A 57,671-nucleotide genomic window follows, 5' to 3' on the forward strand; every position below is an offset into this window, starting at 1 on the left:
ACCAGCTACGCACGAGTAAGGACTTGATATGATGTATGTACACACAGGACTGTACGAACTGCCGATATTGATGACGGTGCGATACAGACCACTTAATTATTATGAATTTTGTTTGTTGTGGGCGTGGAAAAGAGAAAATGAGTGTGAAAATGAGCAATAAACTAAGCTATGACGAGATTATTAGGGCTCTAAAAGAGCATAGAACGGTCGAGTACTGTTGTCTAGGTCATGATGAGTGGTTTAAGTTAAGTGGCATGAGCGATGTGAATGTCTTTTTGTCTGATGATATTGAGTTTCGCATGACATCAGAGATGGTTGCTGTTGGCGGTGTGAGTTTTCCTAAGCCTGAGTTAAAACCATTGAAAGATGGCGATAAATATTGGATGGCTGACCCAGTAGCCAACAACTACGCAATACTAGGTCTTTGGGTAGGTAATAAATTGGATAAATTGGCTTTAAGTAGAGGGCTTTTGCACAAAAGCAGAGAAAATGCTATCGCACACGCCGAAGCCCTTATCAAACTAAGTGGAGGAAGTATTGATGCAGAATAAAACCATCCAAGCTGCAATCTCCACCCAAGACTATCTATTTTTACAGTTTGGAAAATTGGTGGTGGAACTGCGTGAAGTGTGCGAAATTTATTATCCGCACCTTAAGCAAAGCCAAATTAACCGCCTAGCCAGCGAGCAAGGTTTTGCTTTTCCTTGCTTTCGCCTTGCCGATAGCCAAAAATCACCTTATTTTGTTCATTTGTCCGACTTGGCGACCGCCCTTGACAAAGCAAAGAATGCGGTCAAAAACGATCATTCAAAACTTCACGCATAACTTCATCAAAACTAAGCGTGTTTGCCCTTTTATGCACCGACACATACCTTTGTAAACTCCCCCAACTTCTGTGCAGACTCACTGACTGGATTTGGGGGATTGTCATTCCCTGTTCTGCCAATCTTGTACAGGCTTCGTGGCGTAAATCATGAAAATGCAAATCGTCAATATCAAGTAAATGACAGGCTTCTGTGAATAATTTACTTATCATCTTATGGCTTTCTGCTACCAAATAAGTATCATCGGCGGTATGCTGTTTTAATAAGTCAATAATTTGTCTTGTCTCTGGCAATACCATAAATTTTTGATGGTTACCAAGACTGCCTTTAGGGTTTTTTACATCTCGTACCACAAACACACCGCCCAAATCATCGTTAAGTTCTAAGCGTGTAATTTCAGCTTGCCGTCTGCATGACAATAGAGCAAACCACATAATTAGGTGCATTGCCATACTGCCATTTTGCCAAGCTTGGTAAAAGTGTTTGGTTAATTTGATAAGTTCATCACTCGTTGGTAAGCGGTCTCGCTTATTAGACGGAGCAACATTGCGGGTCTTTTTAAGCTGTTTCAATGAACGCCTTAACGCATTCATATCAATGTCCACGCCCCACATAATATCTGCGTGGTCTAGCACCCCAAAAAGGTAAGTAAATTCTGAGCCAAGCGTGGACGGACTAATAGGGTCAAGAGCGAGAGCTGGAACGCCAGTTTTGCGTAAATTGGCGTGGTCTGTAATATCAAGGGGGCTAATGACGGTCAAAGGCAGTTTGGCGATGGGGAATTTTTGTAAAAGCCTTAGGGCGTGCATTTTTGAGCGTCCAAAGCCTGCCCCAAGCTCGCTAATATAGCGGTCAATCGCATCGCTAACCGTTAAATCATCGCTGATACCTTTTGCCCCAAATAAGAGTTTTGGATTGTCTTTTAATTCTTGTTCTCGCTTGGCTATCCACGCCTGAGCGAGTTTTTTTGTGCCAAAATTGGCACTTTCACGATAAGGCGGAAAACCTTGCTTATTGATGCGGATTTCAGCATAATAGCGGGGCGTGCCGTCTTTTGATTTTTTGGTACGAATACTACCCATTTTTGATGACCTTTGGTAAGATTTTTTCCGCAATATTTTACGCAAATTTTCCGCAAAAAACTACAAAAATAATCAAAAATACGCTAAAATAATCAAAAATAATTAATAATCCCAACCCCCTAAAAGGCTTACAATACAATGCTTTCCCTACAAAACGCTTTAAAATCAAATACTAAGAGAATATCCCTAGCTCCGATGATTGATTGGACGACAGCGGATTTTCGTTATTTTGCACGCCTATTTAACCCTGATATCCATCTATACACCGAGATGATTAGCACTAGTGCCATCTTAAAGGGCGATGCTGATTATATTTTACGACATGATGACATAGAGCACCCCATCGTCTTACAGCTTGGTGGTTCAGACCCATCTGAGATGGCACGCTGTGTACAGATTGCTGACGATATGGGTTATGATGAGTTTAATGTGAATGTTGGCTGTCCGTCTGACCGTGTTCAGCACAATAAAATTGGTGCTTGTCTTATGGCAGAGCCTAGCTTGGTGGCTGATATGGTGCGTGCGATGAAAGATGCTACCAGTAAGCCTGTAACGGTCAAACACCGCATCGGTATTGATACTTTTGATAGCTATGAGTTCATGCGTGATTTTGTGGAGCAGGTAATGAATGCAGGGTGTAGGCATTTTATCGTTCATGCTCGCATTGCGTGGTTAAACGGATTATCCCCCAAAGAAAACCGTGAAATTCCACCGCTTCGCTATGATGATGTATATCGGCTAAAAGCAGATTTTCCAGAGTTATTTATTGAGATTAACGGCGGTATTAACGACATTGATGCCATCAAGACGCACCTAAACCATGTTGATGGCGTGATGATTGGGCGTGCTTTTTATCATAATCCAATGCTGATGGGTGAGTGTAATACTCTGTTTGGCAGGGCGATACCGACTCGTGGTCAGGTTTTGGATGCTCTGTGTCCTTATTTAGAAAGGCGAGCTGGCGAAGGGGCGAATTTGGCAACGCTAGCACGGCATTATTTGGGGTTGTTTCAGGGTCTATCAGGAGCAAGAAAATGGCGGCAAGAGCTAAGTGGTAAACGCACGCTGAGTATTGATGACATTAGGCGAGCGGCTGATGAAGTCTTGATAATGAATGACCAAAAGTGATTGTTATTCAAGCAATGGGAGAGTGAAAAGAATATTTTCCATCGGTATTAGATGTATATCATGCCAGCTGAGTTGTTGCTTATGTATATAACAAATACATCACCATCGCCAAGCCATTATTAAAAATATGTAGCAATATAGGAGCGATGATAGAGCGACAATACACTCGAGTATAGCAAAAGATGAGCGAAAGCCCAAAGATGATTCCCATCTCAAAGAGAGTGTATTGTAAATGAATGCTAGCAAATAGTACGCTGTTTATGATGCTAGCACAAAGGATAGAGATTTTTTCGCTGTACACCCCAAAGACCTGTCGCCACGCATCAAACAACACGCCACGAAACATCAGCTCTTCATAGATGGGGGCGACAACTGTCATTGCTACCACGAGTAGCGGTAGATGGGCGGTGCTCATCAGTCTATCCATGAATGCCATCGGCGTTCGCCCAAGTACATGGATAATAAGCTCACTTAGTACCAAAAACAGCAAAAGCCACCAAAGGCATGCCGCCAAAGAACGCCAATAAAACGGACGCACACCTAGTATCTGCCACATACGCCGACCATCACGCCAAAAAGCCAGTCCGACGCATAAAAGACTCATTGTGATACAGGTGGAGATGGTCGCCATGCTGACCAAAACACCATGATGGCTGGCGTTTAGCACATCCAAGCCTGCAAAATACCCAAATCCCCACAAAAAACCTGTCTGGCAGATGAATAACGCCACAGTGAGTAGTAGTGTACTGCCCATTGCATAAAGCAGGGCAAAAGAGCGGTTCTTAGGCAGGTTGACCTGTATGTGATGATTCATAAGGTGTGGGGTATCTAAAAATAGTGGTTAGGGGTAGCTAGCGATAAAACCATCTACTTAAATTATCTATTGTAAATGAAAAATGAGCAAGTAAACAATCGTTTAGTCGTTCAATAATTGCAAAAAATGATTTGATGAGATGATCTATCATAATATTTGGCAACACAACATTAATGATGGGTTGCTATTTTGGTTAAAAAGATATGCTATAATGGTGATGATATTTTATTATTTATAAGATTGAATGATTAAATAAAAATACAGCAGAGGTGGAATGTGAGCTATTTTGGTACTGATGGTATTCGTGGTGAGTTTGGAATGTTTCCGATTACCCCTGATTTTGTGCTTCGGTTAGGTTTTGGGGCAGGTCGTGTGCTGGTTAGGCAAGCAGGAGAGGGTAGACGCCGTCCAAGCGTCATTATTGGTAAGGATACCCGTATCTCAGGCTATGTGATCGAAGCGGCACTTCAGTCGGGTTTTAATGCTGCTGGTGTTGATGTGCATTTGTTAGGACCGCTACCAACGCCTGCCATTGCACACCTAGTTAAGAGTTTTCATGCGGACATGGGGGTGGTTATTTCAGCATCACACAACCCCTATCATGATAATGGCATTAAATTTTTCTCGCACGAAGGCAAAAAAATCTCTGATGAGCTTCAAGAGATGATGAACCAAGAGCTAGATGTACTCATTGGCGATGGTAGTGTGGGACTATCAAGATTGACAGGCATCAAGGCGGATAATATCGGTAAGAGTTATCGTGTGGACGATGCCAAGGGTCGTTATATTGAATACTGCAAGGGTAGTTTTCCATATCATTTAAGCCTAAATCCTTTAAAAATTGTCGTAGACTGTGCCAATGGTGCAGGGTATAGCGTCGCCCCTCGTGTATTGCGTGAGCTGGGGGCAGAGGTTATCGCCATTCATAATACCCCTGATGGCATCAACATCAATGATAACTGTGGTTCAACACACCCAAACTCCCTACAAACAGCCGTCCTAAAGCATGGTGCTGATGTTGGTATTGCCCTAGATGGTGATGGAGACCGCATCATCATGGTGGATGAGCAAGGAGAGATCGTTGATGGTGATGCGATTTTATATGTCTTGGCTAATCATCTAAAGCCAAAAGGCGTGGTCGGTACGCTGATGAGTAATGTAGCCTTAGAGATTGCCATGCGTGAGCGTGGTATAGAGTTTCATCGTGCCAAAGTGGGCGATCGCTATGTCATGCAGACCCTAGAGACGCATGGACTTAGTATCGGTGGTGAACCGTCAGGTCATATCTTGTGCTTGGATAAGAGTCGCACAGGCGATGCCATTGTGGCAGGCTTGCAGGTACTCATGTGTATGGTGGAGCAAGGCGTACGACTAAGCGAGCTATCAGCAGGTTATACACCATTTCCTCAGACGCTGATTAATGTTCGCTTGACACAGATGGCAGATCCTTATAGCAACCCAAACTTGGTGCAAGCGTTTAATGTGGCAGAACAGACTCTAGCGGATCAAGGTCGTTTGCTGATTCGCAAGTCAGGTACTGAACCGGTGATTCGTGTGATGGTGGAATGTCAAGACGAACACCTGTGCCAAACGCTAGCAAAAGACATCGCCGACCAAATCGCCAAAGAGATGTCATGACATATTTATGGTGTCTTTTTAAAAACAGCAAAAACAGTACAGCACCCCAAAGTGGCAAGGTCATAAAATGGTGATTGGCGTTCTTTGGCGGTGTTGCAAGACAAGGACAATCCTACCAATTTTGTCATATTTTCATGGTGTGTCTTGCATCAATTTTTAGCCGGTCAGCAACAATTTTTGTATATGGTTGCAAATCTCTACTAGATTGTAATATAAAAAACTGGCAAAATCTATCCATTAACTAAAAAAGGTTGTGTGGTTGATTTTAGACGATTAAACCATCGCAAAAATCGCACCATGATAAGATGAAATCAAATCTATTGGTTACCCAATCTTAATCAACCAAAAACAGTCATCAATCATTGGAGTATTGATATGCTAACTTCTAGCAACATTAAAGCGATGGGTGTAAAACTTGGTCTGGCTGGTAGCGTTATTGTCATGAGTTTGACCGCTGTATTACCTGTCATTGCGACCGCTGCACCTGCCAGTCAAATGCAAGCTGTGCAAAATTTAAACGAACTGCTGTCAAACACCAAGTCCATGACTGCTGATTTTAACCAAACGGTAAAGGCGGGTAAAAGAACCATGACTTCAAGTGGTAGTATGGCGGTACAACACCCAAGTCAGCTTCGCTGGGAGACAAAGTCGCCAGCACATCAGTTGATTGTTGCCAATGATCTAACCATGTGGGTTTATGACAAGGATTTAAATCAGGCGATCAAACAATCTGTCGCCAACCAAGTGGGCGATACGCCAGCATTATTACTATCTGGCGACACCGCTAAGATTGCGGATAGTTTTAATATCTCTCAGCCAAACAACACTAAGAACTATTTTAAACTAACACCAAAATCAAATAACGCAGGGTTTAGTGAAATGTATATCAGTTTTAATGGTGGTAAACCTGTGTTTATGAGTATTGCTGATGCAATGGGTCAGCAGACGCAAATCCGCTTTTCTAATATCAGCCTAAACAAAAAGATCAATGCTGATCAGTTTAGCTTTACTCCACCAAAAGGAGTATCGGTTGTCAATCAATAACACAATGGCTATCGTATAAAGGTTGTAATGACCCATCTATTAAGAAACCCAAGCACGAATCATAAATGACCGGTTAATCATAGATGATTTTAGTGCTTGGGTATTTTTATATTGCCATTGGGAGCAAACTGATTTTATAAAAGTTTGACTGGGTTTTTAAGTGTGGCGGTGTTTGGTTTTATATATTTTTAAAGATTGACAAGGAAAGTTGTTAAAATATTTGGTATCGGTCATGAGTATTTATTTGAAATGTGGTATAATACGCCACAAAATTGGGTGCGTCAGAAGGTCTTGACCATCCTTGAATGTTTATTCAGAAATCACGCAGGGGTGATTATGTCAGCCGAATGGTCAGCCATCGTCTATTTGCTAGCCGCTTTGGGGTTGGTTATCTTTATGCTTGTCGTGCCTCGCTTGCTTGGGGGTAAGTCAAGTGGTTCACAAAAACACGAAATTTTTGAAGCAGGTGTGTTACCAGCTGGTTCGGCACGCATTCGCTTATCCGCCAAATTTTATTTGGTGGCGATTTTTTTTGTGATTTTTGATTTAGAAGCCTTATTTTTATATGCCTATTCAGTGAGTGTGCGTGAAGTGGGTTGGGCAGGTTTTATGGCTGCTACTGCCTTTATTGGCATTTTGTTTATTGGCCTGCTTTATGAGATGAAACTTGGGGCGATGAACTGGGCACCTGCTGATAAGCGAGAAAAAAAGCCACGCATTTTACACCGTCCTGATGATTTTAATCTGGCGAGCATCACAGCCTTTACCACCATTGATGAGTTGCACACCGACCCCACAGGTAAAGTGCCTGCTCAGTCGTCTGGACGGATTTTTTCAGGACGAAAAGACTTGCAGGCGGTGCTTGAAAAAGACAAGCAGGATATGGCAAACATTGACCACATCAATGACACAGGACGAGTTACTACGCAAAAATTTGATTAAGGGAATTAATTGAATGAAATTTGGCAATCATCGGATCAACCTTCTTTTTTGATATTTGCCATCGTTTTTTATGATGGCAATCATACTTCAAAATCTCGCCTTTGTTAGATTGGTGATTATCTGTTGTATTTTTGGTATCAAGACGACAGCCAAGGGCATGCCAAAAGATAAATAAACAAATTGTTAATCTTAATTTAGTAGATATTTAATTGACAAAAGACCACTATGAAATACACCTTAACTCGTGCCGAAGAACAAGGCAATCAAGAACTCCACACCACTCGCCAAGTGGTGGATGATATCACCCAAGAAGAAGTTGAAAAAAATATCTTTTTGGGTAAGCTGTCTGACCTTACGCATGCCGCTGCCAACTGGGGGCGTAAAAATTCGTTATGGCCGTTTAACTTTGGTACAAGCTGTTGCTATGTGGAGTATGCCACAACCTTAACAGCAGTGCATGATTTATCTCGCTTTGGGGCGGAAGTGATTCGTGCCAGTCCTCGTCAAGCTGATGTGATGATTGTCGCTGGCACTTGTTTTGTCAAAATGGCACCTGTCATCTTGCGACTGTATGAGCAAATGCTCGAACCCAAATGGGTCATCTCAATGGGGGCGTGTGCCAATTCTGGTGGTATGTACGACATTTATTCGGTGGTGCAGGGCGTGGATAAAATTTTGCCCGTAGATGTCTATATCCCCGGTTGTCCGCCACGCCCAGAAGCACTTATTCAGGCGATTATGCTATTGCAAGAGAGTATTACCAAAGAACGCCGACCGCTTGGTATTCATCTTGACCAAGGCATTTATCAGCCAATTATGACCCCAGAGCGGGATAGAAAAAATGCCGAACGCATTCTTGTTAAGAATTTAAAAAGTCCTGATGGGGTGGAGTGATGTTATATCCTGCAATGTGAGTACTTTCTTGTGTCATTGGATTTGGAAATTAATCTTATGGTCATAATAGAATGGGGATTTGTTAATGAATAATACTTTATACTCTCAGTCTGAAATAGCCAAAATGCAAGGTTAGCTAGGCGATATGGGAAGACAAATTTTAGAAAGATTTAATGGTGATAATGCAGAACAAAAAGCATTATTTCCGTGTCTATTTGCTCGTAAGGCATTTGCACAAGGTATGGTAAAATTTTTACCGATAGCTTATGTGCGAGATAAGGCTCAATATGATTTAGAGTGTTTTGCACAGGGTTTAAAAAATTACCTAGAATTGGCAATGTCGGTTTGGGATGGGAAATTTAATACAGCCTACCCATTGTTAGTTGTATTTGAACCTGTGCAAGGACATAGTCAAACTAAAGACTATCAAGACATTTTTGTTCAAGCCTTGCAATACTTGATTGATAATGATGAAAAATCTTGGGTGGGAGAAATTCCACTCAATCCCAACCAAGAGTTTTGGACAATGTGCTTTCACGGAGTTCAGATTTTTATTAATGCTAGCCACCCAAATCATCATTTAAGGTTAAGTAGAAATTTGTGTGATACTTTGGTTTTGGTTATTAATCCAAGAGAGCGTTTTGATGTTTTTGCAGGAGATGATGAAGCAGGTTATGCTATTAGAGAGCGGATAAGAAAAAATATAGATAATTACGATTTAATTTCCAGAAGTCCTTTACTTGGTCATTATCAGCTTGGAGAGTTGGAGTGGGTTCAATATATGTTGCCTGTTACCAATGATGAAGAGCCTATGCAATGCCCACTTTCTTTTGAAAGACATCATAAGAAATAAAATGAGGCAAAGACTATGGACTTGAGAAAATTCTACGGTGCTTTGATTGTCTTTTATTTTAGTGATATGGCATTACTGATTATGGTAATTTGGTTGTCTTATAAGATAACCAAAAATCCTTTAATGCTTGGATTGATATTGTGCATTAGTACAATTGTCCCATTTATATTAAAAAAGTTTTCCAAAATTAATTTATTGTCTCTTTCGGCTCATCATTTAATGCTTTCACGCATTTTATTTTATTCCATTGTTTTTGTTTTGTCAGCACTTAATACATCTGTTTATAGTTTTATTGGTCTTGCGTTAATATCTGGAATATTGAGTGTTAGTATATTAAGTAATTATGAGACTTATAATAATTATCTTGTTGTAGATGGTATCGTTTCTGCAAACAAAGCATCAAGATATATGCAAACTGTTATACAGATTGGTGCATTTGGTGGAGCAATGATAGGGGGAATGCTATTAAATCATTTATCTTTTTTTTATTCTATGACAAGTATTGTTTTAATAGATATTTCATTTGCTATTATCTTTATGATTTGGGCGAAAAATGGTAGTTTTGCTCAAATAAAGAATAAAACTCAAATGAATGAAAAGCAATCTGTGAATCAACTTGACTTGTTGGATAAAAAAAATATTTACTTATTATGCTTTATACTAGGGTTTATTGGCATTCATATTACCAGTTTTAATTTAACCACACCGATTATATTTCAAGAAATCAAACAGTGGACTGCCCAAGATTTTGGTTTATCCAGTGCTTTTGCTGGCATAGGTGCTTTTTGTGCAGTTTTTCTAAAAAGCAATACAAAACATTGCTTGGTAATGGCAATATGCTTAATTTTTGCCGATTTAATATTTGTTATGTCAAATATGAAAATATTATCACTAGCAATATGTTTTTTTATTGGATTTTTTATCAATAGTATTAGGATATTGATAAGGGAAAAATTATCTTTATTGGCAAAAGATATAGAGCAAGCTAATTTTATTGGTCAAAGTAGTGCTGTTTTTTATACCATATTTCAAGCAGGTGCTAGCTTATTATTTGGATACATATTAGCCAGTGTACAGAACATCAATATTTCCCAAATATTTTTACCATTAGTGGCATTTATTATTATTGTATTTTATATTAGTGTACTTTTCGCAAACAAAATCTCTACCAACTAGGAGTGCAATTATGGTTAAAGGCAAAATTTTGATTGTAGACCCTTTTTCTACTGGTGCATTGTACGCACAAAAGTTCTATGAATTAGGACATCAATGCTATGCGGTACTTGCTAATTCTGATATGAGTATGAACTATTTTAGTTTTGATAATACTTATTTTGTTAATAAAGTAATTTATTCGGTTCAAGAATGTAAGGAAAAATTTCATAGAGATGAGATTTTGGCTGTTGTAATTGGTGCAGAAACGGGCGTTATTGTTGGTGAACAATTAGCAGAATACTTTGGCGTAACAGGAAATCCCGTAAAAAGTAGCTTAAAACGCCGAGATAAATTTGTGATGCAAAACGCTTTGAAAGAGAATGGGTTGAAGCATATTAAAAGTCAACTCATTCATTGTAATAATGAAGATTTATTTGAAAGTGCAAGTGGCTATATTCTTAAACCTGTAAATTCGGCAGGTAGCGATGGTGTAATGTTTTTTGAAAATAAGACAACACTATCTAATCATATACAAAACATTAATTGGGAAACAGTTAATGCGTTAGGAATAAAGAATGACAACTACATTTTGCAATCATTTGAAACTGGTGATGAATTTGTTGTAGATATGATTGTGCAAGATGACAACATTTTTATTTGTAGTTTGTGTGTTTATAAAAAAGGTTATCACAATGGTAGCCAGTTTGTTTATGAAAATATGCAAATGTTGGATATTGCGAGTAAAAAATATCAAGCCATAATTCAATATGCAATACAATGCATTAAAGCATTAGAGGTCAAATTTGGGGCGGTGCATATGGAGCTATTGGCACAATCAAGTACCAATGGTTATATTAATCCAGTAATGATTGAAATGGGGGCAAGATTGCACGGAGGGGTTGCACCCATTGTTTTTGAAAAATGTTACCAACAGAGCTTACTTGAATTAAGTGTCCATAGTTATTTAAAGAAAGATTTGACACAGTTCTATGGAAAAACAAAAGACAATATATTTTATTCAAAAATTATCAGTCAAGCCAAAGTAGTATTTTTAATTAATTACCAAAAGGAAAATAAATTAGATGAGCAACTATTCCTGTCAAAAATTCAAAGTCTACCTAGTTTTTATCAGGCTAAAATTCTCACGAATGACATAATGCCTGTAACAGTAGATTTGCTGACTTGCCCTGTTCTGGTGTGCTTAGTTGGAGGAACATCTGATATTGATGAAAATAAACTGAGGATAATGTTTAATGAGAGTATTTATTAATTTATATTATTAATCATTTTACTCACTCAATTATGTTTTAGTTTTTAAAAATATAGACATTGGCGATGCAATTTTTTTTATTTTACTTAAATTTTAGTAATCGCAAACATAAACAAAAAGTTGGTATTATGAGCATTAACCACATTCACGATTTTGACATTCTAAACGAGTTAAACGCTAAGTTTATAAATCTTGTTGTCCAAGAAACCGCAGACGGCATTCCCACCGTTTGGGCAGAGCGTGGGCAAGTGCTTGATGTCTTGATGTACTTGCGTAAATTGCCCAAGCCCTTTGTAATGCTCGTGGATTTATCCGCCATTGACGAACGCCTGCGAAAACATCGCTATGGACAACCTGTCAGCGATTTTACCGTGTTTTATCATTTGATGAGCTTAGAGCGAAACTCCGACATTCGCATTAAGGTTGCACTTGCTGAGGGCGAAAGTATTCCAAGTGCTACGCAAATTTACCCCAATGCCAACTGGTATGAACGAGAAGTGTGGGATATGTTTGGGGTGGTGTTTGATGGACATCCGCACTTGACACGGATTTTGTTGCCCAAATACTGGGAAGGACATCCGCTGCGTAAAGAATACCACGCAAGGGCGACTGAATTTACGCCATATTTTTTAAATACCGCCAAACAACAATTCGAGCAAGAAAATTTGCGTTTTGTGCCAGAAGAGTGGGGCATGAAACGCTCAGGGCGTGATGAAGATTTTATGTTTTTGAATATCGGTCCTAACCACCCATCAGCACACGGGGCGTTTCGCTTGGTGTTACAGCTAGATGGCGAAGAGATTGTGGACTGTATTCCCGATATTGGCTATCATCACCGTGGGGCGGAAAAGATGGCAGAACGCCAAACTTGGCATTCATACATTCCGTATACCGACCGCATTGATTACTTGGGTGGGGTGATGAATGAATTGCCTTATATTATGGCGGTGGAAAAATTAGCCGGTATTAGTGTGCCTGATAGAGCCAATACCATTCGTATTATGATGAGTGAGCTGTTTAGGATTACGAATAACTTGCTTTACTGGGGAACATTTATTCAAGATGCTGGTGGTATGACGCCTGTGTTTTATATGTTCACCGACCGCCAAAAAGCCTATGACATCATTGAAGCGGTAACAGGCTATCGTATGCACCCTGCGTGGTTTAGAATTGGCGGTACAGCGATGGATTTGCCCAATGGGTGGGAGAGATTGGTGCGAGAGTTTTTGGATTGGATGCCAAAACGCATTGATGAATATTACAAGGCGACTATGACCAATACAGTACTCAAAGGTCGTACCCAAGCTGTCGCCCAATACGATGCCAAGCACGCTCTAGCGTGGGGCGTAACGGGGGCAGGTCTGCGTGCAACTGGTGTGGACTTTGATTTGCGTAAAGCACGCCCCTATCTGGGCTATGAAAATTTTGACTTTGAAGTGCCAGTGTTTTATAATGGCGATGCTTATGACAGATGTTTGGTTAAGATTGAAGAAATTCGCCAGTCTTTGCGTATCATTAAGCAATGCCTAAATAATATGCCAAGCGGGGCATATAAAGCCGAACACCCACTGGCTGTACCACCACCTAAAGATAGAACCTTAAAAGACATTGAAACACTTATCAACCACTTTGTGTCGGTATCGTGGGGGCCTGTAATGCCAGCAGGCGAGTCGGCGTGTGTGGTAGAAGGCGTCAAAGGATTAAACAGCTATTATGTGGTATCGGATAATTCAACGATGAGCTATCGCACACGCATTCGCACGCCCACCTTTGCCCATCTGCAACAAATGCCTTCGGTCATCAATGGCTCGCTTGTATCGGATGCGATTATTTATTTGGCAAGCATTGATATTGTAATGGCGGATTGCGATCGGTAGGATTTTTGATGATATTTTTGATGATAAAAACTCATGATGAATTTGAGTTAGCTATCATGTATCATGAAATATATTCATGACTTTAAATTATTTAGGGGTTGGGTGTGTTATTAATTTTTTGTTTTTTTCTTGCATTCTTTATTGTGCGTTTGGCGTTTTTAAAAATATCAATCAATAATGAGAAAAAGTTGGTTGCATTGGGTGCAAAGCAAGTTGGAGAAAGAAATTCAAAGGTTTTGGCTGCGGCACATATCTTGTATTACTTTACTGCCTTATGGAGTGCGTATTATTATCAAGTGCAGTTTGATGTGGTATCTGCGTTAGGGGTGTTGATTGTTACTTTGTCTTTATTTGTCTTGTATTATATCATCAAGCAGTTGGGCGATATTTGGACTGTGAAAGTATATATCTTGCCGAATCATACCATCAATCACTCTTGGATTTTTAGAACTTTTAAGCACCCAAATTATTTTTTAAATATTATCCCTGAACTGATTGGTATTGCGTTGTTATGTCAGGCGTGGTGGGTCTTGGTTGTGGGTTTACCTATTTATGGAGTTATCTTGGCCATCAGAATACATCAAGAACAAACAGCGATGCAACATCTGTTTTGATGGGCGTGCTACTCTTTGATGATGACAATCTTAAAAGAAGATGATTGTAAGGAACACTATGCATCAACCAATTTTACCCAAGATGTTTTATTACGGCTTTCCTGTTGTTTTATTAACCACTTGCGATGAACATGGTGCGTCTAATATCACGCCCATTTTGTCCAGTTGGTGCTTGGGTGATAATGTGGTGATTGGACTTGGGACACAAGGCAAGGCATTTGAAAATTTGAGTGTTTGTGCAGAGGTGGTATTCAATTTGCCCGATGAAACACTTTGGCAAAAAATAGAAAATATCGCTCCTACAACCGCCAAAAACCCTATACCTGATTTTCAAAAGTCGGAATATCAATTTTGTGATGATAAATTTAAAAAAGGGTGGGTTTACAGCTGAAAATTCATCAAAGTAAAGCCATCTCGTATCAAAGAATGCCCATTACAAGCTGAATCAAAAGTAATCCATATCAGTAAAAGAGATGGTTATGCCATTATTGAATTAAAAATTTTGCAGGTTCATGCTTGTGAGAAGCTGATAATGGATGATCATAAAATTGACCCTGCCAAATGGTAACCATTGATTTATAATTTTCGTCATTATCAGGGTGTGGGCAAAACTTTGGGTAAAAACTTTCGTGCAGAAGAGTGAGTTGTTGACTGGTTGGGGTAAGGTTGGTTTAAAACACTGAACAAATCTTTTCAACCTCATCAAGGTGGTATATGCCAATCTTAGATAATGCGATTATTTGTTTGGCTACGGCTTATTTAAAAAGCATGGATGTCGCTATTGCACTATGATGGATAAAAAATCATCACAATACAATAGCGATAATTGAACGGAATTTGACTGGATTTTGAGCTTTTGGGTGTTTAAAAATAATGATTTAATTGAACGCCCACTTCATAAGTTGAGTTGGAGGGTTTGTCAAAAGGTATGCCATAAAACATCACTTCTTCTGAATCAGGCACTTTCCAGAATCTTACAAAAGGACCAAATTCAACTTGTCTTTTGTCATTGAGTTTATAGTTTAGTAGTACGCTACTTTGCACCCCAACCCCACCTTTTTGTTTCATGGGGATGGTATGTTCGCCGATGATTGAATATTGTTTTGCTCGGATGATTGGGTTAATCATCAAATCGGCTTTATAAGCCATCTTTGAATTAATGTCGTCCGAGAGACTAGCACCAAGTTGTAAAAAACTGCTCTATTGATTCGTAAATAACCCAAGGCGTTTTGACTGGTGCTTAAATGATCTTTTAAAAAACGAGATGATACACCGGCCGTAAGACCGACTTTTTGGTTGTGGGTAGATTTAGGTAGTGTGTATAATTGATGCCAATTTGACCACTAGAACGCTTTTGATCGTTCATTCTTAAAGAGCTGAATTCTTGATTTTGCAAGGTTCCGACATAATCACTTTTCCCTAGCGAATACCTGCCAAATACTGAAATGGCGTCTTGACGATTGGTGATGTATGATACCTTGCTGGTTAAAGATAGCATTTTTGCATCTTCTTGTATGAAAGGCATACCGTCTGAAGTTTCTTTATATCTCTCAAAATAGGTTTCTAATCCAACAGAAACATCAATATTATCAGAATTTGCATTGGGCAAAACTTGGTAATAGTAGAATGCTTGATAGGCAAATTGAGCGTAACATCATAATACAATCCATAAAAAAGTCCTTTTGTATTAATTTATCTTTTCTGTAATTATTTGTCAGTAAAAACTTTCACGAAAATTAACCAAAATAAAAATAATAGTCAGCTATTATTTTTTTGTTTATGATCATGCTTTTTTATTTAAGGTTTATACATAAATTCCTTACTTGCTCATTTTAAAACATCGAATTAACAAAAACTTGCCTTGAATACGATGGGCTATGTTGTACTTGAACCAATCTGTCATGTACAATGCATTACTCATGCCAACAATAAATCTGGCAGTGCATGATACACAAAAGATGTTTGGTTCTTAAGTTTTAAAATTTTGTTTTTTGTGTCGGTAATAAAGGCAAACAGTTTTTTTGCTATAAATGACTTTTTTGTTATATAATAATCAGTTGTTTAATAACTAAATGAAAGTTGTGTACTTAATGGTTTTGTCTGGTGAATGTCATGACTGTGCGTGATATTTTTGAATGCTGTTTGGTGTGTTGAAGTTTTTGATCGCTTTTAATCGCCATATCAAACCTATCAAGGATACCAAACGAATTTAAAACCATTATATAGGATATTCAACCTAAGTTATGGAAGATGAGTCTATAAAAAAGACGATTTGAAATATTTTTTGGAAAATTTGTTGCCAAGTGTAACAAGTTGGGCATGATGGACTTTGCAAAACAATGAGTGCGTGATTATCTCCCAACGCTTTGCACACTAAGAAATATCAAGGAAATGCCCAGATGGGGTGTGATTTGTTGCGTTAAGATTGTATGATAAAAAGAAGGAATTGCTAATTTTGGCTTTGGGAGCTTTAAGATAATCTGTTATTCAAATTAATTTGACAAGCAAAAATAAGCTAGGTGAATGGACGATGGATTGCCAAAGTTATTTTATAAAGTTGCTCCAACCATCTAAAAAACCAAAAAGATTTCATGATGAGACCATAACTAGGCTTTAAAAAAGAGCCAAATATTGGCTAATACTATTTATTTTTTTGAAAATGCAGGGATTGGCTATGATTGGATGATGATGAACGACTAAGTTTATAAATCCCTAAGAGATTCCCTAAAAAATCGTGTATAATATGCACCGCAAAATTTATTAACCCAAATACATCTTACCAATGTGGTTTTTGGTTAATAAATTGAGTTGGTTAATTAAAAAACAAACTTAGCGAGCCGTCAAAACAGCAAGCAAATTAAGGTAACTTTATGAAAATAGTAACCGATAAAACCCCCAAAGTCGCCATTGAGACGATTTTAACGCCAGCAGAGATTGACGGCATTCATCATCATATTCATCACTACCCCCAACCGAGAGCTGCAGTGCTTGATGCCTTAAAATTGGTGCAAAAACGCAACGGCTGGGTCGATGATGCACAAGTTACCGCCATTGCCAACATGCTAGATATTGCCGTGAGCGATGTCGAGGGTGTGGCAACTTTTTTTAACCGCATCTATCGCCAACCTGTTGGTCGCCATGTCATTCTACTGTGCGATAGCATCGCTTGTTATCTAAACGGTTTTGAAAGCGTAGAAGCTGAGCTTAAAAGACAGCTTGGTATTGACTATGGACAGACCACGCCTGACGGACGCTTTACTTTACTGCCTATTTGTTGTTTGGGTAATTGTGATAAATCCCCTGCGGTTTTGATTGATGAAGACACTTACGGCCCTATTCAAGCACACGAAGTTGCTGAGTTATTGGAGCAATATCAATGAACTACAATAATATCAATAACAAAGCCGACTTGCAAAGTCAGATTACTGCTCGCCAAAATGGACTTGCTCCTAGTCAATTAAACCGCCAAAAGATTCCTATTTGGGGGGTAGGGTTGGCAGATGGTCAAGCACCGACTTGCAAGACGCACCCTTTGACATGGCGACTGTATCATCATGATGCGGTACTAAAACTGGCAGATTATCTATCACTAAAAGGCTTTGATGGCTTAAAAATTGCTTTATCAAAAACCCCACAAGAAGTGGGTGAGATGATAAAAAACGCCAATGTGCGTGGTCGTGGTGGAGCGGGTTTTAATGCAGGACTGAAATGGACTTTCATGACACCTCCTGATGGTGGTGTGCGATATCTTATTTGTAATGCTGATGAGATGGAACCTGGCACTTTTAAAGACCGCTTGTTGATGGAACGCTTGCCTTTTCAATTGATTGAAGGGATGTTGATTACTGCCTATGCCATCGGAGCGAGCGTAGGCTATATTTTTATTCGTAGTGAATATTTAATCGCTGTTGAGCGACTACAACAAGCAATTGATGAATGTATTGCTAATGCGTTACTTGGCGATGGCATTCTTGGTACGGCATTTAAGTTTGATTTGCACATTCATACAGGAGCGGGGCGGTATATCTGTGGGGAGGAGACGGCACTGATTAACTGCTTGGAAGGTCGTCGTGCCAATCCACGCACCAAACCTCCGTTTCCGCAAGTATCTGGAGCGTGGGGTCGTCCTACAGTGGTTAATAATGTAGAAACATTAAACAATATGTCTGCCATTATGTTAAATGGGGTGGATTGGTATCTTAATTTACCCAAAGCCAAAGGAAGATCAGATACTCCTGGCACTAAGATTATGGGCGTGTCTGGGCGTGTAAAAGATGCAGGGCTTTGGGAGTTGCCTTTTGGTTATACCGCACGAGAGCTGATTGAATTGGCTGGTGGTATGCAAGAGGGGCTTAGATTAAAGGCGTGGCTACCGGGTGGAGCAAGTACCGATTTTTTGACCGCAAGTGATGAACATCTTGATCTTGTGATGGATTTTGACCCCATTATGAAAGCTGGCAGTCGCTTGGGAACTTGTCTGATGATGGTGGTGGACGAAACCCAAGATATGGTGAGTTTATCCAAAAACTTACAAAAATTTTTCCAACGAGAATCTTGTGGTTGGTGTACGCCTTGTCGTGATGGCTTGCCTTGGGGTGTTAAAATTCTTGATGACATGGATAAAGGTCAAGGGCAAGATGGCGATATTGAAAAATTAACCGAGTTGACCCGTGATTTGTGGCTTGGCAAAACCTTTTGTGCACACGCACCAGGAGCGATGGAGCCTTTAATGAGTGCCTTAAAATATTTTCGCTGTGAATTTGAACAAAAAATTGAACAAGTGCATCTGGTCAGCGAATCAGACAATCAGCAAGGGAGCGTGTGATGGCGGTTATTCATATAGACGGCAAAAGCTATGAAGTAGATGGTGCTGACAACCTGCTTTCTGCTTGTTTGTCGCTTGGTATTGATTTGCCATATTTTTGTTATCACCCTGCACTTGGTTCGGTGGGTTCGTGTCGCCAATGTGCAGTCAAGCAGTACAACAATGAAGAAGATTACAAGGCAGGGCGTGGACGACTTGTTATGAGTTGTATGGTTGCACCGACAAATGATATGTACATTTCGGTCGATGACTCTGAATCTAAAGACTTTCGCAAACGCATTGTTGAATATTTAATGACTAACCATCCCCATGATTGCCCAACCTGTGAAGAAGGTGGTCATTGTCATTTACAAGACATGACTTATATGTCAGGGCATCGCCAAAGACGCTATCGCTTCACCAAGCGAGTACACCACAATCAAGATTTGGGGGCGTTTATTAATCATGAGATGAACCGTTGTATTGCCTGTTATCGCTGTGTGCGTTTTTATAGGGATTATGCAGGCGGTACAGATTTTGGTGTCTATGCGTCCAACAACCGTGTTTATTTTGGGCGTGAGGTGGACGGGCAGTTTGAAAGTGAGTTTAGCGGTAATCTTACCGAAGTTTGCCCAACAGGGGTGTTTACTGATAAAACACACTCTGACAGATATAATCGCAAATGGGACATGCAATACGCCCCTAGCATTTGTCAAGGCTGTTCTACAGGCTGTTCTATTTCGGCAGGTGAACGCTATGGCGAGCTAAGACGCATTGAAAACCGCTATAATCCCGATGTTAATGGTTACTTTTTGTGCGACAAAGGTCGGTTTGGTTATGGCTATATCAATCGTGCCGATCGTCCGATGCACCCCCTTAAAAGGGTAGATACAAAATTTGTCAAGACCAGTGCAAATCTTGCTGTTGATGGTGTGGCAAATTTATTAAAAGACAAAAATGTCATTGGTATCGGCTCGGCTAGAGCAAGCCTTGAGAGTAATTTTGCTCTAAAAAAATTGGTCGGAGCGGACAACTATAGCACAGGTGAGCGTGCGGCGGTCAAAGAGGTGGTAAACTTAGGTGTGCAGATTTTACGCCAAGAAAATATCCATCAGGTATCACTTGCTCAGATTGAAACAGCAGATTGTGTATTTATTCTAGGTGAGGATATCACTCAGACAGCAAGTCGTGTTGCATTATCCGTGCGTCAAGCTACCAAAAATAAAGCCAAGCAGATGGCAACGGCACTTCGTACTGAGCATTGGTTGGCAGAACCTGTCAAACGCATTGGTCAAGAAGCCTTTAGTCCTATTTATACTGCCAGTGTGAATGAGACCAAACTTGATGACATTGCTAAGATTGCCACTGTTGCCACGCCAAATGATATCGCTAAGCTAGGATTTATGGTGGGTGATGTTATTAAAGCGTTTGCTGATCGCTTAGAGGAAATCACCGAGCATGAAAATGCCATTTTTGCCAAAGAACAAGACCCAAATTTAGTGATTAATGAGAACATGGCGATGGAGTTTTTGGCTCATCACATCGCTTATGATTTAATCATGGCAAATCGCCCCCTTATCATTTCAGGCACTAGCCTTACTTCTAAGGCGATTTTACAAGCTACTGGCTACATTGCTCAGAATTTAACTGACAAACGAGCTAAAATTGCTCATGTTGAGCGTGAGTTTGTAGAGGTGGAAAATGCTAAAATCCGTGATGAGGTAGAGCGACAGTTTGTTGATCAAGAAAAATCCGCCAAAACTGATGGCGTGCATACGACTGAACGAGACCCAAATGAGTTTGAAAAGACGCTACAATCTCGCCTACTAAAAGTCAATACTTCCTATACTGATAAAACAGGTGTCTATTTGACCATGCCAGAGGCAAATAGCGTGGGTCTAAATCTACTGGGTGGTCAGTCGGTAGAAGAGATACTGGCAGATGATTTTGATGCGGTGATTGTACTTGAGCATGATTTGGCGAATTTGACCCCAAGTCAGCTTGATAAATTAACCCAAAAAACAATGATTGCCTTAGACCATCAGCGTTATGAGTGGCATGATGAGGCGGACTTTATTCTGTCAAGCGGTTCATTTGCCGAGTCTGATGGCACGCTAATCTCAGCAGAAGGTCGAGCAGGACGATTCTTTGCCGCCTATGACAAACACTATTACGACCCAGCTAGTGAGATTAAAGACAGCTGGCGTTGGCTACATGCCTTGGATAATATGTTGCATGCCAAGCAGGGTGAACCTAATTGGTATCATCTAGATGATGTGATTGATGAGCTGGTGGCGGATTATCCACAGCTTGCCCAAATTAAGCAAGCTGCACCAGAGTCTGCCTATCGCATTACAGGGTTAAAAATTGCTCGTGAACCACGCCGTTACTCAGGCCGTACAGCCATGCGTGCACCGATTTCTATTCATGAACCAATGCAGCCTAAGGATAAAGACAGTGCTTTAACTTTCTCAATGGAAGGTTATGTGGGCGATAGAATACCAAGTTCGGTAACGCCTTTTGCGTGGTCGGCTGGTTGGAATTCGCCACAGGCATGGAATAAGCTACAAGATAAAGTTGGTGGGCGATTAAAAGGTGGCGACATCGGTATTCGTCTGTTTGATGAATTGCCTAAGATGCAGATAGTTTTTGAAAAAGTGATGGTTGCTGATAATGTGTCAAGTAGCGTCTTTGATGGGCGTGCGGTGGTTGTGCCTGTAGCCAATCTATTTACTGTATCGCCACTGGTTAGTCGCAGTCCTGTGGTCGCAAGTCAAATCAAGCCTGCTACTTGGTTTATTAGCCGTGAAGATGCTGCCAGATGGATTGTTAAGGCGGGTGATAAATTAACCTTAACTCAGCAGGGAGTGGCGATTACCCTGCCTGTATCGGTGGTGGATTATCTGGCAGAAGGGTGTATTGGTTATCTTGAGGGGATTGTGCCATTTATGGTAGGCTTACCAACCGGTGTTAAAAAGACCGATAAGGACACACCTGTCTATGTGCCACGATATCAGTTGAGTATGAGACGCTTGGCGAATGCTACTAAGGCGAATACAATTTTTGCACCAAAAGCAGGTTTTAATAACACGCCATTTGCTGATACTTGCACAACAACTCAAGAGATGGGGGTATAAATGAGTATCCAAGTAATTGCTGATGTGCCGTCATTTCTAAGTGGTATGTCTTTTGAATTATGGTCGTTCATTTATCTGACCGCACAGACCTTGGCGATTTTTTTGGGGTTGGTGATGGTTGCTGCTTTGATGATTGTCTATGAACGCCGAATGCTTGCTTTATGGCAAGACCGATATGGTCCAAATAGAGTGGGCTGGCAAGGATCGCTACAACTTGTGGCGGATATGTTGAAAATCTTTTTTAAAGAAGATTGGATGCCTGCCTTTGCTGATAAACGACTATTTACCCTAGCACCAGCTATTGCCATGTTTACTGCTTTGGCAAGTTTTGCCATCATTCCGCTATCACCGACACTTGGGGCGGCTAATTGGGATATTGGGTTGTTATTTTTCTTTGCGATGGCAGGTCTTGCGGTATATGCGGTTATGTTTGGTGGCTGGGCATCTGCCAACAAATTTTCGCTACTTGGTGGGCTACGAAGTGCAGCCCAAACCATCAGTTATGAAGTCTTTTTGGGCTTATCCTTGATGGGCGTGGTCTCAATGGCAGGGTCATTTAACCTAAGAGATATTGTGGAAGCTCAAACAACTGTTTGGAATGTCATACCGCAGTTTTTTGGCTTTTTATGCTTTGTGGTGGCAGGTGTGGCGGTAACGCATCGCCATCCATTTGACCAACCAGAAGCTGAACAGGAGCTTGCAGAAGGTTATCATGTTGAGTATTCAGGCATGAAATTTGGTATGTTCTTTATTGGCGAGTATGTCAATGTGGTGGTAATTTCCGCTTTGATGACAACCTTGTTCTTTGGTGGTTGGTTGGCGCCATTTAACCTGAACATTCCATTTATTCCGCCATTTTTTTGGTTTGCGATTAAGACTTTGTTTTTTATGACCTTGTTCGTTTTGGCTCGTGGTTCGCTCATGCGTCCTCGCTACGACCAAGTGATGAATTTTGGTTGGAAGGTGTGTTTGCCTGTAACACTGGTAAATCTATTGGCAACAGCATTTGTGATTTTGATGGTGAATTAAATGTTTACAACTTTAAAAAATGCGGTGGTGGGGATTTTCACCATAGTGCGTTCAATGTGGATGGTAAATTCGCACGCCACTCGTAAGAGAGATACCATTTTATATCCAGAGCAGCCTGTGCCAGTTCCACCTAGATTTCGTGGACGCATTGTCCTAACTCGAGACCCAGATGGCGATGAACGCTGTGTGGCATGTAACCTGTGTGCGGTCGCCTGCCCTGTGGGCTGTATCAGCTTGCAAAAGGCGGAGAGAGAAGATGGTCGCTGGTATCCTGAATTTTTCCGCATCAATTTTAGTCGCTGTGTGTTCTGTGGTATGTGCGAAGAAGCCTGCCCAACCACCGCCATTCAACTGACACCTGATTTTGAGCTTGGGGAGTACAACCGTCAAAATTTGGTCTATGAAAAAGAGCATTTGCTGATTGCCGGTACAGGCAAATATCCGGATTATAACTATTATAGAGTAACAGGTATGGCAACAGACGGCAAACCCAAAGGGTCGCACGAGCGTGAAAGCCAGCCGATTGATGTGCGGAGTCTATTGCCATGATGCAAACATTACAAAGTTTTTTGGCAAATGGCGACATGGTGGGCTTTTATGCCTTATCTCTTGTGGCGTTTTGGGCAAGTCTAAGAGTGGTAACGCAGGTCAATCCTGTGCACGCCATTTTATCAATGATTGTCAGCTTGCTTGCAGTGGCAGGAATTTTCTTTATCATTGGTGCTGCGTTTGCAGGCGTGCTTGAGATGATTGTCTATGCAGGGGCGATTTTGGTTTTGTTTGTATTTGTGATTATGATGCTTAATCTTGGCACGGACAATACGGAAGAAAAATCATGGCTAACTGCCAATGCGTGGGCGACACCGTTACTACTAACTGTGATTATTGCTGGCGTACTGATAAGTTTTATCGTTAGTGGTAAGGACATCATGCTCCAAGATGCCAGTATTAGCATCAAAGATGTGGGCATTAGCCTATTTACCCAATATGTGTTATTGGTGGAAGTGGCGGCGTTTTTATTGCTTGGGGCACTGGTGGCGGCATATCATCTTGGCAAAAAAGCCCTAGATGATGAGAATATCAGCCACACCCAAGAACAAGCCGAGCAAACAAATACAGGAGCAGACTCATGAGTGTTGTTTTAACGACCACAGCAGCTGTGCAAATGAATAGTCTTGGCGTGCCTGCTCATCATGCACTCATTGTAGCGGCGATTTTATTTGTGGTTGGGCTGGTGGGCGTAATGGTACGCCGTAATATATTGTTTATGCTGATGAGTCTTGAAATTATGATGAATGCAGCTGCTTTTGCTTTTGTTGTGGGTGGCAATATGTGGGGTTCGCCTAATGGACAGATTATGTTCATCTTTATTTTGACGCTAGCAGCAGCAGAAGCGGCGATTGGACTTGCCATTTTGCTACAATTTTATCATCGCTTTAAAAGCCTTGATGTTAATCATGCCAATAAGCTAAAAGGGTGGGGGGTGTTATGAATTTGTTAGCATTAACCTTTATATTTCCTTTGATTGGTTTTTTGGTACTTGCCCTATGGCGAGATAGAATCTGTGAAAAACTAGCCACCATCATTGGTGTGGGCATGATGGCGTTATCCGCATTGACCACCGTCTTGGTGAGTATGGATTATCTAAGTGCCGGTAGTGATGAGACGCTATTTGTTAGGCTGTGGACTTGGCTGTCGGTAGATGGCTTTGCTCCAAACTTTGGTTTGGTTTTAGATGGTCTATCACTGACCATGACCGCCATCATTACAGGCGTAGGTTTTTTAATTCATCTATTTGCCAGTTGGTATATGAAAGGCGAGACTGGGTTTGTTAGATTTTTTAGCTATCTAAATTTATTTGTTGCCAGTATGCTACTGCTTGTGCAGGCTGACAACTTATTGCTGATGTACTTAGGCTGGGAAGGCGTGGGTATTTGTTCTTATTTGTTGATTGGTTATTATTTTTCTAATCGTGCCAATGGACGAGCAGCAATTAAGGCGTTTACTGTAACTCGTGTGGGTGATGTATTTTTGGCAATCGGACTGTTTTTGTTGTACCAACAATTTGGCACGCTAGATATTCATGCCATCATTGATCAAGCACCAAAAATCTTTGATGTGAATAATCCTAAGATGATTTTGACCGCACTCATGCTAACTTTTGGTGCATTTGGTAAGTCGGCACAGATTCCGCTACATACTTGGCTTGCTGACGCAATGGCGGGACCTACGCCTGTATCGGCTCTGATTCATGCCGCCACAATGGTAACAGCAGGGGTATATTTAATTGCTCGTATGCACCCTGTGTTTTTACTAACGCCTGATGTGCTGTTGTATGTAGTCGGTGGTGTGGGGGCGTTATCCATGCTGGTATCAGGTTTTTGTGCGTTGGCACAAACCGACATTAAGCGAGTGCTTGCCTATTCAACCATGAGTCAGCTTGGCTATATGTTTATTGCTTTGGGTGTGGGTGCATGGCAGGTGGCGGTGTTCCATTTGATGACCCATGCATTCTTTAAGGCATTGTTATTTTTGGCATCTGGTGCTGTTATCATTTCGGTACATCACGAACAAAATATCTTTAAGATGGGAGGGCTTCGTAAACGCATTCCTTTGGTATTTTGGTCGTTCGTTATCGGCGGTGGAGCACTTGTTGCTCTACCATTTGTGACGGTTGGTTTTTACTCAAAAGAAGCGATTTTGTGGGAGGCTTATGCCACAGGGCATATGGGTCTGTTTTGGGCGGGTGTATTTGGTGCATTTTTAACTGCTATTTATACCTTCCGTTTGATTTATCTAGTGTTCTTTGGTGAAGAAAAAACCCATGCTCACAAAATTTCTGGCATAAGCTATGCCTTGCCTTTGGTGGTACTCATGATACTATCTACAGGGCTTGGGGCGTTGATTCATCCACCTTTGGCAAATGTTCTGCCAACGAGTATTGGTAGTACTTTAACAGAGGGTAAGCATACCGCAGAGATGATTGCTATGGGCATAACAGCACTTGGCTTGGTATTGGCTTACTTTTTATATGTCATTAATCAAGGCAAAATTTTAAATGCTTGGCGTAACTGCACATTTGGCAGTGCTTGCATTCATTGGTGTTATCATGGACTTGGTTTTGATGCGTTGTATGACATTGTATTTGTCAAGCCGTTTTTGGGGATTGGTCAATTATTAAAATCTGATCCCATAGACAGGCTTTGGAATATCTTGCCTGCAATGGCAAGTGTGGGTAATAAGCTACTTGTCAAGACGCAAACAGGGAGATTGGGCTCTCATGCGATAAGCTTTGGATTGGGTCTTGTGATGATTTTGGTATTGGCAATAATGATGGTGATGAAATGATGGAACAAAATTGGCTCTTGCCGACATTGATTGCCATTCCTTTTGTGGCAGGGTTTTTGTGCTGGCTTATTGAAAAGGTAAATGATAAGTTGCCACGCTGGATAGCACTATTTGCCATGTTGGCGACCTTGGGAATCAGCATGATGCTGTGGCAACAAGGCAGTTTTAATCAAATGCTTGCAACCGAAGAAATGAGTGGTGGGCATCTGCCATGGTCGGCACAGTTTGTGTTGCCATGGATTCCATCTTTGGGGATTAGTTTTCGTTTGGCAATGGACGGGCTGTCTTTGCTGATGATTGTCTTGACGGCATTTTTGGGCGTGATGGCAGTCGGCTGTTCGTGGGGTGAGATTACTCGCCGTGTGGGGTTTTTTCATCTTAATCTTTTGTGGTCGCTAGGTGGCGTTATTGGTGTATTTTTAGCGATTGATTTGTTCTTGTTTTTCTTTTTTTGGGAACTGATGTTGCTACCCATCTACTTTTTGATTGCATTGTGGGGACATAATGCCACAGGGGGTAAAACCAAAGAGTATGCTGCCACCAAGTTCTTTATTTATACTCAAGCATCAGGTCTAATCATGCTCATTGGTATTTTGATGCTTGTTATCATTCAATTTAATCGTACAGGCGTGCTAAGTTTTGCCTACCATGATTTGTTGGGTGCGGATTTGGGTGCTTGGGAATATGTCATCATGCTGTGCTTTTTTATTGGTTTTGCGGTTAAACTGCCTGTATTTCCATTGCATGGATGGCTACCAGATGCTCACGCCCAAGCTCCAACGGCAGGTTCGGTGGATTTGGCAGGTATTTTGATTAAGACTGCAGCCTTTGGATTGCTTCGTTTTGTCTTGCCATTATTCCCCACAGCTTCGGCTGAGTTCGCTCCGATTGCCATTACGCTAGGCACAATTGGGATTTTTTATGGAGCATTTTTGGCATTTGCTCAGACGGACATTAAGCGACTGCTTGCCTATACCAGTATTTCACACATGGGCTTTGTGCTACTTGCCATCTATGTGGGTAATTTGATTTCATTGCAAGGTTTGATGATTCAGATGCTGGCTCATGGCTTATCAAGTGCAGGTCTTTTCATCATGGCAGGTCAGCTGTACGAAAGATTGCATACTCGTGATTTGACGCTCATGGGTGGAATGTGGGGGCAATTTAGATACTTTGCACCATTACTGATGTTCTTTTGTGCGGCTCTACTTGGCATTCCTGGTACAGGCAACTTCGTTGGTGAAATCTTGATTCTGTTGGGTTCATTTGGGCAATATCCGATCATTGTGGTGCTAGCTACAGCCAGTCTTGTGCTTGGTGGTCTGTATTCGTTGATTTTGATTCATCGTGCGTTGTTTGGCGAGAATACCGCACCAAAGCTCATCAAGGATAATGACGGAGTAAATAAAGATTTGGGTAAGCGTGAAATCAGCTTGCTTGTGATACTGATGGTAGGTTTGGTATGGCTAGGTCTATATCCGCAACCAGCATTGAATGCTTCACAAGGTTCCATGGACTGGATTTCTAAAGTTTATCATGAGCAGCTGCCTTTATCGTTGCAGTCTAAGATGCCACATGGCATCGCCGAGCACAGTTATGATGATATGTCTCATATGTACCATCAATATGCTGATACACAAGGAAAATAAGGGGTAGTTTTATGTTTAACAGTCATCTTATTGAGTCCTTATTGACCTTCACGCCTTTGGTGATTGTGGCATTGACGGCGTTGGTTGTCATGATTGCCATCGCCATGAAGCGTTCACATTTTTGGTCCGCCACATTGAGTGTGTTGGGGTTGAATTTTGCATTGATTAGCTTGGTGGCACAGGCTTTGGGGCTATTGCCTATTGGTCAGGTTAGCCATTTATTTGTTATTGATGGTTTTGCCTTATTTAATATGGCGGTAATTTTGATTGCATCATTGGCGTGTTGTACTTTGGCTTATGGTTATTTTCAGACCCTAAAAGATAACAAAGATGAGCTATATCTACTCATGCTAATTAGCACCATCGGGGCAATGCTGATGGTGTCAGCGACAGACTTAACATCGTTTTTTATGTCGCTTGAACTGCTATCTGTGCCAATGTATGGTATGCTGGCTTATACTTTTTTAAGAGCTCGTTCTTTGGAGTCGGGGCTTAAATATTTGGTCTTATCAGCCACAGCTTCTGCAACCTTACTGATGGGTATGGCATTCATCTTTGCTGATACAGGTGCCTTAAGCTTTAAGGCGTTGGGTGTGTCATTGACCGAAGGAACAGTGGGGGTGTGGTTTGCTTTGGGTGTGGCAATGATGATGATCTCCATTGCTTTTAAGCTGTCAGCAGCACCACTACATTCATGGGTATCTGATGTCTATGAAGGTGCACCTGCACCGATTGCTGCATTCTTGGCAAGCGTGAGTAAGGTGGCAATGATGGCACTTGCCATTCGCTTTTTAATGACAAGCATGATACCATCATTGGCGGTGTTTGATGCCATTTTGATGTTCATCATCGCAGCTTCAATTCTAATGGGGAATCTGCTCGCTATCCGCCAACATAACTTAAAGCGTCTATTGGCTTATTCATCAGTTGCTCACATTGGCTATGCATTGGTGGCGTTATTGAGTGTACAGGGCAATAGCACAGGCGTGGTTAGCGTCTATATGGCTATCTATGCCTTGACCAGTATTGGGGCGTTTGGGGTGATTACACTGATGTCAAGCCCATATAAAGAGCGTGGTCGTACTTCTATTTCAGGCGAAGCAGATGAGCTTAGATTTTATCAAGGGCTATTTTGGCGTCGTCCTGTCTTGACAGTGGTATTAACCATCATGCTGTTGTCGTTGGCAGGTATTCCTTTGACCGCAGGTTTTATGACTAAGGTGATGATTATTTTGTCATCGGTGCAAGGCGTAAGATTTTGGGCGGCACTTCTTGTCATTTTGGGCAGTGCCATCGGTTTGGCTTACTATCTAAGAGTGCTAACACAGCTGTACCAACGCCCTAAAGTGCATTTAGAATATGACGCTCATCATGAGTGGGGTATTAAGGCAGGCGGTGTCATGCTATTGATTGTTACAGCGATGATTATTGTTCTTGGTATTTTCCCAGATACACTGTTTAGACTTGCCAATTTAGCGATTTAAAACAATAAAAACGCACTTTAAGTGCGTTTTGTTTTTTGTGTGATTGTGGTAAAATCAATAATAATTTTTAATCAATAAATCATCATGCCAGAAATTCATTCAATCCAAGTTCTGTCCAAGACTTCCATTACGCCTACCTTATTTGGTTTTACCACTACTCGTCCTGATGGATTTCGTTTTGATGCTGGGCAGTTTGTGCGACTTGGGGTAAATCCTAGTGAATTAAAAAACACTCAAAATGCCCCCAATGAGCGTATTTTTCGTGCTTATTCGGTGCTATCAAGCCCTTATGATGAACAGTTGGAATTTTTCTCGGTGGTGGTGCCTAATGGGGCGTTCACCAGTCAGCTACAACACTTGGCGATAGGCGATACCTTATATTTAGAAAGTGAGCCTTATGGGTTTTTGACCCTTGCTCGTTATCAAGAGCCTGCCCCAAAAGACTTATGGTTACTTGCTACCGGTACAGGACTGGCACCATTTTTATCCATGCTAGGCGATCTGGAGACTTGGCAAAATTATACCGACATTGTGCTTGTGTACAGCGTACGAACAAAAAGTGAGCTTGCTTATGTGGATAAGATTCAGGCATTGCAAAAGCAATTTAAAGAACTGATTGATTCGCCTGCTACATTACACTTTGTGCCTATCATCACTCGTGAGAAGGTGGAAGGTTGTCTTAATGCTCGCATTCCCACCTTGATTGCTACTGGCGAGCTTGAAGGTCATGCAGGCTTTAGCTTAAACCCTAGCACTTCTCATGTCATGCTATGCGGTAATCCAGAGATGGTTGAGGATACCAAAAATACCCTAAAAGATAAAGGCTTGACCATGAATCGTCGTGGTGTGGGCAATATTGCGGTGGAAAATTATTGGTAAAGTAGGTTGGATATTAAATAAAAAGTATTTTAATATCAATATCTTATAAAGTTTTTATGATTTTTATAAAAAAAGTTCTTGCCAATCATCAAAAAATCGCTATAATACGCATCAACAAGACATCATGATTGATGCAAGATGCAACTTGGGGTCGTGGCGAAATTGGTAGACGCACCAGATTTAGGTTCTGGCGCCTCGAGGTGTGAGAGTTCGAGTCTCTCCGACCCCACCATATTATAAAAAACCAATAATCATATGATTATTGGTTTTCTTTATATGCCTAAAAAATTTTGGTATAAAGGGTTATTATGCGACATTTTTTATTTGACATTGTTTTTACCGCTGTCTGCTTTTTCATTGCGGGTTGGTGGGGGTATGCTCATGGCGGTATGTCAGGCTTGTTGTTGGCACTAGGTGTTACGGCAATTTTGGCAATCATGGAGGTGTCATTGTCGTTTGATAATGCGGTGGTAAACGCTTCTATCTTAAAAGGCTGGAATGAGTTTTGGAAAAAGATTTTCTTGACTGTAGGTATGTTGATTGCCGTGTTTGGTATGCGACTTGTTTTTCCGATAGTCATTGTGGCGGTTACGGCAAACTTGGGCATATTTGAAGTTGTGAATCTGGCACTTAATAATCCAGCCAGTTATGCAGAACACCTAAACGCCCATCATGCGGAGATTTCTGCCTTTGGTGGTATGTTCTTATTGCTTGTGTTTTTAAACTTCATGTTTGGCGATAAAGATATTCATTGGTTTACTTGGCTAGAATCTCGTCTGGTGCGGTTTAGCAAGGTTGATGCGATGAGTGTGTTTGTGGCATTGGTAGTATTGATGTTATCGCTGACTTGGGTTGATGAAGCTAAGCAGGGTGTGGTAATGCTAGCGGGCATCTGGGGTGTGTTGGTGTATCTTGGTGTGAGCGTATTATCGGCATTACTTGAGGGTGAATCTGATTCTAGTGAGGTGGTGTATGACAATAAAGGTGAGCCAATTATTAATACCGCAGGCGTGTCGCCAACCATTCTAAAAGGCGGTGTGGCAGGGTTTATGTACCTAGAAGTTTTGGATGCGTCGTTTAGTTTTGATGGGGTGATTGGTGCATTTGCCATCACTAACGATGTAGTTATTATCATGCTTGGTTTGGCTATTGGTGCGATGTTCGTTCGTTCAATGACGATTTATTTGGTAGAAAAAGGCACGCTTAATGAATTTGTGTACCTAGAGCATGGAGCTCACTACGCCATCGGTGCACTTGCCATCATCATGTTGTTATCAACCAAATTCCATGTACCAGAGATAGTCACAGGTCTGATTGGTGTCGCATTTATTGCCTTATCTGTCTATAACTCAATACAATATAATAAGAAGCACTCTGTTTAAGATAGATTCTGTATCAAATGGCTAGAAAAATAAAAATTTCTAGCCATTTTTTGTAAAGTTATGTATAATACCTAAAATCTATGCCAAAGCGAGCGACCATGAAAAAAGATAACTTAAAGTTTGCCAATCTTGCAAATTAGGTTATTTGTTTTTTAGGTGGCTCGTTTTTTATGAGTAAAATTTATCCGTTAATTTATTGGTTTGGCAGTCATGCCAAAAAAATTTGTCTAAAATTTGCTCATCGCACTTATTTGTTATGTCAATCAATAAGAGCAAGCAAAATATTTTTATCATTCGGAGCATGTCATGACAATAAAAAAAGCAGTTTTGGCTTTGGCCGATGGCACCATTTTTCATGGGGTGGCAATCGGTGCATCAGGTTCTAGCGTTGGTGAAGTGGTTTTTAATACTGCCATGACAGGTTATCAGGAGATTTTAACTGACCCTAGCTATGCACATCAGATGGTTACGCTGACTTATCCACATATTGGTAATACAGGCTGTAACGATGAAGATGTTGAATCTGGGCGTATTCATAAAGTATGGGCGAGTGGTTTGATTATTCGTGATTTGCCATTACTACATAGCAATTTTCGTGCCAACATTTCATTAAGTGATTATCTAAAAAAGCATCAGGTGGTGGCGATTGCTGACATTGATACTCGTAAATTAACCACTGTACTACGCACTACAGGTGCTAAAAATGGCTGTATCTTAACCGCTGATGAAGCGGGTGATATTGATGAGGCTTTGGCGGTGAAGCTGGCACAACAAGCACCATCAATGAATGGTCTTGACCTTGCTAAGGTATGTTGCGATCCATCAGGCTTTGAGTGGAAAAAAGGCTCTTGGCAATTGGCACATGATGGACGCAATGCTAAGACCACTGAGACAGGTGGTCGCTTTGCTGAGATTGGCAAGGACATTGAAGCAAAATATCATGTGGTTGCTTATGATTATGGTGTTAAGACAAATATCCTAAGAATGTTGGCTGATAGAGGCTGTCGTTTGACTGTTGTTCCTGCTCAGACGCCTGCAAGCGAAGTGTTGGCGATGAATCCTGATGGGATTTTCTTATCCAATGGACCTGGCGACCCATCGGCGTGTGATTATGCGATTGATGCCATCAGAACCATTTGCGATACCACCAAAATCCCTGTATTTGGCATTTGTTTGGGGCATCAGCTGTTGGCATTGGCAAGTGGTGCTAAAACCATCAAAATGAAATTTGGTCATCACGGTGCTAATCATCCTGTACAAAATCTAGATGATGGCACGGTAATGATTACTTCGCAAAACCATGGTTTTTGTGTGGATGAGAATAACCTGCCAAGTACGCTAAGAGCCACACATCGCTCACTATTTGACGGCACTAACCAAGGCATAGAACGCACTGACCGTGTGGCATTTAGCTTTCAGGGGCATCCAGAGGCAAGCCCAGGTCCACATGATTGTAGCGTGCTTTTTGATAGATTTGCTGATGAATTGGCAAAGACAAAGGCGTGATATTGCCTTTATCCACCGATGTGGTGTTTGATTAAAATGGGGTGAATGACCAATTATCCTAAAATGCAAATACTGGTCTTGTGTTTGTGTTAGTCATTAGCTGATTATGGTGGGCTTTGGTATATTAAATATCAATAAAAGCCAGCTTGAATGTGGAGTGTTTTATCACCCGAGTTTTATAAAATAGGTGATGATAAGAAACTTATTACATGGACTTGGACGATTGTTTATGTGGAGCAATAGTATAGATGGTGGAATTGATTTTAAACATTGATAATCAATTAAAAGGTCAAATCATTCGTTATGCCGAGCAAAACAACATTTCTGTCAATGAAATGACAGAGCGATTATGGATGGATTTTCTTAAAGAAAAAAATCAAGTTGAGAGTTTAATGTATTATCGGGATTGTTTTGATCGCTTAAATTGCTCCAAGTCTCATTTGGGTGTGGCACCACATAAGCCAATTTTATTGATGAGTGTGATACAGCTATTTGAGCGACTGCAATTATCAAAACTGCGTGATAAAATTACACCTCAGCTAGAAAGTACTTTTAAGAAAGAGTGGAAAAAATATGTTGCTACCGCTCACACAATGAATTCCGAGCTGTTATTAAATAAAGACAGTCGAAATGAATTGTATGAGTTTTTGGTTTGGCGGTATTTTAACAATCGCCAAATGATGAGTGAACAAGAAAATTTATTGTCTCAATTTAAAGATGGCTTGGATAATAAATTGATGCAATTTAGAGTGATGTTAAATGATTTATGGCTACCAAAAGTAGCATAACTTATTGATTTAAATTAAATAAACCAAAGAGAGAACTGACATGCCAAAACGCAACGACATAAAATCCATTTTAATCATTGGGGCAGGTCCGATTGTGATTGGACAAGCCTGCGAATTTGACTACTCTGGTGCTCAAGCCTGCAAAGCCTTGCGTGAAGAGGGCTATCGTGTGATTTTGGTCAATTCTAACCCTGCCACCATCATGACTGACCCATCTATGGCAGACGCTACCTACATTGAGCCGATTACTTGGCAGACGGTGGAACGCATCATCGAAAAAGAACAACCAGATGCGATTTTGCCAACCATGGGTGGTCAGACAGCTTTGAACTGTGCATTAGACTTGGATAAGCACGGCGTACTTGCCAAATATGGCTGTGAATTAATCGGTGCGACCAAAGAAGCCATTGAAAAAGCTGAAGACCGTGAATTGTTTGATCAAGCAATGAAAAAAATCGGTCTAGAATGCCCTCGTGCTGATATTGCTAACACAATGGAAGAAGCATTACAGATTCAGTCTCGCTTTGGATTTCCTGTGATTATCCGTCCAAGTTTTACAATGGGTGGTTCTGGCGGTGGTATTGCTTATAACCGTGATGAATTTGTAGAAATCTGTGAGCGGGGTTTTGATTTATCGCCTACGCATCAGCTTTTGATTGATGAAAGTCTGATTGGTTGGAAAGAATATGAGATGGAAGTGGTGCGTGATAAGAATGATAACTGCATCATTGTCTGCTCAATTGAAAACTTTGACCCAATGGGTGTGCATACAGGCGATTCAATTACGGTTGCTCCAGCCCAGACCTTGACTGATAAAGAATATCAACTCATGCGTAATGCATCGATTGCTGTTTTGCGTGAGATCGGTGTGGAAACCGGCGGTTCAAATGTGCAGTTTGGCATCAATCCTGATAACGGTCGCATGGTGGTTATTGAGATGAATCCTCGTGTCAGCCGTTCATCAGCATTGGCATCTAAGGCGACAGGCTTTCCGATTGCCAAAATCGCTGCCAAGTTGGCGGTGGGTTACACGCTTGATGAGTTAAAAAATGACATTACAGGTGGTAAGACACCGGCATCTTTTGAGCCATCGATTGACTATGTGGTTACTAAAGTGCCTAGATTTAACTTTGAAAAGTTCCCGCAGGCAGAAAATACCTTAACCACACAGATGAAATCGGTGGGTGAGGTCATGGCGATTGGTCGCAATTTTCAAGAGTCAATGCAAAAAGCACTTCGCAGTCTAGAGACAGGTGCAACTGGTTTTGATGAGATAATGGATTTGGCAGGTAAGTCAGCCAATGCCATCGTATCAGAGATTAAAAACCGTCTAAGTATCCCAACGCCAGAACGCATTTTTTATATCGCAGAGGCGTTCCGACATGGATTTAGTCTTGATGAAGTGTTTGATTATACTAAGATTGACCGTTGGTTCTTGGTGCAAATTGAAGATATTGTCAACACTGAAAATCATATTAAAACACTTGGGTTTGGTGATTTGACCGCAGAGAATGTGCGTCAGTTCAAACGCAAAGGCATGAGTGATTTACGCATTGGTAATCTGATGGGTATCAGTCAAAAACAATTCCGCAAGAAGCGTTGGAATTTGGGTGTTTATCCTGTGTATAAGCGAGTGGATACCTGTGCGGCAGAATTTGAGACCTCAACGGCTTATATGTATTCAAGCTATGATGAAGCGTGTGAGGCACACCCAACTGATAAAGATAAGATTATGGTTATCGGTGGTGGTCCTAACCGTATCGGTCAGGGCATTGAGTTTGATTATTGCTGTGTGCATGCCGCTCTTGCCATGCGTGAAGACGGCTATGAAACCATTATGGTGAACTGTAATCCTGAGACCGTGTCCACTGATTACGATACTTCTGATCGTTTGTATTTTGAACCAGTAACGCTAGAAGATGTCTTAGAAATCGTGCGTACCGAGAAGCCAAAAGGTGTGATTGTACAATATGGTGGTCAAACACCGCTCAAGCTGGCTCGTGCCTTAGAAGAAGCAGGTGTACCCATCATTGGCACAAGTCCTGATGCCATTGACCGTGCTGAAGACCGTGAGCGTTTCCAAAGAATGTTGCATCAGCTAAACCTAAATCAACCACCAAATGCCTTAGCAACCAGCACTGATGAAGGCATCATTCGTGCCCAAGAAGTTGGCTATCCATTGGTGGTGCGTCCGTCTTATGTATTGGGCGGTCGTGCGATGGAAATTGTTTATAATGAAGATGAGTTACGCCATTATCTAAAAACAGCTGTACAAGCATCAAACGAAGCACCTGTACTACTTGATAGATTCTTAGATGATGCTATTGAAGTGGATGTGGACTGTGTATCTGATGGTCAAGATGTTGTGATTGGTGGTATCATGCAACATATCGAGCAAGCAGGGGTACACTCTGGTGATTCAGCGTGTTCGTTGCCACCGTACTCACTAAGCAATGACATTCAAGATCAAATCCGTGAGCAGACCATTGCAATGGCAAAAGAGTTGGGTGTGGTGGGCTTGATGAATGTGCAATATGCCATTAAGGATAATATTGTTTATATTTTGGAGGTAAATCCGCGTGCTAGCCGTACCGTACCGTTCGTTTCGAAGTGTATCGGTGCATCGCTTGCTAAAATTGCCGCTCGTTGTATGGCAGGCAAGACTCTGCAAGAGCAAGGATTTACCAAAGAGATTATCCCGGCACATTATTCGGTCAAAGAAGCAGTATTCCCGTTTGCTAAGTTCCCAGGTGTTGATCCAATTTTAAGTCCAGAGATGAAATCAACAGGCGAGGTGATGGGTGTGGGCAAAACTTTTGCCGAGGCGTTCTATAAATCAATCATCGGTTCAAATGAACGCTTGCCTGGCTTGCCAACTCAAGGAGAGGTAAAAACCGCTTTCTTGTCGGTGCGAGATAGTGATAAGAAATATGCACCAGAAGTAGCCAGATCACTTCATAGCTATGGTTTTAGATTGGTGGCGACAGCCGGCACTCAAAAGGTCTTGGAAGAGGCTGGCATTGCGTGCGAGCGTGTCAATAAGGTAACAGAGGGTCGTCCACACATTGTTGATGCCATTAAAAATGGCGAGATTGATATTGTTATTAACACCACTGAAGGCAAGCAAGCCCAAGAGGATTCATTCTCTATTCGCCGTAGTGCGTTGCAGGGTAAAGTTTATCATGTAACCACCATGTCCGCTGCTTTGGCATCTTGCAAGGCGTATGAGATTAGCCTGCCTTTTGATGTGTATAAGTTGCAAGACTTGCATGCTTAATCTAATCTACCAAGCAAAAAACAAAAACGCCTTAAGTAGCGTTTTTGTTTTTTGCTTGAGTTTTTTTCTTAAGAGTTTAATGGTTGATAAATCGCTCTTAGGTTTATTTTTTTGTTTATCTAATGGTTGTTGTATTTTGTGTCAAAACTTGATAGAATAATTTGGAAATCTTGATATAAAAGGGTCTTGCTAAATACACTTTTAGCAGGATTTTTTGTACTTGCATCATTAAAAAACGATTATATAAAGGAGTTATCATGCAACGATACCCAATGACGCCAGAAGGTCATCAGGCATTAGAAGCAGAACTAAAACAACTAAAAACCGTTGATCGTCCTCGCATCACCAACGCCATTGCTGAGGCTCGTGAACATGGCGATTTAAAAGAAAATGCGGAATATCACGCTGCCAGAGAACAACAAGGGCTGTGTGAAGCACGCATTCGTGATATTGAGGCGAAATTGGGTGGTGCTCAAGTGATTGACCCTGCCAAATTACCACAAGATGGGCGAGTAGTCTTTGGGGTAACGGTTGTTCTTGAGAATATTGATGATGGCGAAGAGCGTCGTTATAAGATTGTTGGTGATGATGAGGCGGACTTTAAAACAGGTAAGATATCGGTTAATTCACCGATTGCTCGTGGTTTGATTGGTAAGTCTGAAGGCGATGAAGCTAAGATTCAAACACCAAGTGGACTGGTTGAGTTTGAAATCTTAGAAGTCATTTATGCGTAAGTTAATTAAGTAAGGGGGCGTTGTGAAACATCTACATATGCTGACAGCACTCATCACTCTTGTGTTATTTGGCTATCAGGCGGTATTTGTGTTAAGCGGTAGGCAACTTGTGCTATCTCGTGCCTTTAAGGGCTTAAGTCATTTGGTCTATCTGCTACTGGTGATGAGTGGGCTGTATTTATTTTGGCAGTTATTACAGGTGGTGGGTGTGCAGTATTGGGCAATCATTAAGCTTGGCTTGTTGATAGTGGCAATCTCATCAACCATAAAAGCACTTCGCCCCACCAATCAAGCCATCCAGAGCAGAGCGGGCATAATAATCGCATTGATTGCTTATGTTGCTATTATCGCCTTAGCACTAACTAAGCCAACTTTAATGTAGTCTTAAATACCAAAACAAAAAGTAGGCTATCAAAGTCTGCTTTTTTCATTGTCTTGATGACAACATAAAAAGCAAAAACAATGCTATGGTTTACTTTCAAATTCATGGCGTCATTTAGTTTGGGCTGTATTTTATTTTTTAAAAATTTTTTATAAAAATGTAAGATTTAACAAAAATTCACGACTAATGATTACCAAGCAGTTTTTGTTTGGTTTTTTAAATGTATCATGCTTTATGGTAACTGTACATGGTCTTAAGGTGATGACAAGTTATGATAAAGCATCAATTGGAGTTATTTTATGAAAAAATTAGCAAAAACTGCCCTAGTTGGCTCACTGGTTATCGCAGGTGCTAGCCCATTTGCGATGACTGCAATGGCACAAGGCTATCAAAACAAAACTGTCAAATGCGACAAATCTGACAAAAAATGTGCTGAAAAGAAAGCCAAAAAAGCCGAAACTAAAAAAGCTGATGCTAAGTGTGGTGAAGGTAAGTGTGGCGGTGCAAGCACAAAAAGCAAAAAAGCTGATGCTAAGTGTGGTGAAGGTAAGTGTGGTGAAGGTAGGTGTGGCGGTAGTAAATAACGCTCTGAAATTTTCGCATCAAATGGGTGTATTACCCATTTGATTGCTTTTTGGTTTTATACAGATTGTCATTGATTGGGAGAGGTTGATATGAATGGCTATCCTAAAGGTGCAGGACTAGGTTTTCGTCGTGAACTTTGCACACAAATGAAAGCAGAAAATCTATCAGACATTGATTTTTTTGAAGTGTCTCCTGAAAATTGGTTGAACTCATCAGGGAGAATGGGCGGACAATATCACAAGTTACTCAAGTCCTACACTGAGCAATTTGCCTTTATTTGTCATGGCTTATCACTGTCAATTGGCAGTAGTGCTGAATTGGATATTCATTTATTAAAAAATATCAAGCGGTTTATGCAAGAGCATGGAATGCAGTTGTACACCGAACATTTGGCTTGGACATCTGACAATAAGGGGCATTTGTATGATTTGTTACCCATTCCTTGTACAAACGATGCTGTGATGTGGACAGCAAATCGCATTAAACAAGCTCAAGATATTATGGGTATGCAAATTGGCTTTGAAAACGCCAGTTATTATTATGCACCACCAGACAGCGACATGAGCGATAGTGAGTTTATCACCGCTGTGGTCAAAGAAGCTGACTGTTTGTTGCATCTGGATATCAACAACATTTATGTCAATAGCCAAAATTTTGGTTTTGACCCTATTCAATATTTACATGAGTTGCCACTAGATAAGGTGTGTTATATGCATGTTGCAGGGCATTATGTAGAAGAAGATGGCTTTATCATAGATACGCATGGTAATGCGGTGATTGAACCTGTCTGGCGATTGCTAGATGAAGCCTACCATGAGATTTATCGGCGAACAGGAAAAAAGGCGGTGGATATTCCTACCTGCCTAGAAAGAGATTTTAATTTTCCTGAGTTGGATGTATTACGCCAAGAGGTCAATTTAATCCATACCGCTCAGCGTAAAGCTGAACAATCTTATACACTGATTGCCTAAATTTTTTAAGAATATGACCGTAACTTTACTTGCCCCTTATTCATTACAACAATTTCAAAATCAATTTGGTGATTATTTGCGTTCGCAGTATCATGCTAAAGATGATGGCATACCTAGCCGTGTGGGTGGGATTTATCAAACCTTGATTTTTAATAATGTGCGTAATTTTTTAAATCAATGTTTTCCGATTTGTCGTGAGATATTGGGTGATGATAATTTTCATGTGCTGTCGCTGTATTTTTTCCAAAGATATCCATCTCATTCACCTTATTTTAATGAAATTCCCATGCAGTTTGTGAATTTTTTATCACAACTGATGACGGACAGTCCAGACTGGCACGATGAAATCACCATCACAAACAATGATATTGATTTTGTGCCTGATTATTTAAGCGAGTTGGCTCATTATGAGTGGTTGGAGTTGCATGTAGATACTCTTGCTAACTTAACAGCAAGGCCTATTTTAAAAACGCCAGATAACCAATCTTATGGTCTAAATCCAAGCGTACAAAACAGCCATTATACTTATCCCGTGCATGCCATCAGTGTGGATAATTGCAATGATATAGCCCCCGATGAAGTATTTTTGGTGGTATTAAGAGCATCTGATAATGAAGTTAAATTTGTACACACCAATGCTTTGACACATCTATTTATTGATTTTATACAAAATAATGAGCGGGTATATTCATCAGTAGGTGAGTTGGTGACTGATTTTGCCAAGCATATTGATTACCATAATATTGATGAATTATTGGCTTATGCTGATGATTTATTTGCTGAATTACTTGCCCAAAATATCATCATATAACTATCTAAGAGTAAAAAAATGAAAATGTCTCGTCTATATACAACTGCCATTACCAAACTACAAGCGTTGGATTTTGTTGGTTTATTATTGCTCCGTATTTACCTAGCACCCATTTTTATTGTTGCAGGGTTGACTAAGTTGAACAGTTTTGAATCAATCGTCGAATGGTTTGGCAATAGTGATTGGGGTCTTGGATTGCCTTTTCCTGTTTTGATGGCAGTCTTGGGCATTTTTGCAGAACTTATTGGTGGATTTGCGTTATTGTTTGGGGTGATGACACGCTTTTTTAGCCTTAGCTTGATTATCACTATGGCGGTGGCAGGGCTAACGGTGCATCTAAAAAACGGTTGGTCTGCCATTGCATCAAGTGATGCTAGTACTAGTATCGCTTTATTCTGGTCAAAATTAGGCTTTGGCAATGCTAATGATAGCCTTAATCATGCAGAAGAAGTTGCGTTAAGGCTACAGAAGGCTCGTGAGATTCTACAAGAACACGGCAATTATGATTGGCTGACTGAAATGGGTAACTTTGTTATTTTAAATAATGGCATAGAGTTTGCGGCAACTTATTTGATTATGCTACTGCCTTTATTATTTTATGGGGCAGGCAAGTATGTGAGCGTGGATTATTTTTTGGGCAAACGCTTCTTAAAATAAGGAATAAATAATGAATGATGAGTATCAAACATTTATTAAGTTATTATTAAAAGATAATAAAACAGCACATATTCTACATTATTCATTAAATGAGCAATATTTGGGTGGTTTGTATAAAGAATTATTAAAATTTGCACAAAATCAACTCAATGACAGTGGCTTGGCAGAGGACGCAGTGCAAGAATGTTTATTATCTGCCATGCAATATGCCAAAAATTTTAAGGGGAATTCGGCGTTTAAAAGCTGGGTCTTTGCAATCTTAAAGCATAAAATCACCGATTGCCTTCGCAAAAATATGCCTTATACCACATTGAGTGATTTGGGTGATGGTGAGAATCAGACGCAAATGGCGGATTTGGTGTTTTCTGAGGCAGGGCGGTGGCATAAAGATTATATGCCTACAGCATTTGATGATTCGTGGTGCGACCCAGAATTACAAATGCACAATCATCATTTTTGGCAGGTTTTGAGTTATTGTTTGAATAATTTAGCAGGTGAGCAAGCACGAGTATTCTTGATGAAAGAGTATTTGGCATTAGATAGTGATGAAATCTGCCAAACCGTACAAATTAGCAAACAAAATTATTATGTACTTATGCACCGAGCCAGACTTAATTTGCAAACTTGCTTGACTCGTCATTGGTTTGATGAATAAAGGAGTGTTATGAAAAGTTGTCAAAAAATAAGCCAGCTAGCTAGTCTTTCTCTAGAAAAATCTCTTTCGTTGCAACAAAAGGCATATCTAATCTTGCACTTTGCCGTGTGTAGGCATTGTCGGACATTTGATAAAAATAATAAAATATTATCTAGTATGTTAAAAAACCAAAAGCAAGCTGATGAGACGCTCTTGGATACTAAAAAGTTACATGCTCAGCAAAAAACACAAGCTGATGATACTTGGTCGGCTTAATGGTCTTGACTGGCATTTGATTTGACATTCTTTGCTAGTTTGAGCTAAAGCGTTGTTTGTAATATTGCGGTATGGTTGTCTATTAGTTTAATTTGGTTTTTATTATCAAAAAACACAAAGCCTGTCTATAAGATGGGTTTTGTGTTTTTTGTGGTTGTGTTACAATAAAAGCCCTGCCTACAATACATGGGTGGCGATATTTTTGTTGGCTTGTTTGTGCAATTAGGCACGATGGGCTTGTTGATATTTTTGAGGTAATAAGAGGGTTTGGACAAAGATGGCGAAATTTCAAGAAAAAAGACCGGCGACCAAACGAGTAAATATGTTGGCGGTGTGTGGTGTGGCAGGAGCTTTTGTGTTGGCAGGCTGTGCTAGTAAACCAACTGTGCAGGGTAGTACAAATAAGCAACCCATCATAAAAAACAGCCAATCTGTTATAACAAACAGTCGTGGTGTGCCAAATCGCTATATGGTCAAACAGGGTGATACGGTCAGTAAGATTGCCGAGCGTTATGGTCTAGACTGGCGTGCCATTGGACGCATAAATAATCTTGATTCGTCTTATACCATCTATGTGGGGCAGTGGATTAGCTTGTGGCAAGATGGCAGTAATGTCAAAACAAGTACAACAACAATAAAAAAACCCACACCCAAGCCTGCACCAAACCCAGTAACTACGACAATCAAGCCTGTAGCACCAGTTAAGCAGACGGTGGTTGTATCGCCTAGCCCTGTGCCAGCTCATACACCGCTACCAACAACAAATAATACACCTTTGTCGGTGGGTAGTGTGGGCGTGATGCAGTTTCGTTATCCTGTAAGTAGCAGTAACCCTGTAGCTCGTCGTTTTGGTACAATAGATGTTGGTGGTCAGTCAGTTACCAGTCAAGGGATGTGGTTTTCTGGTCGTGGTGGTGATGCGGTCTTAGCAAGTCGTGCAGGTACGGTACTTCATGCTGATGGTAATATTGATGGGGCAATGATTGCTATTGCACATACCGATGGTTTTGTGAGCAGTTATTTTCATATACAAGATGCACAGGTCAAATCAGGGCAGACCGTACAAGCAGGTCAACGAATCGCCAGTATGCGTCATCAGTCCAATGGTTCTGGGTTGTTAGAATTTCGTATTTCTCGCAATTCTAATTACATCGACCCTTTGTCAGTCCTAAAATAACGCATGATTGTCCGTGATAAAAGCAATGGCTTAAAGTTACTATTTGTTTGGCGTGGTACGGTATTGCCTAAAGTTTTGCCGATGGTGTTGCTACTTATGGCAATCTCAATGGTGGCATGGTCTTTAACGCATTATAAAGTCTATGCTGTTACAGGCGTGCCTGCGGTAGGCTTTACAGTGTTTGGTGTGGTCTTATCAATATTCTTAGGCTTTCGTAATACTGCCTGCTATGATAGATGGTGGGAAGGGAGAAAGCTATGGGGTGCGATGATTGCCAATACTCGCCATTTAACCAGAGATAGTCATTTTTTGGGCGTGCAAGAGCGTGAAAAACTGCTCATGGATATGTTGCTATTTGTGGGGTTGCTTCGCAATCGTTTGCGGGGGCAGATGTCTCAGTCAGAGCAGTTTTATCACTATTATCAGATGGATAAAAAGGAGCTTGATGTCATCAATGCTCACATAAACGCACCGCAATATGTACTTGAAAGAATGCAAAAACAGCTTATAACAGCGGTACAAACAGGGCAAATAACCGATATTATCTACACTAGCATTCAGCGTCATGTGGTAGAAATGGGTGGTATTCAGGCGGGCTGTGACAGAATTGTCAGTACGCCCCTACCTTTTCCATATTCAGTTTTGTTGCATCGAGCGGTGTTTTGTTTTTGTTGGATGTTGCCTTTTGGGCTAGAGTCGGTGATGGGTATTTGGACGCCATTTTTGGTGGGGTTTTTGTCATATCTTTTGCTTGGACTTGATGAGTTAAGTCATCAGTTAGAAGAGCCGTTTGGTACTTCAGCCAATGATTTACCGCTTGATACGATGGTTAGGTTGATGGAGAGAGAAACTTTGGCTTTGTTGGGTAAATCGTTGCCACCTGCTATGATTGCCGATGCGTCTTATAATTATTCATAAAATAAAAGCCGGTAAATCGCCATAAAAAACCAAGATCTACATATTGTAAGATCTTGGTTTTTTTAATTAAATTTGGTGGGCCCACACAGACTCGAACTGTGGACCAAAGGATTATGAGTCCTCTGCTCTAACCAACTGAGCTATAGGCCCAAATTAATCAATCCAAATCACATCTTCTGGATTGGCGTATTCTACAACAAACCAAGCAAAAATACAATAATAATCTATCATATAATTATTAAAAAAACTTCACTTAGGTTTTTGCCAAATAAAAAGCCGATGAATTTATCATCAGCTTTTTTTAATATGGTGGGGTCGGAGAGACTCGAACTCTCACACCTCGCGGCGCCAGAACCTAAATCTGGTGCGTCTACCAATTTCGCCACGACCCCAAGTTGTCTTGATGGGGCGTATTATACGCATTTTTTTGGTATTTGCAAGTATTTTTTATAATTTTTTAAAATAAAAATATAAATTGTTGATTTTTATTATATTTTTAATTTAAGATAATTGTTCTACATGCTTATTGCAATGCTTGCCACATTGCCAGAGCTTGCCTCATCTTGGCGACATCATGCACACGCACGATGGATACGCCTTGCTGAATGGCGAGTAGGTGGGCAACCGCTCCAATCATATCCCTTTTGGTGGGGTGATGATCATGTAACTGGTCAAATTGATTTAAAATCTCACCCAAAAACCGCTTTCGAGATACCCCAAAGAGCATGGGTAGATGAAAATGTGCCATGAATTTGTCCAGCTGTTTCATCAAAGCAACATGGTGTTTATAATTTTTAGCAAAACCCATGCCGACATCAATGATGATATTCTCCTTTCTGACCCCAATGTGCAGGGCGTTTTTGATGCTTTGGTCAAGTTCGCTCATCACCTCGTTTACCACATCATCATAATCAGCAAGGTCATTCATGGTGTCAGGTTCACCTCGTGAGTGCATGATGACAACAGGGCAATCAAGCTGTGCTGCCATTTTGCTTGCTCCATCTTGTCTTAGTCCTCGCACATCATTAATCATGTCTGCACCTGATTTGATGCCTTCATACATGACGATGGGGTTACTGGTATCAATAGATAGCCAAATATCATTGCCAAGATGCTGACGCAGTGCATCAATGATGGGAATGACTCTATCTAGCTCGGTATCGGTATCTATTGCAGGGGCATTAGGGCGAGTAGATTCACCGCCAATATCAATAATATCCACGCCCCAAGCCATCATCTCATCAGCATGGCGTAGGGCGTTATCTACATTATTAAAACATCCACCATCTGAAAATGAGTCTGGTGTAACATTGAGTACACCCATGATTTTTGGGGTGGATAAGTCTAGGGATTTTTGGCGGAAGTGTATTTTGTGTTTCATAACAAATAAGCCACTAAAATCTTGAAATTTAGCATAATACCACAATTTAAAACAAGGTGGTTTTAATTATTTATTTTGATGATTTTTTAAAAGGATAGTTTTTGCAATATTTTGACAGACACGAAGGTGGTGAAAAGGCCATCTTGGTACATCTAGATATTCGTGAGATGATTGACCCTGATGATTTAGAAGAATTTCGTCTGCTTGTACATTCAGCAGGGGCAAATGAGCTTGCCATCATCACAGGTGCTAGAAATAGACCACATGCCAAATACTTTGTTGGTACAGGTAAGGCAGAAGAGATTGCACAAGCGGTTGATGCACATGGGGCGGATATTGTTATTTTTAATCATGATTTGTCGCCCAGCCAAGAGCGAAATTTAGAAGCGATGATTAAATGCCGAGTGCTTGATCGTACAGGACTTATCCTTGATATTTTTGCTCAGCGAGCCAGAACTTATGAGGGTAAATTACAAGTGGAGCTTGCACAGCTTTCTCATCTGGCTACTCGCCTTGTGCGTGGTTGGACGCATTTGGAGCGTCAAAAGGGCGGTATTGGTCTGCGAGGTCCTGGCGAAACCCAACTTGAAACAGACCGCCGACTGTTACAAATCCGTGTCAATCAGCTAAAAACCAAACTTGATAAGGTTAAGCGGACTCGCAACCAAGGTCGAGCCAAACGCACCAAATCTGATATTCCGACCGTGTCTTTGGTTGGTTATACTAACGCCGGAAAATCCACACTGTTTAACCGTCTGGCCGATGATAACATTTATGCTGCCGACCAGCTGTTTGCTACACTAGACCCCACATTACGCCGTGTCAAATGGGCAGGCGTGGGAAATGTCGTGCTTGCTGATACAGTGGGGTTTGTGCGTCATTTGCCACATGAGCTTGTTGAAAGTTTTCACGCTACGCTAGAGGAGACTTTACAAGCCGATCTCTTGTTGCATATTATTGACAGTAGCAGTCCTGATATGCACGAGCAAATTGATGCGGTAAATGCGGTGCTTGATGAAATTGGGGCGACAGCTCCTGTGCTTTTGGTGCATAACAAGATTGATAAAACCGATGAATTGCCCATGATTCATTATAAAGAACAAGGCGTGCCAAACCGTGTTTATGTTTCGGCTCATAAAAACTTAGGTCTAGATAAACTTGTGCAAGCGGTGCAAGAGCTGTTGGTGGGTGGTCTTTTTGAATTTAATCTGACTTTGCCGTACCATGCAGGGCAATTGAAAAACACTTTGCATGAGCTTGGCGTGGTGAGTCATAGTGAGTTTGATGATACAGGGCATGAAATTGTAACGATTTGCCTAGCTAAAGACAGGCTAAAAGAACTGTTAGGTAAATACCACCTAAATCCTTTTGATGTACTGCCCCCACATCAGGCGAGCGAGTTTTTGCCAGAGTTGGAGGCATTTGAAAGGGTGTAAATTCAGGCTTGTGAAGATGGTAAGATCGATGATGCAAGTAAGGGCGATGATGAGTTAGATCCGTTTTGTTGGTGATGATGGGTTTATCTGTGGCACATGTGCATTATTTTGATAAAAAATAACAAACATTTTTTATCAGTGTGGTGTTTGCCTTGACCGCACGGTCAGTTAATGATTTAATAAAAATCATCTACCACCACAAAGGATGCTTATGAAATCGCCTTATTTGACCAAATCGCCTACTTTTTGGGGCAGTATGCTTGCCACCATTATCATCATCATTGGGGTGCGTGAGCTTGCATTGGTGGTATGCAGTGCCTTGGGTATGCCAAGTGCGACCAATATTGTAGGATTGATATCGCTGTTTGTGATGTTGCTTATCTTAAGGCTTATCAAAGGTGGTCTGCCTGCTTGGTTGTCGTCATCGGCAAGCGTACTGCTTGTGGATAGTGGATTTGCATTTTTGCCAGTGTCAGCAGGAGCTGGGATTTTGATGTTTGGACTTGGGTCGGATCTGGTTGCTGTGTCGGCAGTGATTATCATCAGTACCGTGATTCCGCTTTGGGCATTTGCCAAGTTATCTGCCAAGTGGCTAGCAAAAGATGAAGGCAGTGCTAGCAAGCAAGGAGAGAGTCATGTCTAACATTGCTATTGATGGCAGTACTGTTGTCATCGCCTTTGTGGTAACAATGATTGCTCATGTGGGGGCGAAGTATGTCCTTCGTTATTTAAATAAGTATGTGCGTGGTGTGCCGATGATTATCGTTGCCATCATCTTAACCTTATTGATTTTATTTGTCATTCAGCTTCCTTATGCCACTTATTATGCCAATGCAAAACCTGTGTTTGACCGTCTGCTTGGTTATAGCACTGTTTTACTTGCTGTACCGCTTGCTGGTATGGATTTTAGGGGGTTGCCAATTAAAAAACTCTCCATCATCGTCATCATGGCAAGTTTGGTGGGGGCAATTGTGCCGATGTCGCTTGCTTATCTGTTTGGTCTAAATATGGAAACAATTTTGGCGTTCGCCAGTCGCTCTGTTACCACACCAGTGGGTTTGTCGGTCGCCCAAATTATTGATGCACCTTTGGTAATGGCGAACTTGATTATCATTGTATCGGGTATTTTAGGGGCAGGTGTGTGCCGTATGCTATTTTCTGGCATTGATGACGATAGGGCAAAAGGCTTGGCACTTGGTTTGGTTGCCCATGCCATTGGTACGGTAGAGGCATGGACAATCAGTCCGACCGCAGGGCGATATGCCGCTTTTGGACTGGCAATCAATGGGTTGGTTACAGCGGTTTGGTTGCCTGTGGCGATTGTGTGGTTACTTGGGTGATTCAATCAATAAAAAAGCACTTTTATTTAAGTGCTTTTTTATTGATGACTAATCCAATAAAATCTGATTAATCATAAAAACTAACCGTCATCAGTCCTTCTATAATCTTACACCCAGTTAGGCACGCCACTATGAAAACGCAGTTCGCCATCAGGACTGTCGATCAGCTCGGACTCCACTTGGCGAAAGAAAGCCACTCTTGTGCTGATGTCTTCATCAGTAATTGATTGAGCAAGTCTAATATAATCCTCATAATGACGGCTTTCTGATTTTAATAGATATTTATAATAGCGAGCCAACTTTTCATCATCAATGACATCAGCCAATGCTGAGAATCGTTCACACGAACGAGCCTCAATAAACGCTCCAATAATTAACACATCTACCATCGCTGCAGGTTCATAGGTGCGTTTGTGTTTTAGTAGCCCCTTGGCATAGCGACCGGCTGGTAGGTGCGACCACGCAATACCTCGCTCTTTCATGAGTGTGATGACTTGCTCATAATGTAGCATTTCTTCACGCACCAGTTGAGCTAAACGCTCTTGCAATTCACGATGAAATTCGTAACGAAAAATAAGGTTCATGGCTGTACCTGCTGCCTTTTTTTCGCAGTTGGCGTGGTCTTGCATGAGTAATGGCAGGTTATTTTTGGCAACGCTAAGCCATTTTTCAGAAGTGCGAGTACCCAAAAACTGATGAATATGACCGATATCAGTCGTTGCTTTAGCACGAGTGGTGATGTTTTTTAGATCGTCTTCTGGGAGAATACTGGTCTGGGACTCTAGATGGTGCATGACTCTCTTCTTGTTGTCGGTTGGTGAAAAACTGGGTAATGATTGATTAAAAATGACCCAGAACTAAAAAACTGGTAGAATGGCAATCGCCCATCGCAATTACTCATAATAACCAAGACATTAAAAGCGTACTAAAAATCGCCAAATTTGCCAATTGGGATAATTGTAAACATTTGTTTTACTCATGTAAAAATGAGCTTAAACTGGATTAACAATGTTGCTGCACAGAGATTATTTTAACATATTTTTTGGCAAAAATAGGCTGATATTTTGCTTAACAATTAGACGGTGCGTTATCTATGATGACATATACCCACTTTAATAATAAGAATTTACCTTATTATTAACAAAAAAGTCAGTGATGAAAAATATTTATAACTTATTGATTTTAAATCATAAATTATTAAATATACAAAAAATTTAGCAATTTTTTTAATAAAAGGTATTGCAAAATATGTCAAAATTGGTATCCTATTAACCGAAGCATAAATTTAGCAATGTTCTTGTGCTAATTTAACGGCAGTGAATATACCAAAAAATGTTTCGTGAAGTAACCTCGTAGAATGAGATTGTTATTTTTTTATTCTACATTGGGCGTAGCTTTAGCGACCCAACTAAAAATGTATAAATGTGGAGAAACCCATGAAAAAACTACTTTTAGCATCAGCCGCCGTTGCTCTATCTATTACAGCTGCACAAGCTGCCCCAACTGTATATGGTAAAGCATTCCTTACTCTTGATGCTCAAGATGGCAACAAAGCAAGCAGAAATCACAACCCACGCACCCAGCTTAACTCTAATAGCTCACGCATCGGTCTAAAGGGTAGTGAAGCTCTAACTCAAAACACTAGCTTGGTTTATCAACTAGAGTATGGTGTAAAGGTTGACGATGACTCAACTCAATTCAAATCTCGTGATACTTATCTAGGTCTTGCTAATAAGCAATATGGTACACTAGTAGCTGGTCGCCTAACTGCAATTGATGACTATGTAAACTATGCTAACGAAGCCCAAGGTGGCGTTGTTGGTGGCGACAATGTACTGGCATCTTTTGATGGAGAGCGTGTAAACAATACATTTGCTTACTTCTCACCAGTGCGTAACGGCGTGCAGTTGATGGCTATGTATGCACTAGATGAAAATGTAAATCCAAATACTAAAACTAAGACAGTTCGCAAACCTGTACGGGATATGAGTGGTGCCGAGACAGGAAATTATGTAGAGACTACATCGACTGTTACTGTTGGCAATGATTCTCTAGGTCGTGACGTATTTGGTATTGGTGCAAAATACGAACCAACTAACGCACCTTATAAAGTAGGTGCTACCTACATCCAAGCTGGTGATGCTCTTAAAACAATCCGTATCAGCGGTTCTTTTGCTTTAAGTCCAGTACTAACTGCAGGTGCATTATATCAGAACACTGATCATGCTACCAACGACAATGAAAATGTCATTACTGTATCTGCGAACTACAAAGTAGCTCAAACTCCTTGGACTACCTATGGTCAAATTGACTTGGTTGATAATGTTGCAGGTACAAAAAATGCTGAAAAACAGCGTATCGCTGTTGGTGGTAAATATGCATTCAACAAAGCAACCACTGGTCATATCTATGGTGCATTGCTAAAAGATAAAACTGACAGTAAAAATGTTGATTTATACGGTATCGGCGGTGGTATTGAATACAAGTTCTAATTTAATTTAGAATCTTGCATCAATAAAAAGCTCACCCAAAAGGTGGGCTTTTTTGTATTCATTAGAATGAGCGATTGATGAGTGAGGCTGTGTTAAATGAACCATCTGACCACTTTAAGTGGAAATGAGTACATGATGATGATATAATAGGTGTTCTTTTAACTGATTTTTATGGTTTTTTATGTCTCATTCCGCATTGTTCAAGTCTGCCATCTGTGCTTTGATGGTTGTTACGCTTGGCACATCGGCACCAGCTACTGCTCAGGGTGAAGGTTTGTCGGCACTATTTGGGCAAAAATCTCAGAGATTTTTGCCGGTACATGAAGCATTCAAGGTTAAAGTACATACTGAGGGTACGGAGATTGTGGCGGTCTTTAGGGTAACGCCAGAGCATTATCTCTATCGTGATAAACTTTCTTTAAGATTGCCAAATGGGGTGCAGGCATCTAAATGGCAGTTTGACAAAACGGCAACCATGATGGATGATCCAACCTTTGGGCGTGTGGCGGTATTTGAAGAGGATGTGGTGGCAAGAGCAATGCTGACTGGTGCAAGTAGCGAGACCACAGCATCGTTGCGTTGGCAGGGCTGTGCAAAAGCAGGTCTGTGTTATCCGCCAGAGCTAAGCAAATTTAAGCTAAATTTACCGCAAGGTTCATCAGACAGCTTGGCAGATGGCTCAACAAAGTCAGCTTCCGCCCAAAAACAAGCTCAAGCTATCAGTCGGGCATCATCAAGCCAGCCATCAAAAAAAGAGTTGGCATCTGCAACAGAGCAAGCGAAAAAGCCTACCGATATAGATAATACCAAGACAACAACAAAACAGAGTGCTGATACTGCTTTGCCTAACATCGTACAGCCTGTACTGCCATCACAGATGGACAAGATGAGCGATGAATCTGAGGTAAATGTTTCTGATGGTCAGCTGGTGGATGAAATGACGCCAGTGGCTAAGACTGCTCAACGCTATCAGCTCAATCATGACCTTGAGCAGGTGTATGATCCATTTGGTATTCATGATAACCCTGTACTTGCCATCGGGTTGTTATTTTTGGCAGGGCTATTACTTTCTTTGACGCCCTGCGTCTATCCAATGATTCCTATTGTGGCGAATATTGTCGCTAGACAAAACACGCTAAATACCAAAAAAGGTCTATTGCTATCATCAGCCTATGGCTTGGGGGTGGCAACTTCCTATGGAATACTTGGAGCGATTATTGCGTGGTTTGGTAGGGCAATCAATGTGATGGGTTACCTTCAAAACCCCGCAGTACTCATTGGTTTTGCACTATTATTTGTCATACTTGCTTTGTATATGTTTGATGCCATTAGTGTGGGACTTCCTACCGCTATTCGTGAAAAACTACAAGGTGTCTCGCAGATGGCAGATGACCGTTTAGGTCGAGTTGGGGGTAGTTTTTTATCAGGTATGCTGTCTGCTTTGGTGGTATCGCCTTGCGTGTCTGCACCAATGGCAGGGGTTTTGGCAGCGGTATCGGTCAGTGGTAGTGTGCTATTTGGATTTTTGGCGTTGTTTGCATTAGGGGTTGGTTTGTCGGTACCACTTGCACTGATTGGCATGGCACAAGGTCGCTTGATGCCAAAAGCAGGTGGCTGGATGATTCGAGTAAAGGAATTATGCGGTCTGCTGCTTTTGGCGGTGGCGGTATCGATGGTGGAGCGTGTCTTTATATCGGTGTGGGTACTGCTACTGTGGGCGGTGTGGTTTGCGATGGTCGGCGTATGGCTATGGAGATTGACAGCGTGGGTTGGTCATGCTTTGGCGTTGCTAGCGATGTTGTGGGCAGGCTGTCTAATGGTGGGTGCCGGCATGGGGTCGGTTGATGCTTGGAGACCGCTTGCTAAATTATCTATGGAATCATCAGTGCGGGAAAACTACTCTGATGCCCACATTACAACCTTAGATGAGCTTGATGGGATTTTATCTACTCGAGATAAAGTGGTTGTTGATGTTACGGCAGATTGGTGCATAGAATGCCGTATCATGGATCGAGAGCTATTCATGAATCGACCCGATGGTATGGCACAGGTTCAGTTGGTAAAATTTGACATCACTGAAGTGAGCGATGATAGCCGTGCTTTACTTTCTCGTTATCAGCTGATGGGACCGCCTGCACTTTTAATGTATCAAGAAGGCAAGCTAACCCATGTAATGCTTGGACAGACTTCTCGTCAAGACTTTGAGTCAGCACTAAGACAGTTTGATTAATCAGTGTTCTTAGGTTAATAAAAAACCGCCACCATTGTTGGGTGGCGGTTTTTCTTGGAAACTGCCTAAATCATTCTATCAATCATGATGGTTGGGTAAAAATATGGGATTGATTGGGGCTTGGATTTATCATCTGCATTTATTGGCTTATTTTTGGTAGGTTAAGATATTTGGTTAAAATACACTTACTTATGGATAAACATAAGAATGGGAGCTTATCTAAAAGATAAAAAAATTAAGCCCTGCAAATGCAAGGGCTTAATTGGGGTTGTTAGGCTTAATTGTTATTTATTCTTAAGTCTTTCTTCCCAGAAAGTGGCATTTTTAATGCCTAGTTTTACAGGGTCAAAGGTGTAGTTGGTTACACCAGATTTTTTCTGGGTTTCGTAGTCTGCCAAAGCACGCAAAGTTGGTTTTGCCATAAAGAACATTGCCAAGATACCAACGATGTTTAGCCATGCGGTCATGCCCACGCCAATATCACCTAAGTTCCAGATGTAACCTGCACTGTTTAAACTGCCGTAAGCAACCATTAAAACCACCGTGATTTTTGGTAGCCACATGGCAAGTTTTTGTACAGCCTTGTCTTTATGACGAGTTAAGTAGGCGATGTTAACTTCAGCGATATAGTAGTATGCCATGACGGTAGTAAAAGCAAAGAAGAATACGGCAATAGCGATAAAGTAGTTCCCAAATGTACCAAAGGTAGATTCTAGTGCCATCTGTGTGAAAGCAGGAGTGCCGATTTCTGTTGACTTATCTATGTTAACCAAAATGAATTCTTTGGTTTTTTCATTTTGGATGTTGTATGTTCCCATGGTCAAAATCATGAATGCTGTTGATGAGCAAACGATTAGCGTATCTACATAAACAGAAAACGCTTGCACCAAGCCTTGTTGTGCAGGGTGTTGCACTTCAGCAGCACCTGCATGGTGAGGACCTGTACCTTGACCTGCTTCGTTTGAATACACACCACGCTTTACACCCCAACCGATTGCCGCACCTAAGCCTGCCATTGGATTTAGAATGTCGCTCATGATAAGACTAAAGACCGCAGGGACTTTATCTAGGTTCATAATCATGATAAGAATGGCTAAAATGATGTAGCCTAACGCCATGAATGGTACGATAAACTCCGCTACTCGAGCGATACGCTTAATGCCACCAAAGATAATCGCTGCCAATCCAAGTACCACAATTGACATGACAACCACACGCAGTGAGCCTGTTTCTATGCCAAAAAAGTTCATCGGACTGCCGTCGCCTGTAATACGAGTTACAGCACTGATGATACCGTTGGCTTGTACGCCAGGCAGGAATAGACCACAAGCGATCACCATTGAGATGGCAAAGATGATGGTATACCATTTTTGACCCAAGCCTTTTTCAAAATAATAGGCAGGACCACCACGATACTGACCAGTAACTGGGTCTTTTTCTTTATAAATCTGTGCCATGGTTGATTCAACATAGGCAGTTGATGCCCCTAGGAATGCCACCACCCACATCCAAAATACTGCCGATGGACCACCAAAGCCAATCGCTGCGGCCACACCTGCGATGTTACCCACACCCACACGGTTGGCAAGTGCCACCACGAAGGCTTGAAATGATGAGATGCCTTCAGCACTTTTGGTGCCATTAAACATGAGGGCAATCATCTCTTTAAACATACGCACTTGTACAAAGCGGGTCATGATGGAGTAAAATAGACCGGCACCCAAGCATAAATAAATTAATGCAGGACTCCAAATGATGCCATTTAACCAGTTAATAAAATTTTCCATAACTTTTCCTTGGTCATAGAGATAAAACGAAAGTTGATAATAGTTTCAAATGTTTCACTAAAAAAACGGGATTTATGTTTGACAAATAAATATAAAAATAGGTCTGACTGTATCAAATAGACACTTTTTATCGCTTTTTCATCAAGCATAAATCTTGTGTTTGAATTTGCCATATTTTTGCAATAAATGCTAGCAGAATTTGCACTTTTGGGGTATTTTTTTACAAAAAAATTTGATTTTTAGGTAAAAAGTGGTCGGTGGTGCTGTGATCCAATTTTTCTATAAATCCCCATATTGCTTGATTGGCATTGATGAATGAATGTGTCAAAGCCTTTTTAAAGTTTAATAATCATGTTATGCTTGTGTACGATTTGGTGTTTTGACTTGTTTTTTGAGATAAAGATTGCCATTATAGTGTTAGATTGGTGGATTTTGAGAATGATGGGGGTATTTTAGTGAGTGAGCTAAGATGTTATTTCCCTGATGATTAACTCTCAACGCACCATCTTGATTAAGCATGGCTAACCCATCTTTATCATCGTGATGTCTGGTTGTCTAATTTATAAGGAAAATAAGATGAAATCTTTAAAAAAAGTAACTACCGCTGCGTTATTAGCAAGCTGTGTTGTCTTATCAGGTTGTGGCTATAACTCGCTACAAGCCCAAGACGAACAAGTTGCCGCTTCATGGTCTGAGGTGGTAAACCAATATCAACGCCGTGCTGACCTAGTACCAAACCTTGTGTCAGTGGTAGAGCGTTATGCTGAGCATGAAAAAGGCGTTTTTAGTGAAGTGGCAGCAGCGCGTGCGGCGGCAGGCAGTGCACAGATTACTCCAGAGACGCTAAACGACCCTATCGCCATGCAAAAATATCAAGAAGCTCAAGCTCAGATGACAGGTGCTTTATCTCGTTTGATGGCGATTTCGGAGAATTATCCGCAGTTAAAAGCGGATGCGATTTTTCAAGACCTACAAGCTCAGCTAGAAGGTACTGAAAATCGTATTACGGTGGCTCGCCAGCGTTATATCCAAGATATTCAAGATTATAACACTACTGTGCGTCAATTTCCAACCAATCTAACAGCGATGATTTTTGGTATGCAGGCTAAGCCAAACTTCAGCGTTGAGAACGAAAAAGCCATCTCAACAGCACCGACAGTAAGCTTTAATAATGGTGCGTCAACCCCAACAAATGGTGTGGCGACAGCAGAATCTGATGCAGGCACTGCTACCATGGGTCAATAAGGTGGTTGTTATGCCAAAAAAAGGTGGGCTGATGGCTCTGATTCATGCAAGCACTTGGCTTATGCCTTTGGTGCTTAGTATGGCTATGTCATCACAGGTATTCGCTTCATCTGTAGCGACAACGCCAACTGTTAGTACAGAAGATGAGTTGGTGGCAGCCGCCATTGCTTCCAATCGCAATCAAGCAGTAGCAGGCGTGCTAAAAGATACGACAGGTGTAGCGTTGCCGCCTTTGAGTGATTCTGTCAAAGACCTTGTTCGTCAAAATCAAACAGGTCAAAATGACAACCAAATCACCCAAGCACAATCAGCTACTAATGAGATGCCCACCATCTCAAATGCACCCAATGTAACGCATGATAAACTTATCTTAAATGAGCCTGTGGTTGATGTTGCTCATATTTTATCGCCTGATGAAAAAGCACACCTAAGTAAGCAGTTACGCACATTATACAATGACAATTTGGCACAGGCGGCATTGGTTATTGTGCCTAGTACGCAAGGCATGCCTATTTTTGATTATGCGATGGCAGTGGCTGACCGTTGGCAACTTGGCAAAAAAGACACTGATGAGGGACTGCTTATCGTGGTTGCCATCAATGACCGCAATTTGTATATTTTAACAGGTTATGGTCTTGAGGGTGTATTGCCTGATGCTGTCATTAAACGCATGATTCGTGATGATGTTACGCCATATTTTAAAATGGGTCAGTATGCTCAAGGTTTGTCAGTCGTCATTGATGGTATTAGTGAGAGGCTGCGTGCCGATCCAGAGACAATCAAGCGAGCTGATAAAGCGTTAGGAAGTGCTTCTGATTCCTATGGAGATGAAAGTATCTCATTGATGGCGTTGCTCATATTTGGAATTTGGTTTGGGCTATTTTTAACTTCTATTTTGGGAAGGTTTTTGGGAGCAACTTTAACTGCAGGGGGCATCGGTTTTTTTGGCTTTATGCTGGGTGCAGGATTCATGTCAATTCCCATTGCCTTTGTTGTTTGGTTGTGTTTGTTGCTATTTAGATCTGGTTCTGGTCGTGGCGGCAGTTCTGGCGGTCGTGGTGGCTCAGGTGGCGGTTCTATTATTTTACCGGCTGGTGGCGGTTTTGGCGGTGGCGGATTTGGTTCAGGTGGTTTTGGCGGCTCAGGCGGTGGTTTTGGTGGCGGTGGTGCTGGTGGCTCTTGGTAGGTTGATGTTGT

54 protein-coding genes and 3 tRNA genes are annotated in these 57,671 nt (G+C 41.1%); 47 read left to right on the plus strand and 10 right to left on the minus strand.

Features of this window, described 5'->3' with window-relative positions:
* The first annotated feature begins 28 nt into the window (after positions 1-28).
* From ACERC6_RS07120 to ACERC6_RS07130, 3 genes are read left to right on the plus strand one after another with little or no spacing between them, the layout of a single operon-like run.
* Entirely contained in the window at positions 29-160 is a 132-nt protein-coding gene (locus ACERC6_RS07120; protein WP_373628349.1) for a hypothetical protein, read from the plus strand.
* Positions 150-551 carry a hypothetical protein gene (locus tag ACERC6_RS07125; RefSeq protein WP_373628350.1) on the plus strand — a complete coding sequence of 134 codons (402 nt, stop codon included), beginning with the start codon at positions 150-152 and terminating at the stop codon, positions 549-551. Before ACERC6_RS07120 ends, ACERC6_RS07125 begins: the two co-directional genes overlap by 11 nt.
* Positions 541-825: a pyocin activator PrtN family protein gene (locus tag ACERC6_RS07130; RefSeq protein WP_373628351.1), complete on the plus strand. Its 285-nt coding sequence runs from the start codon at positions 541-543 to the stop codon at positions 823-825. Before ACERC6_RS07125 ends, ACERC6_RS07130 begins: the two co-directional genes overlap by 11 nt.
* Here ACERC6_RS07130 and xerC read toward each other — a convergent pair.
* Positions 794-1,906 (minus strand): tyrosine recombinase XerC, encoded by a 1,113-nt coding sequence (gene xerC, locus ACERC6_RS07135; RefSeq protein WP_373628353.1) that lies wholly within the window; start codon positions 1,904-1,906, stop codon positions 794-796. The two genes, ACERC6_RS07130 and xerC, sit on opposite strands and share 32 nt — an antisense overlap.
* Positions 1,907-2,044: 138 nt before the next feature.
* Here xerC and dusA point away from each other — a divergent pair, with 138 nt between their 5' ends.
* Positions 2,045-3,034: a tRNA dihydrouridine(20/20a) synthase DusA gene (dusA, locus tag ACERC6_RS07140; RefSeq protein WP_373628354.1), complete on the plus strand. Its 990-nt coding sequence runs from the start codon at positions 2,045-2,047 to the stop codon at positions 3,032-3,034.
* Positions 3,035-3,113: 79 nt separating this feature from the next.
* On the opposite strand, the gene ACERC6_RS07145 is transcribed toward dusA, so the two are convergent.
* Positions 3,114-3,848 (minus strand): lysostaphin resistance A-like protein, encoded by a 735-nt coding sequence (locus tag ACERC6_RS07145; protein WP_373628356.1) that lies wholly within the window; start codon positions 3,846-3,848, stop codon positions 3,114-3,116.
* 276 nt (positions 3,849-4,124) lie between these two features.
* On the opposite strand from ACERC6_RS07145, the gene glmM reads away from it, so the two are divergent.
* Entirely contained in the window at positions 4,125-5,486 is a 1,362-nt protein-coding gene (gene glmM, locus ACERC6_RS07150; RefSeq protein WP_373628357.1) for a phosphoglucosamine mutase, read from the plus strand.
* Positions 5,487-5,491: 5 nt separating this feature from the next.
* On the opposite strand, the gene ACERC6_RS07155 is transcribed toward glmM, so the two are convergent.
* Positions 5,492-5,614 (minus strand): hypothetical protein, encoded by a 123-nt coding sequence (locus ACERC6_RS07155; RefSeq protein WP_373628358.1) that lies wholly within the window; start codon positions 5,612-5,614, stop codon positions 5,492-5,494.
* A gap of 247 nt (positions 5,615-5,861) precedes the next feature.
* Between ACERC6_RS07155 and lolA the strand changes: the two genes are divergently transcribed.
* The 9 genes from lolA (at position 5,862) to ACERC6_RS07200 (ending at position 14,526) form a co-directional block, all read left to right on the plus strand.
* Positions 5,862-6,530, plus strand: coding sequence for an outer membrane lipoprotein chaperone LolA (gene lolA, locus ACERC6_RS07160; protein WP_284673058.1), 669 nt, complete (start codon positions 5,862-5,864; stop codon positions 6,528-6,530).
* Positions 6,531-6,866: 336 nt separating this feature from the next.
* Positions 6,867-7,472, plus strand: a complete 606-nt coding sequence (ndhC, locus tag ACERC6_RS07165) for an NADH-quinone oxidoreductase subunit A (RefSeq protein WP_373628359.1) — start codon at positions 6,867-6,869, stop codon at positions 7,470-7,472.
* 225 nt (positions 7,473-7,697) lie between these two features.
* Positions 7,698-8,366: an NADH-quinone oxidoreductase subunit B gene (locus ACERC6_RS07170; RefSeq protein ID WP_284673056.1), complete on the plus strand. Its 669-nt coding sequence runs from the start codon at positions 7,698-7,700 to the stop codon at positions 8,364-8,366.
* A gap of 145 nt (positions 8,367-8,511) precedes the next feature.
* Positions 8,512-9,219, plus strand: a complete 708-nt coding sequence (locus tag ACERC6_RS07175) for a YqcI/YcgG family protein (protein WP_373628360.1) — start codon at positions 8,512-8,514, stop codon at positions 9,217-9,219.
* Positions 9,220-9,234: 15 nt separating this feature from the next.
* Positions 9,235-10,395 carry a hypothetical protein gene (locus ACERC6_RS07180; RefSeq protein ID WP_284673054.1) on the plus strand — a complete coding sequence of 387 codons (1,161 nt, stop codon included), beginning with the start codon at positions 9,235-9,237 and terminating at the stop codon, positions 10,393-10,395.
* Between the two features lie 10 nt (positions 10,396-10,405).
* Complete coding sequence (locus ACERC6_RS07185; protein WP_284673053.1) at positions 10,406-11,644, plus strand: ATP-grasp domain-containing protein; 1,239 nt, start codon at positions 10,406-10,408, stop codon at positions 11,642-11,644.
* A gap of 65 nt (positions 11,645-11,709) precedes the next feature.
* Complete coding sequence (gene nuoC / locus ACERC6_RS07190; RefSeq protein WP_373628361.1) at positions 11,710-13,521, plus strand: NADH-quinone oxidoreductase subunit C/D; 1,812 nt, start codon at positions 11,710-11,712, stop codon at positions 13,519-13,521.
* Between the two features lie 104 nt (positions 13,522-13,625).
* Positions 13,626-14,135, plus strand: coding sequence for an isoprenylcysteine carboxyl methyltransferase family protein (locus tag ACERC6_RS07195; protein ID WP_373628362.1), 510 nt, complete (start codon positions 13,626-13,628; stop codon positions 14,133-14,135).
* Between the two features lie 58 nt (positions 14,136-14,193).
* Positions 14,194-14,526 carry a hypothetical protein gene (locus ACERC6_RS07200; RefSeq protein WP_373628363.1) on the plus strand — a complete coding sequence of 111 codons (333 nt, stop codon included), beginning with the start codon at positions 14,194-14,196 and terminating at the stop codon, positions 14,524-14,526.
* Between the two features lie 473 nt (positions 14,527-14,999).
* Here the strand turns inward: ACERC6_RS07200 and ACERC6_RS07205 are convergent, their stop codons facing one another.
* Complete coding sequence (locus ACERC6_RS07205) at positions 15,000-15,263, minus strand: hypothetical protein (protein ID WP_373628364.1); 264 nt, start codon at positions 15,261-15,263, stop codon at positions 15,000-15,002.
* Between the two features lie 124 nt (positions 15,264-15,387).
* Positions 15,388-15,633 (minus strand): hypothetical protein, encoded by a 246-nt coding sequence (locus tag ACERC6_RS07210; RefSeq protein ID WP_373628365.1) that lies wholly within the window; start codon positions 15,631-15,633, stop codon positions 15,388-15,390.
* Positions 15,634-17,005: 1,372 nt separating this feature from the next.
* On the opposite strand from ACERC6_RS07210, the gene nuoE reads away from it, so the two are divergent.
* The 26 genes from nuoE to ACERC6_RS07340 all read left to right on the plus strand — a co-directional run bounded on the left by nuoE (position 17,006) and on the right by ACERC6_RS07340 (position 44,563).
* A complete protein-coding gene (gene nuoE, locus ACERC6_RS07215) occupies positions 17,006-17,515 on the plus strand; it encodes an NADH-quinone oxidoreductase subunit NuoE (protein ID WP_284673048.1) in 510 nt (169 codons plus the stop codon).
* Positions 17,512-18,960, plus strand: coding sequence for an NADH-quinone oxidoreductase subunit F (locus tag ACERC6_RS07220; protein ID WP_373628366.1), 1,449 nt, complete (start codon positions 17,512-17,514; stop codon positions 18,958-18,960). The genes nuoE and ACERC6_RS07220 overlap by 4 nt, the downstream gene beginning before the upstream one ends.
* On the plus strand, positions 18,960-22,076 hold the full coding sequence (gene nuoG / locus ACERC6_RS07225; protein ID WP_373628367.1) for an NADH-quinone oxidoreductase subunit NuoG: 3,117 nt from the start codon (positions 18,960-18,962) through the stop codon (positions 22,074-22,076). The genes ACERC6_RS07220 and nuoG overlap by 1 nt, the downstream gene beginning before the upstream one ends.
* A gap of 45 nt (positions 22,077-22,121) precedes the next feature.
* Entirely contained in the window at positions 22,122-23,105 is a 984-nt protein-coding gene (gene nuoH, locus ACERC6_RS07230; protein WP_373628441.1) for an NADH-quinone oxidoreductase subunit NuoH, read from the plus strand.
* On the plus strand, positions 23,106-23,654 hold the full coding sequence (nuoI, locus tag ACERC6_RS07235; protein ID WP_284673045.1) for an NADH-quinone oxidoreductase subunit NuoI: 549 nt from the start codon (positions 23,106-23,108) through the stop codon (positions 23,652-23,654).
* Entirely contained in the window at positions 23,651-24,238 is a 588-nt protein-coding gene (nuoJ, locus tag ACERC6_RS07240) for an NADH-quinone oxidoreductase subunit J (RefSeq protein WP_284673044.1), read from the plus strand. The genes nuoI and nuoJ overlap by 4 nt, the downstream gene beginning before the upstream one ends.
* Positions 24,239-24,270: 32 nt before the next feature.
* Positions 24,271-24,597, plus strand: a complete 327-nt coding sequence (gene nuoK / locus ACERC6_RS07245) for an NADH-quinone oxidoreductase subunit NuoK (protein WP_373628442.1) — start codon at positions 24,271-24,273, stop codon at positions 24,595-24,597.
* Positions 24,594-26,453, plus strand: coding sequence for an NADH-quinone oxidoreductase subunit L (gene nuoL / locus ACERC6_RS07250; protein ID WP_373628369.1), 1,860 nt, complete (start codon positions 24,594-24,596; stop codon positions 26,451-26,453). Before nuoK ends, nuoL begins: the two co-directional genes overlap by 4 nt.
* Positions 26,453-28,102: an NADH-quinone oxidoreductase subunit M gene (gene nuoM, locus ACERC6_RS07255; RefSeq protein WP_373628443.1), complete on the plus strand. Its 1,650-nt coding sequence runs from the start codon at positions 26,453-26,455 to the stop codon at positions 28,100-28,102. Before nuoL ends, nuoM begins: the two co-directional genes overlap by 1 nt.
* Positions 28,103-28,113: 11 nt before the next feature.
* Positions 28,114-29,586: an NADH-quinone oxidoreductase subunit N gene (locus ACERC6_RS07260; protein ID WP_373628370.1), complete on the plus strand. Its 1,473-nt coding sequence runs from the start codon at positions 28,114-28,116 to the stop codon at positions 29,584-29,586.
* 84 nt (positions 29,587-29,670) lie between these two features.
* On the plus strand, positions 29,671-30,465 hold the full coding sequence (locus ACERC6_RS07265; protein ID WP_284673040.1) for a ferredoxin--NADP reductase: 795 nt from the start codon (positions 29,671-29,673) through the stop codon (positions 30,463-30,465).
* A gap of 147 nt (positions 30,466-30,612) precedes the next feature.
* Positions 30,613-30,697, plus strand: a tRNA-Leu gene (locus ACERC6_RS07270).
* 76 nt (positions 30,698-30,773) lie between these two features.
* A complete protein-coding gene (locus ACERC6_RS07275) occupies positions 30,774-31,847 on the plus strand; it encodes a DUF475 domain-containing protein (protein ID WP_284673039.1) in 1,074 nt (357 codons plus the stop codon).
* Positions 31,848-32,153: 306 nt separating this feature from the next.
* A complete protein-coding gene (gene carA / locus ACERC6_RS07280; protein WP_373628371.1) occupies positions 32,154-33,353 on the plus strand; it encodes a glutamine-hydrolyzing carbamoyl-phosphate synthase small subunit in 1,200 nt (399 codons plus the stop codon).
* Between the two features lie 248 nt (positions 33,354-33,601).
* Positions 33,602-34,141, plus strand: a complete 540-nt coding sequence (locus ACERC6_RS07285) for a hypothetical protein (protein ID WP_373628372.1) — start codon at positions 33,602-33,604, stop codon at positions 34,139-34,141.
* A 40-nt stretch (positions 34,142-34,181) separates the two neighbouring features.
* Positions 34,182-37,418, plus strand: a complete 3,237-nt coding sequence (carB, locus tag ACERC6_RS07290) for a carbamoyl-phosphate synthase large subunit (protein WP_373628374.1) — start codon at positions 34,182-34,184, stop codon at positions 37,416-37,418.
* Between the two features lie 257 nt (positions 37,419-37,675).
* Positions 37,676-38,152, plus strand: a complete 477-nt coding sequence (greA, locus tag ACERC6_RS07295) for a transcription elongation factor GreA (protein ID WP_284673034.1) — start codon at positions 37,676-37,678, stop codon at positions 38,150-38,152.
* Positions 38,153-38,174: 22 nt separating this feature from the next.
* A complete protein-coding gene (locus tag ACERC6_RS07300) occupies positions 38,175-38,534 on the plus strand; it encodes a SirB2 family protein (RefSeq protein WP_373628376.1) in 360 nt (119 codons plus the stop codon).
* 299 nt (positions 38,535-38,833) lie between these two features.
* The gene (locus ACERC6_RS07305; protein WP_373628377.1) at positions 38,834-39,118 is read left to right on the plus strand and encodes a hypothetical protein; all 285 of its coding nucleotides are present in this window, start codon (positions 38,834-38,836) and stop codon (positions 39,116-39,118) included.
* 90 nt (positions 39,119-39,208) lie between these two features.
* Positions 39,209-40,090 carry a DUF692 domain-containing protein gene (locus tag ACERC6_RS07310; RefSeq protein ID WP_373628378.1) on the plus strand — a complete coding sequence of 294 codons (882 nt, stop codon included), beginning with the start codon at positions 39,209-39,211 and terminating at the stop codon, positions 40,088-40,090.
* Between the two features lie 13 nt (positions 40,091-40,103).
* Positions 40,104-40,901: a DUF2063 domain-containing protein gene (locus ACERC6_RS07315; RefSeq protein ID WP_373628379.1), complete on the plus strand. Its 798-nt coding sequence runs from the start codon at positions 40,104-40,106 to the stop codon at positions 40,899-40,901.
* A gap of 18 nt (positions 40,902-40,919) precedes the next feature.
* Positions 40,920-41,558: a DoxX family protein gene (locus tag ACERC6_RS07320; RefSeq protein WP_373628380.1), complete on the plus strand. Its 639-nt coding sequence runs from the start codon at positions 40,920-40,922 to the stop codon at positions 41,556-41,558.
* A gap of 10 nt (positions 41,559-41,568) precedes the next feature.
* Positions 41,569-42,213, plus strand: a complete 645-nt coding sequence (locus ACERC6_RS07325; RefSeq protein WP_373628382.1) for a sigma-70 family RNA polymerase sigma factor — start codon at positions 41,569-41,571, stop codon at positions 42,211-42,213.
* Between the two features lie 9 nt (positions 42,214-42,222).
* Entirely contained in the window at positions 42,223-42,468 is a 246-nt protein-coding gene (locus ACERC6_RS07330; RefSeq protein WP_373628383.1) for a hypothetical protein, read from the plus strand.
* A 277-nt stretch (positions 42,469-42,745) separates the two neighbouring features.
* Entirely contained in the window at positions 42,746-43,645 is a 900-nt protein-coding gene (locus tag ACERC6_RS07335; protein ID WP_373628384.1) for a peptidoglycan DD-metalloendopeptidase family protein, read from the plus strand.
* Positions 43,646-43,648: 3 nt separating this feature from the next.
* Positions 43,649-44,563 (plus strand): bestrophin family protein, encoded by a 915-nt coding sequence (locus ACERC6_RS07340; RefSeq protein WP_284673026.1) that lies wholly within the window; start codon positions 43,649-43,651, stop codon positions 44,561-44,563.
* A 73-nt stretch (positions 44,564-44,636) separates the two neighbouring features.
* Here the strand turns inward: ACERC6_RS07340 and ACERC6_RS07345 are convergent.
* The 3 genes from ACERC6_RS07345 to folP all read right to left on the minus strand — a co-directional run bounded on the left by ACERC6_RS07345 (position 44,637) and on the right by folP (position 45,944).
* Positions 44,637-44,713: transfer RNA gene (locus tag ACERC6_RS07345), tRNA-Ile, on the minus strand.
* A 157-nt stretch (positions 44,714-44,870) separates the two neighbouring features.
* Positions 44,871-44,955: transfer RNA gene (locus ACERC6_RS07350), tRNA-Leu, on the minus strand.
* A gap of 131 nt (positions 44,956-45,086) precedes the next feature.
* Positions 45,087-45,944, minus strand: coding sequence for a dihydropteroate synthase (folP, locus tag ACERC6_RS07355; RefSeq protein ID WP_373628385.1), 858 nt, complete (start codon positions 45,942-45,944; stop codon positions 45,087-45,089).
* A 101-nt stretch (positions 45,945-46,045) separates the two neighbouring features.
* Here folP and hflX point away from each other — a divergent pair, with 101 nt between their 5' ends.
* The 3 genes from hflX (at position 46,046) to ACERC6_RS07370 (ending at position 48,720) form a co-directional block, all read left to right on the plus strand.
* The gene (gene hflX, locus ACERC6_RS07360) at positions 46,046-47,380 is read left to right on the plus strand and encodes a ribosome rescue GTPase HflX (RefSeq protein WP_373628386.1); all 1,335 of its coding nucleotides are present in this window, start codon (positions 46,046-46,048) and stop codon (positions 47,378-47,380) included.
* Between the two features lie 211 nt (positions 47,381-47,591).
* The gene (locus ACERC6_RS07365) at positions 47,592-48,023 is read left to right on the plus strand and encodes a CidA/LrgA family protein (protein WP_284673023.1); all 432 of its coding nucleotides are present in this window, start codon (positions 47,592-47,594) and stop codon (positions 48,021-48,023) included.
* On the plus strand, positions 48,016-48,720 hold the full coding sequence (locus ACERC6_RS07370) for an LrgB family protein (protein ID WP_373628388.1): 705 nt from the start codon (positions 48,016-48,018) through the stop codon (positions 48,718-48,720). The genes ACERC6_RS07365 and ACERC6_RS07370 overlap by 8 nt, the downstream gene beginning before the upstream one ends.
* Positions 48,721-48,827: 107 nt before the next feature.
* Here the strand turns inward: ACERC6_RS07370 and ACERC6_RS07375 are convergent, their stop codons facing one another.
* Complete coding sequence (locus tag ACERC6_RS07375; RefSeq protein ID WP_373628390.1) at positions 48,828-49,514, minus strand: tRNA-(ms[2]io[6]A)-hydroxylase; 687 nt, start codon at positions 49,512-49,514, stop codon at positions 48,828-48,830.
* A 642-nt stretch (positions 49,515-50,156) separates the two neighbouring features.
* Between ACERC6_RS07375 and ACERC6_RS07380 the strand changes: the two genes are divergently transcribed.
* Positions 50,157-51,212, plus strand: a complete 1,056-nt coding sequence (locus ACERC6_RS07380) for a porin (RefSeq protein ID WP_373628391.1) — start codon at positions 50,157-50,159, stop codon at positions 51,210-51,212.
* A 181-nt stretch (positions 51,213-51,393) separates the two neighbouring features.
* Positions 51,394-53,442 carry a protein-disulfide reductase DsbD domain-containing protein gene (locus tag ACERC6_RS07385; RefSeq protein ID WP_373628392.1) on the plus strand — a complete coding sequence of 683 codons (2,049 nt, stop codon included), beginning with the start codon at positions 51,394-51,396 and terminating at the stop codon, positions 53,440-53,442.
* 284 nt (positions 53,443-53,726) lie between these two features.
* Here ACERC6_RS07385 and ACERC6_RS07390 read toward each other — a convergent pair whose 3' ends face one another.
* Complete coding sequence (locus ACERC6_RS07390) at positions 53,727-55,229, minus strand: alanine/glycine:cation symporter family protein (RefSeq protein ID WP_373628394.1); 1,503 nt, start codon at positions 55,227-55,229, stop codon at positions 53,727-53,729.
* A 576-nt stretch (positions 55,230-55,805) separates the two neighbouring features.
* Between ACERC6_RS07390 and ACERC6_RS07395 the strand changes: the two genes are divergently transcribed.
* Positions 55,806-56,474, plus strand: coding sequence for a LemA family protein (locus tag ACERC6_RS07395; protein ID WP_373628396.1), 669 nt, complete (start codon positions 55,806-55,808; stop codon positions 56,472-56,474).
* A 31-nt stretch (positions 56,475-56,505) separates the two neighbouring features.
* Entirely contained in the window at positions 56,506-57,660 is a 1,155-nt protein-coding gene (locus ACERC6_RS07400; protein ID WP_373628444.1) for a YgcG family protein, read from the plus strand.
* Positions 57,661-57,671 lie beyond the last annotated feature (11 nt).

It is taken from the genome of Moraxella sp. E33BD (assembly GCF_041807865.1).
In the GTDB taxonomy this organism is placed as follows: Bacteria; Pseudomonadota; Gammaproteobacteria; order Pseudomonadales; family Moraxellaceae; genus Moraxella; species Moraxella haemolytica.

Bases quoted from the DNA above. Each gene is read 5' to 3' on its own strand.
- ACERC6_RS07205 (WP_373628364.1), bottom strand. From the start codon at position 15,263: ATGATTAACCCAATCATCCGAGCAAAACAATATTCAATCATCGGCGAA.
- ACERC6_RS07175 (WP_373628360.1), top strand. From the start codon at position 8,512: ATGGGAAGACAAATTTTAGAAAGATTTAATGGTGATAATGCAGAACAA.
- ACERC6_RS07340 (WP_284673026.1), top strand. From the start codon at position 43,649: ATGATTGTCCGTGATAAAAGCAATGGCTTAAAGTTACTATTTGTTTGG.
- greA (WP_284673034.1), top strand. From the start codon at position 37,676: ATGCAACGATACCCAATGACGCCAGAAGGTCATCAGGCATTAGAAGCA.
- ACERC6_RS07365 (WP_284673023.1), top strand. From the start codon at position 47,592: ATGAAATCGCCTTATTTGACCAAATCGCCTACTTTTTGGGGCAGTATG.
- nuoL (WP_373628369.1), top strand. From the start codon at position 24,594: ATGAATTTGTTAGCATTAACCTTTATATTTCCTTTGATTGGTTTTTTG.
- xerC (WP_373628353.1), bottom strand. From the start codon at position 1,906: ATGGGTAGTATTCGTACCAAAAAATCAAAAGACGGCACGCCCCGCTAT.
- nuoC (WP_373628361.1), top strand. From the start codon at position 11,710: ATGCAATTTTTTTTATTTTACTTAAATTTTAGTAATCGCAAACATAAA.
- folP (WP_373628385.1), bottom strand. From the start codon at position 45,944: ATGAAACACAAAATACACTTCCGCCAAAAATCCCTAGACTTATCCACC.
- nuoK (WP_373628442.1), top strand. From the start codon at position 24,271: ATGAATAGTCTTGGCGTGCCTGCTCATCATGCACTCATTGTAGCGGCG.
- ACERC6_RS07220 (WP_373628366.1), top strand. From the start codon at position 17,512: ATGAACTACAATAATATCAATAACAAAGCCGACTTGCAAAGTCAGATT.
- ACERC6_RS07265 (WP_284673040.1), top strand. From the start codon at position 29,671: ATGCCAGAAATTCATTCAATCCAAGTTCTGTCCAAGACTTCCATTACG.
- ACERC6_RS07330 (WP_373628383.1), top strand. From the start codon at position 42,223: ATGAAAAGTTGTCAAAAAATAAGCCAGCTAGCTAGTCTTTCTCTAGAA.
- ACERC6_RS07385 (WP_373628392.1), top strand. From the start codon at position 51,394: ATGTCTCATTCCGCATTGTTCAAGTCTGCCATCTGTGCTTTGATGGTT.
- ACERC6_RS07325 (WP_373628382.1), top strand. From the start codon at position 41,569: ATGAATGATGAGTATCAAACATTTATTAAGTTATTATTAAAAGATAAT.
- ACERC6_RS07400 (WP_373628444.1), top strand. From the start codon at position 56,506: ATGGCTCTGATTCATGCAAGCACTTGGCTTATGCCTTTGGTGCTTAGT.
- ACERC6_RS07170 (WP_284673056.1), top strand. From the start codon at position 7,698: ATGAAATACACCTTAACTCGTGCCGAAGAACAAGGCAATCAAGAACTC.
- ACERC6_RS07390 (WP_373628394.1), bottom strand. From the start codon at position 55,229: ATGGAAAATTTTATTAACTGGTTAAATGGCATCATTTGGAGTCCTGCA.
- ACERC6_RS07180 (WP_284673054.1), top strand. From the start codon at position 9,235: ATGGACTTGAGAAAATTCTACGGTGCTTTGATTGTCTTTTATTTTAGT.
- ACERC6_RS07395 (WP_373628396.1), top strand. From the start codon at position 55,806: ATGAAATCTTTAAAAAAAGTAACTACCGCTGCGTTATTAGCAAGCTGT.
- ACERC6_RS07335 (WP_373628384.1), top strand. From the start codon at position 42,746: ATGGCGAAATTTCAAGAAAAAAGACCGGCGACCAAACGAGTAAATATG.
- ACERC6_RS07305 (WP_373628377.1), top strand. From the start codon at position 38,834: ATGAAAAAATTAGCAAAAACTGCCCTAGTTGGCTCACTGGTTATCGCA.
- ACERC6_RS07380 (WP_373628391.1), top strand. From the start codon at position 50,157: ATGAAAAAACTACTTTTAGCATCAGCCGCCGTTGCTCTATCTATTACA.
- ACERC6_RS07125 (WP_373628350.1), top strand. From the start codon at position 150: ATGAGCAATAAACTAAGCTATGACGAGATTATTAGGGCTCTAAAAGAG.
- ACERC6_RS07155 (WP_373628358.1), bottom strand. From the start codon at position 5,614: ATGACAAAATTGGTAGGATTGTCCTTGTCTTGCAACACCGCCAAAGAA.
- lolA (WP_284673058.1), top strand. From the start codon at position 5,862: ATGCTAACTTCTAGCAACATTAAAGCGATGGGTGTAAAACTTGGTCTG.
- ACERC6_RS07370 (WP_373628388.1), top strand. From the start codon at position 48,016: ATGTCTAACATTGCTATTGATGGCAGTACTGTTGTCATCGCCTTTGTG.
- ndhC (WP_373628359.1), top strand. From the start codon at position 6,867: ATGTCAGCCGAATGGTCAGCCATCGTCTATTTGCTAGCCGCTTTGGGG.
- ACERC6_RS07275 (WP_284673039.1), top strand. From the start codon at position 30,774: ATGCGACATTTTTTATTTGACATTGTTTTTACCGCTGTCTGCTTTTTC.
- ACERC6_RS07145 (WP_373628356.1), bottom strand. From the start codon at position 3,848: ATGAATCATCACATACAGGTCAACCTGCCTAAGAACCGCTCTTTTGCC.
- nuoE (WP_284673048.1), top strand. From the start codon at position 17,006: ATGAAAATAGTAACCGATAAAACCCCCAAAGTCGCCATTGAGACGATT.
- ACERC6_RS07315 (WP_373628379.1), top strand. From the start codon at position 40,104: ATGACCGTAACTTTACTTGCCCCTTATTCATTACAACAATTTCAAAAT.
- nuoG (WP_373628367.1), top strand. From the start codon at position 18,960: ATGGCGGTTATTCATATAGACGGCAAAAGCTATGAAGTAGATGGTGCT.
- ACERC6_RS07320 (WP_373628380.1), top strand. From the start codon at position 40,920: ATGAAAATGTCTCGTCTATATACAACTGCCATTACCAAACTACAAGCG.
- ACERC6_RS07310 (WP_373628378.1), top strand. From the start codon at position 39,209: ATGAATGGCTATCCTAAAGGTGCAGGACTAGGTTTTCGTCGTGAACTT.
- ACERC6_RS07120 (WP_373628349.1), top strand. From the start codon at position 29: ATGATGTATGTACACACAGGACTGTACGAACTGCCGATATTGATGACG.
- ACERC6_RS07200 (WP_373628363.1), top strand. From the start codon at position 14,194: ATGCATCAACCAATTTTACCCAAGATGTTTTATTACGGCTTTCCTGTT.
- ACERC6_RS07260 (WP_373628370.1), top strand. From the start codon at position 28,114: ATGTTTAACAGTCATCTTATTGAGTCCTTATTGACCTTCACGCCTTTG.
- ACERC6_RS07210 (WP_373628365.1), bottom strand. From the start codon at position 15,633: ATGCTATCTTTAACCAGCAAGGTATCATACATCACCAATCGTCAAGAC.
- ACERC6_RS07185 (WP_284673053.1), top strand. From the start codon at position 10,406: ATGGTTAAAGGCAAAATTTTGATTGTAGACCCTTTTTCTACTGGTGCA.
- carB (WP_373628374.1), top strand. From the start codon at position 34,182: ATGCCAAAACGCAACGACATAAAATCCATTTTAATCATTGGGGCAGGT.
- nuoI (WP_284673045.1), top strand. From the start codon at position 23,106: ATGTTTACAACTTTAAAAAATGCGGTGGTGGGGATTTTCACCATAGTG.
- dusA (WP_373628354.1), top strand. From the start codon at position 2,045: ATGCTTTCCCTACAAAACGCTTTAAAATCAAATACTAAGAGAATATCC.
- ACERC6_RS07375 (WP_373628390.1), bottom strand. From the start codon at position 49,514: ATGCACCATCTAGAGTCCCAGACCAGTATTCTCCCAGAAGACGATCTA.
- carA (WP_373628371.1), top strand. From the start codon at position 32,154: ATGACAATAAAAAAAGCAGTTTTGGCTTTGGCCGATGGCACCATTTTT.
- nuoM (WP_373628443.1), top strand. From the start codon at position 26,453: ATGGAACAAAATTGGCTCTTGCCGACATTGATTGCCATTCCTTTTGTG.
- nuoH (WP_373628441.1), top strand. From the start codon at position 22,122: ATGTCTTTTGAATTATGGTCGTTCATTTATCTGACCGCACAGACCTTG.
- ACERC6_RS07285 (WP_373628372.1), top strand. From the start codon at position 33,602: ATGGTGGAATTGATTTTAAACATTGATAATCAATTAAAAGGTCAAATC.
- nuoJ (WP_284673044.1), top strand. From the start codon at position 23,651: ATGATGCAAACATTACAAAGTTTTTTGGCAAATGGCGACATGGTGGGC.
- ACERC6_RS07130 (WP_373628351.1), top strand. From the start codon at position 541: ATGCAGAATAAAACCATCCAAGCTGCAATCTCCACCCAAGACTATCTA.